Source organism: Bacillus sp. MYb78 (assembly GCF_002975115.1).
Classification (GTDB): domain Bacteria; phylum Bacillota; class Bacilli; order Bacillales; family Bacillaceae_G; genus Bacillus_A; species Bacillus_A cereus.
Genome location: NZ_PCOB01000008.1, coordinates 173,014 through 215,574 on the forward strand (window position 1 = coordinate 173,014; position 42,561 = coordinate 215,574).

Genomic DNA, 42,561 nt, shown 5'->3' on the forward strand with positions numbered 1-42,561 from the left:
TATATATGAATGGTGCCACACGAAAAAATAGATTTGTATAGTAAAATCGTACGAGTATGTATACTTGTACGATTTTTTAGTGAACTATTTCAGAGTTGAATATAAACAACTGAAATAGTTCTTTATTTTGCTATGTCTTTCGTTTCATTTCAAGTAATTTCTCTTTTGCTAATTCAACGGCAATCGCATCATCTAAATAGCCAATTGGAAAGAGATAGTCGGGAATAATATCTGTCGATAAAATGAAATAAAGTAATGCGCTCCCAAGAACTGCACGTTCTTCTTTTGAAATGGTTTCATTACAAAATTGTTGATACATATCTGTTAATTGTTCAATAAAAGGACCAGCACTATCAATTTGCTCTAATTTGCTTGCAAAACTGTCATGAATACGTTTTTCGCCTTCTGTTGTCTGGGCATAGCGTTCGTAATTTTCGAGTTCTTGTTTTACGCGAGTTGTAGTGTAATCGAAATCGAATAAGTTAGAGGATTGTAAAGTTTGTTGAATGGTATCAAGAGATGTGTACATATCCGTTTTTTCTTTATTAATGTGAGGAGAATCAGGGTACATTTCATCAAATAACAATTGGGGTGGAACTTGAAGACATTCTGCAAATTTTTGTAGATGTTTTTGTTTTGGCGGTTGTTTGCCATTAATAATTCTTGAGACTGTTGCAGGATCAATATTTGTAAGTATTCCTAGTTGGCGCATAGATAAGGCGCGTTCTTTTAAAAGTTTTTTTATTAATTTACCAAGCCGATCATTCGGGTTTTCATTAGCCATAGTGCAGGCACTCCTTTTTTAGTGTTGAAAAAATGTTGAGCATTTATTACAAGTATATGAAACAGACAGGCACAGTTGCTCAACATTTTCATAATATGCATTGAAAAGTGAGAAAAAGGGGTGACTATTTATGAATACGGTAGGCTTATTTTCAATTTTTTTAATTGGGATTGCTTCTAATTTAGATAATGCAGGTGTTGGGATTGCGTATGGCATTCGTAAAATTCGTATTTCGTGGTTTAACAATTTTATCATCGCATTCTTTGGATTTTTATTTACTTTACTAGCTGGATTTTTTGGGAACTGGATTGCATTATTTATTTCAGAGTTTACAGCAAACCTGATTGGAGCAATCGTTTTAGGGATAATTGGGGTGTTTATTTTATGTCAGCCTTTCTTGGGTCAAAAAAATACTGTAGGTTCTAAAGATGATAATGTACTTATGGGAATTTTACGTGATCCAGAAAAAGCAGATTTTGATGGCTCTAAAACAATTAGTTTTTCTGAAGCACTTGTTTTAGGAGTTGCATTATCTATTAATAATATTGCAGGTGGGTTTGATGCTGGGGTAACAAATTTAAATCTTTGGCTTACAGCGACTATTTCTGGGGTGTTTAGTTTTATTTGTATAAGTGGTTTTGCATATGTAGGGAAACGATATTTAGCAGCATACTTAGGGAAATGGGCGACGGTTATTGCAGGAGTGTTATTAATTCTTATTGGGATCGATCAGTTGTTGTGAAAATAGAAAAGCAATGTTCGAGCATTTCCTCGGAAATACTTGAATAAATTGCATATATCGACATCGGATATTTACTTCTTAATAAATAAAAAGCACCTACATACTACATAGGTGCTTTTTAGCGTATGTCTTCAATTAATTGCTCTGATTCTTCATGCATACTGTATTCACTTAACACTTGGATGCAAAGCCATTTTAATTCCTCGATAGTATGCTCAAGTTCTTCAGGAAGCACATGATGAATGTCTTCAAGTCCCATCCCGAAATGAATAAGTTCAAGTACTTGATCATCGATGTTCCGATCCATTAATAATTCAAGTACTTCTAAATTGAATATGTATCGGTGAGCTTCGTCGAGTGAAACAACTTTTAACTTCAAGCTTTCTACAATACTCAATATAAAAAGAAGGATTGTTTTTTCAAGAACAGGTTGTTTTCCCATTTGAAATATTAGTTTCATCTTTCACACCTCCACATATAGCGCTAGGTTGTACTATATTATTCAGGAGGGGGGAACAAATATGCATGATATAGAGAAACTTTCAGCACTGTTTTTGTAAGAGGATTGATAACTGACAAAAGTGAGGTTTTGGTGAAATAAAAAATCCTGCTAGTATAGCAGGATAACTCGCGATTAAAAAATACTCCAGCCTTCTTGAGCAGAAAGAAGTTCAAGAATTTTAAAACCAGCAATACTATTTCCGTTTGCATCTAAAGCTGGTCCGAAAATGCCGATTCCCATATCGCCTTTTACGCAGCCGAAAATACCACCCGCTACACCACTTTTTGCAGGGATACCAACGCGTATTGCAAATTCACCAGATTCGTTATACATACCACATGTGACCATAAATGTTTTGCAAATTTTTGTAATATGTTTAGGGATGATTTGTTTCTTTTTATATGGATCATATCCATCCATTGCAAAAATTAAGCCGATACGTGCTAAATCGATGCAGTTTACTTCAACTGCGCATTGACGAGTATATAAATCCATAAGTTCTTCAATATCACAATCGATAATACCGTTTTGTTTCATATAATAGCAAAGCGAACGATTTAGATAAGCTGTCTCTAATTCTGAATCGGCAACTTTAGAGGAATAATTAATAGTAGGGTTATCTGTTATTTCACGTACAAAATGAAGAATACGTTCCATTTTTTCCTCGTTATCTTTTCCTGCTAACATGCTTGTAATAGCTAATGCTCCTGCATTTATCATTGGATTAAGGGGTTTGGATGGACTTGTCGTTTCTAACTTAATAATAGAATTAAATGGGTCACCCGTTGGTTCCATTCCAACTTTAGAAAATACATATTCTTCACCACGGTCTAAAAGGGCAAGGGCAAGTGTGATTACTTTGGAAATACTTTGAAGAGTAAATAGTGTTTGTGAGTTGCCTGCATGGATATATTCTGTTTCTTTATGGAAAATGGCAATCCCTAAATCGTCTGGATTTGCATTTCCTAGTTCGGGGATATAAGTAGCAAGTTTTCCTTTTTTCGTATATGGTTTTACTTGTTCTAACAACTGTTGTAAGTTGTTTGTTTCAATGCACTGCATAGTACCAACGCTCCTATTTCGAATTAACTAAGTTTACTTTTCCCGATATGCTCGGAAATAAATAATAACATGAAAAAGTGGAATGATAAAACGAAAGTTATATGTTCTATAGTAGGTCGTTCTTTCAAGTCCTTTGTATTAAAAAAGGAGAATTTCCCTTTTATATAACAGTTTGGAAATAGGAGATTTATCCATAAAAAATTCGAAAATAAAAACTACACATCTATACAACTATATGTTATTATGGTTATGTAAATAGAAAGCGTTTTCTAAGGCGTGCTTATAATGATAACGATTTCATAAATTTGATAGGGGGAATTAAAATGTTGCAGTTTTTACAACGTATTGGTAAAGCGTTAATGCTTCCAATCGCCGTACTACCAGCAGCAGGATTATTGCTTCGTTTAGGGCAACCAGATGTATTTGATATTCCTGTTATGGCACAGGCCGGTGCAGCAGTTTTTGATAATTTAGCACTCATTTTTGCAATTGGTATTGCAATCGGTCTTTCAGTTGATGGTAGTGGTGCAGCAGGTCTTGCAGGTGCAATTGGTTATCTAGTTATGAAAAACAGTATTGATGCACTTAGTAAGGGATATTCTACTGTAGAATTACAAGATAAATTAGGCAAAGTCCAAGATTTAATAGGTAATAGCGCTAATGTTGATCCATCTAAGCTTGCAGATACAATGACACAAGTATCTAAGGCAGCCGAATTATCGACTAAAGTGGATATGAAAGTTTTAGGTGGTATTATTGTTGGTGTTATAGCGGGACTTCTTTATAATAAATTCCATAAGATTAAACTTCCAGAATGGTTAGGGTTCTTTGCTGGAAAACGTTTCGTCCCAATTGTTACATCGGTTGTGATGTTAATATTAGGAATTCTATTCGCACAAATTTGGCCAGCAATTCAAAATGCTATCGATGCATTAGCTCATGGAATTGTTAATTTAGGGGCAGTTGGTTCAGGTCTATTTGGTTTATTAAACCGTCTATTAATTCCAATCGGTTTACATCATGTAATGAACACATATTTCTGGTTCGTACTTGGTGACTTTACAAATGCAGCAGGTAATGTTGTAAATGGTGATATTGCTCGCTTCCTTGCCGGAGATAAAACAGCGGGTATGTTTATGACTGGTTTCTTCCCAGTTATGATGTTCGGTTTACCAGCAGCATGTTTCGCAATGATTGCGGCTGCTAAACCAGAAAAACGTAAAATGGTTACAGGTATGTTAGGTGGTCTAGCATTAACTTCATTCTTAACTGGTATTACAGAACCAATTGAATTCTCATTCATGTTCTTATCACCAGTATTATATGGTATTCATGCTGTATTAACAGGTCTTTCTTTATTCATTACAACAACTCTTGGTATTCACGATGGTTTCACATTTAGTGCCGGTGCAATCGATTATTTCTTAAACTTCGGTATTGCAACAAAACCATTATTACTAGCGGGAGTCGGCTTAATTTACGCAGTAATTTATTTCGTTGTATTCTACTTCTTAATTAAGAAGTTCGATTTAAAAACTCCTGGTCGTGAAGACGAAGAGGAGGTAGCTGAAGGTGAAGAAGCTCCAGTTGCAGGTTCAATTGGTGAAACTTACGTAGCAGCTTTAGGCGGAAAAGAAAACTTAACAGTTATTGATAACTGTGCAACACGTCTACGCTTACAAGTAAAAGATGCTGGTCAAGTAAATGAAGCAGCATTAAAACGTGCTGGTGCAAAAGGTGTTATGAAATTAAGTAATACAAGTGTACAAGTTATCGTAGGTACAAATGTTGAATCTGTTGCCGATGATATGAAAAAACACGTATAAATAATGAGATAAGAGGATGTCCCAAAAGATTGATAACATCAATTTTTTAGAGGACATCCTCTTTTTTGTTAACAATTTAACGGGAATCTTACTTTTGTAAATTTTCTTTTTCTTTTTTGTACATATAGGTTGGTAATATGTGCAGTGCGTGATAAAGTAGGGATGATATAGAATGGATTATCCATAATCTACTAAAATAAATCTTTAGTAGAGGAATTAAATTATTGGTGAGTAAGGGGAAAAAAGCAATTATGGATCAGGAACAAAATAATGCGAATGGGAAAGCACATCGGCCGATTGTATACATAAAAAGGACAATCATTCTCGTCTTACTATTATCACTTGTATATTTCATGTATACAAAAATTGTTGCGCATAATAAGAAAGAAGAAACTTTAAAAGCGGCAGCAGAAATGAAGAAACAAGAAGAGCTAAAAAAGAAAGAAGAAAAAAAGAAACAAGACGTACAGAAGCAAAAACAAAAAGAGCAGGAAGAACAAGTGAAGCAAGCGCAAGCTGCGGAACAGCCTGCTGAAGGACCACCTCAAGAAATTAATGAAAACGCTCAATTGGACCAGTATTTACAAAACGCAGGATTTAGCGGGACAGCTGTTATTGTGAAGAACGGAAAAGTTCTTCTGAATAAAGGGTACGGTATGGCAAATAAAGAGCAGCAAGTACCGAATAATTCAGAGACGACTTTTTATATTGGCTCTATTTCAAAGGCGTTTGTAGCAACTGCTATTATGCAATTGAAAGATCAAAATAAATTACAAGTTGAAGATACTGTTGCGAAGTATATTCCAGATTTTCCACAAGGTAATAGTATTCAGCTAAAACATCTATTAACACATACATCAGGGATTCCAGAATATGAGCAAGGAAAAGAAGATATTTCTCATGAAGAACTGATAAAGCGAATAGGAAATCAAAAGCGTATTGGTGGTCCAGGAGAGAAGTGGAAGTATTCCGATTCGAACTACTCTATACTTGCATACATTGCCGAGAAGGTAAGTGGACAGTCGCTTGAAGAATATATTAAACAACATATTTTTGCTACTGCTGGTATGAAACATTCTGGTTTTGGCACAGCGTTAGAACAAACAAGATTCCCATCAACGGGTTATAAAATAGTAAATAATAATATGACAACACCTAATATTCCGAGCATGTCACAACTATATGGTTGTGGTGATATATATACGAGTGCACATGATTTATATTTATTTAACGAAGCGTTATACTCTGGAAAGTTAATTTCAAAAGCGAGTTACGATCAAATGTTTACAGCCGTGAAAAAAGATTACGGATTTGGCTGGTACGTAGACCCAGGAAGCTATTCGAATCACGGTGTAATGCCAGGTTGGAATTGTTTAAATGGATTTAGTAAAAACGGTAGTGTGTATGTTGTTTTATTATCTAACATTCAAAACAACATTAAATCATTTGGTAAAGTGAATAATGACATTTATACGATGTTGCGAAATATTGAAGTGTAAGAAACTATCCTTTTGGATAGTTTTTTTTTTGCCCTGAAACAAATATTTCTTTTAGAAAATGTATGCCTTACCTATCACAAAAATATCTATTTTGTATACATTAAGATGTATGGATGTAAAATTTTATAATCTAAAAATAATAGGAGGAGAAGTGTATGTGTCTGTTCAGAAAATATTGGCATAAATTATCAAGAGTGTTTAATAGACAATTAGGCTATTTTTTAGATGATAAATTATTGCCTGCTGTGGAACGACTTTTATTTTCGCAAAACTTTGCAAGGTTTATTCAAAGAAACTCTAGGCAAGCTACGGAAGAATTTATAAAATCAAGCCAATTTCAATCTATTATTTGTAACATTTTAAAAGAATGCAATACATCACCTTTTAAAGAAATTGCAAAGCAGTATTTAGGTAAAAACGTTGAAATTACGGTGACAGTTGGACAATTAACAGGTGTGATTGTAGCGGTTGGTGATGATTTCTTAACACTACAAGAAGGAATAGGGACGGAAGTTTTATTACCATTTACAAGTATTATATCAATAAAAGAAGCGTAAGAAAGGAGACTTATATATGTTATTTACTGATGAATTGCGTAACCATGTTGGTGAGTTAGTGCAAGTTGTTACAGCTGTAGAAATTGTTGCAGGCATTCTGTTATCTGTGACGGATGGGGCAGTAAGTGTTCGTACTTCTCCTTCTTATGGACCACCGGAAGATGTAATCGTGCGTACTCCTATTATTGCTTATGTTCGCTTGGAAGGGTAAGTGTGATACAAGTATGAGAGTATCAGTTGTTATTCCAGCGCACAATGAAGCGAGTACTTTATCACAAGTTTTAGTAGAAGTGGAGAAGCTCAAGCCTTACGAAATTATTGTAGTAGATAATGGCTCCACAGATGGAACGAAAGACATAGCGTTACAACATCATTGTCACGTGATTTATTATAAACATTCTCTTGGCAATGATGTTGGACGGGCTATTGGGGCTAGAGAAGCAAAAGGTGAAATTGTTTTGTTTTTAGATGGTGATATTGTTATTGATAGTAAAGAGTTACAACGTTTCGTGAAAGGAATTCGACAAGGGCATCAAATTGTTGTGAATAATTTAACATGGTCGGTTTATTTAAAGATGAGACCACATTATACGACAGTTGGAAAGTTCATGTTGAATCGCTATTTGAATAAAAAAGAGCTTGTTGTTGGATCTTTAATCGCAATTCCACATGCGATGAGCAGGGAAGTTATCGAGAAACTTGGGTGGTGGAATTTAGCAGATCCAGCACTATTTCAAGCGATAGCGATGTCTAGAGGAGTAGATATTGTTGATACGGCTTCGGTCGATGTAATTCACACAAATAAGGTTCGTCCTGTGCATACAGGAACATCACCTGGTTCTCCTTATCCGAAAGCGACTAGCCGTATTATGGGTGATCATTTACGTGCTTTGCAATATGTAATCGAAACATATGGTAAACGCGGCGGTTTTTCGGAGGGAAACAGGGATAGGGAGTTTATAGGGAACTATAAACCAGTTGTATTAAAGAAGGAAAAAGCGAAATATAGTGCGATTATACCAGTGTCAGAAGAAAAAATGACGATAAGATCTGTTATACAAGAAGTGAAAAAAGCAGGGGTAGATGAAATTATTGTTGTCGCGAATGGAGCAGATTTTGAGACTGTTAAACAGGCAAAGTTAGAGAATGTTATCGTTATTGAATTCGAGGAAGCACTCGGACATAATGTAGCTCGAGCGATAGGAGCTATGCATGCCACAGCCGATATTTGTTTATTCGTTGATGGTGATTTTGTTATTCCAGCAAAAAAACTCACTCCATTTTTGCAAGCTGTTGAAGATGGAAGTGACGTGGTTTTAAATGATTTACAATGCTTATTAGATATGTTTCATCCTGCAGATCCAATTAGTATGGGGAAATATTTTATGAATTTAGTAGCGAAAAGACCGGATTTATGGAATAACTCATTAACGGCAGTACCACATGCTATGCATAAAAGGGTAATAGAGAAAATAGGATATGACTCGCTTGTTATTCCGCCATTAGCTCAAATGAAAGCTATTTTGGAGGTTTTTTCTATTACAGCAGTAGAATTTGTAGATGTTATAAAAACCAATCGGATACGCCCGGAGCAACATGGATTTGTAAATGGGCGTATTCCGGCATTTGACCGTATTTTCGGTGATCAACTTGAGGCGATTGCTTATCTATTGCAATATACAGACGAACGTGGGAGTTTTACAGATGGAGATCGCGATAGAGACACTATTCAACAATTGAGAAAGGAAGAAAAGAATACAGATGAATGCTAGTAGTAAAGTAGCTATTATTGGATTAGGGTATGTTGGTCTTCCTTTAGCAGTCCATTTTGCAGAAAGAGGACATACCGTACTTGGATTAGATAAAGATACTAGAAAAATAGAATCGATTATAAAAGGAGAAAGTTATATTCCAGATGTTTCTTCTAAAGTGTTGCAAAGTTTATTGACTAAAAATAAATTAATAGTAAATACACCAGATAAAGGTATTACTGATTTCCAAAATAGTGATTATGTTATTGTTACTGTTCCAACTCCAATTAATGAACGAAGAGAACCAGATTTAAGTGCCCTCATTTCAGCTTCGCATTATATACAACAAAATCTCCAAAAAGGACAAACCTTCATTTTTGAAAGTTCCACATATCCAGGCACACTTGAGGAAGTTATTATTCCTATTATTTCTCAAGCTGGCCAAAAGGTAGGAGAAGATTTCTATATCGGATATTCCCCTGAGAGAATTGATCCAGCAAATAGTCAATATTCAGTTCAATCTATTCCAAAAGTTATTAGTGGACAAACAGAAAAGTGTAAACAAAAAGTACAGGATTTATATAGTACCATTTTTGACGTAGTTGTACCTGTTAGTTCGCCGAAAGTAGCAGAGATGTGTAAGCTATTTGAAAATATTCAGCGCTTAGTTAACATCTCTTTAGTAAATGAGTTAAACACATTATGTGAAAGTTTAGGGATTGATTTTTATGAGGCCATTGAAGCGGCATCTACAAAACCTTTTGGATTTACTCCGTATTGGCCAGGACCAGGGATAGGGGGGCACTGTATTCCCGTAGACCCCTTATATTTTCAATGGCGAATAAAAAAGAATGGGGCAATTAGTCAATTAATTGAGGCGGCACATGTAATTAATGAAGAAATGCCAGAGAAAATAGTCCGGAAAGTAAAGGGCATGGTGCAATCACCCGGACTAGTTTTAATTGTAGGAATCGCATATAAGAAAGATGTAAATGATTTGAGAGAATCACCGGCTTTGCCAATTATTCAATTACTAATAAAAGAAGGATACGAGATAAAATACCATGATTCATATATTTCTTCCGCGGAAATTGGAGATAAGGTGTATCAATCTGTTGCTTTGGATGAACAAACAGTTAAAGAGGCAGGTTGTGTTTTAATTTTAACTGACCACTCTAATATCGATTGGAAGCTTTTTAAAGGAATAGACCGAGTAATAGATACACGGGGAATTATAAAGAAGGTGAGTGTATGAGTAAGAAATGTTTAATTACAGGTGGGGCCGGATTTATTGGATCTCATTTAGCTGAAGAGTTGGTGAGAAGGGGTTATGAAGTCACGATTGTGGATAACTTCTATAAAGGGAAAAATAAGTATCATAATGAGCTAATGAGAGAGATTCGGGTTATTCCAATAAGTGTTTTAGATAAAAATTCTATGTATGAATTAGTAAACCAACATGATGTAGTGTTTCATTTAGCAGCAATTTTAGGTGTTAAAACGACAATGGAAAAAAGTATAGAGCTCATTGAAACGAATTTTGACGGAACGAGAAACATTTTACAAGCAGCATTAAAAGGAAAGAAGAAAGTAGTTTTTGCATCTACTTCAGAAGTATATGGTAAAGGCAAACCGCCTTTCTCTGAAGAAGGAGATCGATTGTACGGGGCAACTTCTAAAATTCGTTGGAGTTATGCAGTTTGTAAAACGTTAGAAGAAACATTATGTTTAGGATACGCATTAGAAGGCTTACCTGTAACGATTGTTCGTTATTTTAATATTTATGGTCCAAGAGCGAAAGATGGTCCATATGCAGGAGTAATCCCGCGATTTATCCGTGCAGCTTTGCAAGGAGAAGACATTCTCGTATATGGAGATGGAAAGCAGACACGTTGCTTTACGTATGTGAGTGATGCGGTAGAAGCAACAATTCGGGCAATGGATGAGAAGGTAAATGGTGAGATTATTAATATAGGTTCTGAGAACGAACAGAGTATAAAAGAAGTAGCAGAAACAATAAAAAAATTAACGAAATCTTCTTCGAAAATTGTACAAGTTCCTTTTGAGGAAGTATATCCACATGGCTTTGAAGAAATTCCGAATAGAAGGCCGAACGTAACAAAGTTAAGAGAACTTGTTCAATTTCAAGCGACAGTAACGTGGGAACAAGGATTGAAAGAAACTATTAAATGGTTTCGTGAAGAAAACAATGGCTAAGTCGCTATCAGTTATTATTCCTGCAAGTAATGAAGTAGATACGATTTCAGACGTTATTCAATCGGTAAAACCGTTAAATCCAGTAGAGATTATTGTCATAGCAAATGGTTGTAATGATGGTACAGAAGAGGTTGCTAATCAGCTAGGTTGTAAGGTAATCAGGTATACAGAACTATTAGGGAACGATGTTGGGCGTGCAGTTGGCGCAAAACATGCGATAGGTGATGTATTACTATTTATAGATGGGGACTTTGCTATTCCAACTTCCAAATTACAATTGTTTCTTAATCCAATTTTACATGATCAGACTGACATCGTTTTAAATAATTTGGACGCATTGTTTTTAAAGAAACAAAAACCCCATTCCGTTACAGTGTGGCGTCAAATATTAAATGCAATGTTAGAGCGTGAAGAATTAAAGATAGATTCTTTATTATCTGTACCTCATGCGTTGACGAAAGAAGTCGTCCAAAGTATTGGATATGAATGTTTAGTTAATCCTATTGTAGCTCATTTACGTATAGCACAAAGTAAATGGAGAATTAACCGTCATTGTGCTATTGATGTTATTACGCCGAATAAATTTCGACCGATTGAACATGCTGCATATGGCACGAACCTTTCTCAATCTGAAAGACGAATGATAGGTGATCATATAGAAGCAGTTGCAGAACGAATAGTAAGCAGTGATATACGCGGGGGATATTATGATGGAAATAGGAAAAGGGATAGCGTCTATCATACTTTAAATTTCGAAGATTTTTATCAAGGATGGGGCGTTACATCCAATTTGTATAGAGAAAAGCAACTATCGGTTGTTATTCCTGTACAAAATGAAGAGAAAACAATTGGAAAGGTTATAGAAGAGCTTCGTAAAATTGAACCTTTTGAAATCATCGTTGTCGTAAATGGTTCGTCAGATAAAACAGCAACGATTGCAAAAGACAAAGGCGCAACAACCATTGTATATAAAGAAGCCCTTGGAAACGATGTAGGGCGTTCACTTGGAACTTATTTTGCAAAAGGAGAAATTGTGTTATTTATAGATGGTGATTTTGTTATTCCAGCTAGTGAACTATATCCTTTTGCAAAAGCTATTGCAGATGGAAAGGACGTCGCATTAAATGATTTAAATCATTATTTAGATTTAAGAGTACCACTTCATCTTGTAACTGCATTTAAGTATGCACTAAATTTAGCTTGTGATAGAAAGGATTTAGGGGTAGGCTCACTTATTGCGGTACCTAATGCATTTAGCCACAAGTGTTTGAAAGCAATTGGATATAAATCTTTATTGTCACCTTGTGTAGCACAGGTGAAGGCTCTTCTTTCTGGATTTGAAATTGCATGTGTATGTCGTGTTGAGGTTGATAAGATGAACCGTATTCGTCCCAGTGAACATTTTGCAAAAATAGGTCATCCTCCAGCTGTACTTCGAATTATAGGTGATCATATAGAAGGACTAGAGCAAATAATTGCATCAACAGACAATCGTGGCGGATTCTATGATGGCAATAGAAAAAGAGATGTTTTATAGAAGTAACAAAAAAGTGTACAACATGTGTACACTTTTTTGTTCTGTTATAAAAACTATAACAGATTAGGAGATAAGAGTATTACAGCTCTACAATGGGTATTGTTCTTATATTACAAAATAGGACTCGTATATAAGGATACCAAAAAAATACAATTAAGGAAAGGGTTAATTTTAAAGACTTTTAAATGAAGTTAACACTATATATATAGTGGTTTGCTCAACATTTCACAAACATGTCACAACTATTTCGTTCACTTTCGTAAAAAAGTAGTATTCTAAGTGTGTAAGCTGTTATATAAAAAATCTTAGTCCTGTACTAATCAAAAATGGAGGAGATTAGGATGACTCAAGTATTAGAAAATGTTAAAAACGCATGGGAAAACTTTAAAGGTGAAAAATGGAAAGCAGAGATTGATGTTCGCGATTTCATTTTAAATAATGTAAACGTTTTCGAAGGAGACGAATCTTTCTTAGCAGAAGCAACTGAAGCAACGAAACAACTTTGGGATCAAGTAATGGATTTAACAACAAAAGAACGTGAAAACGGTGGCGTTCTTGATATGGATACAAAAATTGTTTCTTCTATTACATCACATGACCCAGGATACTTAAATAAAGATATTGAAAAAGTAGTCGGTTTCCAAACTGATAAACCATTTAAACGTTCTTTACAACCATATGGTGGTATTCGTATGGCAGAACAAGCTTGTGAATCTTATGGATACGAAATGGACAAAGAACTTAGTCGTATTTTTAGAGATTGGAGAAAGACTCATAACCAAGGTGTATTTGATGCTTATACACCAGAAATGAGAAATGCACGTAAATCAGGTGTTATTACTGGTCTTCCAGATGCATACGGTCGTGGACGCATTATCGGTGACTATCGACGCGTAGCATTATATGGTATTGATCATTTAATTGAAGCGAAAAAAGCCGATTTGAATTTAACTGGTGGTGTAATGAGCGAAGATACAATGCGTTTACGCGAAGAGTTATCTGAGCAAATGCGTGCACTTCAAGAACTAAAACAAATGGCTGCTTCTCATGGTTTCGATATTTCTAAACCAGCAACAAATGCACAAGAAGCATTCCAGTGGTTATACTTCGCATATCTTGCAGCGATTAAAGAGCAAAACGGAGCTGCAATGAGTCTTGGACGTACTTCTACATTCTTAGATATTTACATTGAAAGAGATTTAGCAAATGGTACTTTAACAGAAGAAGAAGTACAAGAAATTGTAGATCACTTCATTATGAAATTACGTCTTGTGAAATTCGCAAGAACACCTGATTATAATGAATTATTCTCTGGTGACCCAACTTGGGTAACTGAATCTATCGGTGGTATGGCATTAGATGGTCGTCCATTAGTAACAAAGAACTCATTCCGTTTCTTGCATACACTAGATAATTTAGGACCAGCTCCAGAACCGAATTTAACAGTTCTTTGGTCTAAACAATTACCAGAGAACTTTAAAAACTACTGTGCGAAAATGTCCATCAAAACATCAGCAATTCAATATGAAAATGATGACATTATGCGTGCTGATTACGGCGATGATTACGGAATTGCTTGTTGTGTATCTGCAATGAGAATCGGTAAGCAAATGCAGTTCTTCGGAGCTCGTGCAAACTTAGCGAAAGCATTATTATATGCGATTAACGGTGGTAAAGATGAAAAATCAAAAGCACAAGTTGGCCCTGAGTACGCACCAATTACTTCTGAAGTACTAAATTACGAAGAAGTTATGCATAAGTTTGATATGACAATGGAATGGTTAGCGGGTCTATATTTAAACACATTAAATGTTATCCATTATATGCATGATAAATATAGCTATGAACGTATTGAAATGGCACTTCATGATACAAATGTTCTTCGTACAATGGCAACAGGTATCGCGGGTCTATCTGTAGTAGCAGACTCATTAAGTGCAATTAAATACGCACAAGTAAAACCAATCCGTGATGAAAATGGTATTGCAGTTGACTTCGAGATTGAAGGAGACTTCCCAAAATACGGTAACAATGATGATCGTGTAGATGAGATCGCTGTAAATCTCGTGAAAACATTTATGAATAAACTGCGTAAACATAAAACATATCGTAATTCCGTTCATACAATGTCAATTTTAACTATTACTTCTAACGTTGTATACGGTAAGAAAACTGGTAACACTCCAGATGGACGCCGTACTGGAGAGCCATTTGCACCAGGTGCAAATCCAATGCATGGACGTGATACAAAAGGTGCATTAGCTTCATTATTATCTGTAGCTAAATTACCATATGAAGATGCACAAGATGGTATTTCTAATACATTCTCTATTATTCCAAAAGCACTTGGTAAAGAAGATGATGTACAAGTACGTAACTTAGTATCTATGCTTGATGGCTATGCAGTAAAAGAAGGCCATCACTTAAATATTAACGTATTTAATCGTGAAACATTAATGGATGCAATGGAACATCCTGAGAAATATCCACAATTAACAATTCGCGTATCTGGTTACGCTGTAAACTTTATTAAATTAACTCGTGAACAACAAATTGATGTAATTAACCGTACAATGCATGAAAGCATGTAAATGAAAAAAGTGTCCCTTCGCTTTTAATACATAGCGAAGGGAGGCTGTTTCAATAAAGGAGGAAGTAACATGGTAAAAGGAAGAATACATTCTGTAGAGTCTTGTGGTACTGTTGATGGCCCAGGGATTCGTTATGTCATATTTACACAAGGGTGTTTATTACGTTGTCAATATTGTCATAATGCTGATACGTGGGAAATCGGTAAAGGTAAAGAAATAACAGTTGAAGAAGTGATGCAGGATGTGACATGTTACCTTCCATTTATTGAAGCCTCCGGAGGCGGTATAACAGTTAGCGGTGGAGAGCCATTATTACAGCTAGACTTTTTAATTGAGTTGTTTAAAAAGTGTAAAGAGGCTGGTATCCATACAACAATCGACTCTTCTGGTGGGTGTTATTCTGAGGAACCAGAATTCCAAAATAAGCTAGATATTTTAATGGATTATACAGATTTAGTTTTATTGGATTTGAAACATATCGATTCCAAAAAGCATCGTAAATTAACAGGGAAACCAAATGAACATATTTTACAATTTGCTCGTTATTTATCGGATAAGAATAAAGCGATTTGGGTACGACACGTATTAGTTCCTGGTGTTACGGATAATGAAGAGGATCTACAAAAACTATCTAGCTTTATTCAAAGTCTGTCTAATGTTCAAAAAGTTGAAGTGTTACCATATCATAAGCTTGGTGTATATAAATGGGAGGCGCTTGGACACAAGTACCCACTCGCAAATGTAGAACCACCTACTGAGAAAAATGTAGAACATGCTAAACATATTTTACAAGCGGTCTAATCCAAATATTGGATTAGGCTTTTTGCTTTCTTTACAATAAAATCTAGAGTATATATTGATAAAAGAGTATACTGAAAGTAGAATATCCATAATTTTGTACGGACTAAGTGGATAAATTTACATAATTGTAAAGGGAAATCAAAATAGTAAAAAGAATTAAGAAGTAAAAGAGTGAGTATCATGGAATAGAGAAGATTTGTAAGTTATTGCGAAAGCTCTTATAGGAAAGTATAATGTAAAGATATGAGCACAGATAGGATTAAGGGGTCAATCTTATATGCTTTGCATATCCACGACAGGTACATAGCTGAAAAGGGAATTATTAGAATCTGTTTATGTAATTTTTAAGGAAAATGTTTTTCCTATTGTCGTATATGCAATATGGAGAAACAAAAAGCTAGGAGTGGATTTGTTTGATAAAAAACCCCAAGGTTTTAATATTAACTGCACATTACGGTAATGGTCATGTGCAAGTAGCAAAAACATTAGAACAAACATTTCGCCAAAAAGGAATTGAAGATGTTATTGTATGCGACTTGTTTGGAGAATCACATCCATTTATAACTGACATTACAAAATATCTATATTTAAAAAGTTATACAATAGGAAAAGAATTATATCGTTTGTTTTATTACGGGGTAGAAAAAATTTATGATAAGAAAATAGCATCTTGGTATGCGAACTTTGGAAGAAAACGTTTGAAAACACTGTTACAGGTGGAGAAACCTGATATTGTGATTAATACATTTCCAATTATTGCTGTACCAGAATTGAAAAAACAAACGGGGATTTCAATTCCTGTCTATAACGTATTAACGGATTTTTGCGTGCACAAAATATGGATTCATCGAGAAGTAGATCGTTATTTTGTTGCAACGGATCACGTGAAAGAATTGATGGTTGATATCGGTGTACCTGCGGAACAAATTGTTGAAACAGGAATTCCAATTCGGAGTAGTTTTGAGTTAAAGGTAAATTCAGACATCATATATAATAAATATCAGTTATGTAAGAATAAAAAGATTTTACTAATTGTAGCAGGTGCTCATGGGGTATTAGGAAATGTAAAAGAACTATGCCAATCATTTATGTCAGTGCCTAATTTACAAGTAGTTGTCGTTTGTGGAAAAAATGAAGCTTTAAAACATGATTTATTAAGTTTACAGAAGCAAAATTCCGATGCATTAAAAGTGTTTGGGTATGTTGAAAATATTGATGAATTATTCCGAGTTACTTCTTGTATGATTACGAAGCCAGGCGGAATAACATTAAGTGAAGCAGCAGCGTTGCAAGTACCTGTCATTTTATATAAGCCTGTTCCAGGACAAGAAAATGAAAATGCGATGTACTTTGAAAAAAAAGGAGCAGCAGTTGTCATTCGCGATGATAGTGAGGTTTTCGCAAAAACAGAAGCATTATTACAAGATGATGTGAAGCTTCTTCAAATGAAAGAAGCAATGAAAAGCATCTATCTTCCAGAGCCAGCTGGTCATATTGTAGATGCAATTTTGGCAGAAAATCATGCAGAACCGCGTCATATACCTATTAAATCACCTGCTCTTGCACAATCTTTTACTTAATATGAAACCCTCTTTGTATATGTAAAGAGGGTTCTTTATTATTTTCAAAGAAAATTTAGCCAGTTATCCACAAAATAATTGCGCTTTCATTAAACAGTAAAGTCGGAATATTAACAACTATATCCACATTGTCCACAATTTTTAGAAAAATATCCACAATTAAAACAGCTGATATATGCTTTAATATAGAAAAATATTAAGTGTTTTTGAAAATTACTAACAATTGCATCAGTTTTGTGGATAAAGTTGTCCACAGCAAAAAGACCCCTTATGCATAAGCATAAGGGGTCTTTTTGCTTACTTCTATCAGTCGAGAAAATTATGTAATGAAAATGAATAATTAGGGGGGAAACTTCTAATTATTCATTTTCACTTTAAATGCTTTTCGAGCGATATCCTGCTGCACGATCTGCTTTTTGAAATTCGCGTTGATAGAGAACTTCTTGTGTACTAGATAATGTGTTTTTTGCTTTATCACGTTTCTTTTTATCCATTACAAATCACCTCGTGTCTTAAAGTTACTATTTATCGTTTCCAAAGACATGAGGGGATATACGCATATGGAAAATGTTAATGATTGATTATCATTTCAGAAAATTTAGATTATGCTTCTTTTAATTGATGAGCATCTTGGAAGGTTGTATCTCGCATTGTAGCAAGTGTGTATTGATCTTTTGGAATTTCATATAAGTTATATACTTCTTCGTTTGCGTTAATTTCATCATATACGGCTTTTCTTGTTTCATTTGCTAGATTCACATATTGCAGTTTTTCTGCAGCTTTAATAGAACGAATATTTATTTTACGAATACGCATGAAAATTGTTTCAATATCTAATTCATAGAAAAGTTCACTAAAAAATGAATCTTTTGCCAATTTATTATAGCCTTTTCCATGATATGGTTTGCCAAGCCATGTCCCGAGAAATCCAGCTTTTTCTTGCACATCAAATAAAGTAATTGTTCCGATAGGGTTACCCCATTCATCTAAAATTGTGCGTGAAATTAATTCACCACGCTCTTCAGCTTCAATCGTTTGTTTCGTTAAGAATAAATATTCTTCATAAGAATAAGCCTTTTGACGCACAAAAGGGAAGACAGCTGGATCCACCATTAACTCGTATAGAACGTGGCTGTCGTGTAAGTCGCGTTTTTTCAACATACTAACTCCTCCTCACACGAGGGTAGCATGACGAAAAAACACCCCACCCTCGAAATTTTTATATCAATCTTTAAAAAATTTCGGGGTGGGAATCGAACCCACTAGAACCAGTTTCTAACGCTGGTGGCGCACCATTTGCCTTCCCCATTCATCAATTTGAAAATGATAATCACGACACAAATTGATTATGGTTTCATTCAGTTTATAATCGTATAATACTTTATCTAGTCAAAAAAATAAACTAGTTTTTTTTATTTTTTTTGTAAATTATTTTTCCATCAATCATAGTTAGTACAGGCTTGGCTAAATAATGGAAAGGATGATGAGTCCATAACACGAGATCGGCGTCTTTTCCAACCTCGATGCTTCCAATTCTATCCTCTAACCGCAAATTTCGCGCTGGGAATATGGTGATTCCTTCTAGTGCTGTTTTCTCGTCTAACCCTTCTCTTACTGCGACAGCAGCACAAATATTTAAATACTGAATGGGTGTATAAGGATGGTCTGTTGTTATAGAAACTTCCACACCATTTTTGGATAATATATGGTAAGTATCCCATGTCTTGTTTTTTAGTTCGATTTTAGAACGGCGTGTCAGAGTGGGACCAACTGAAACCTTCAAATTGTGTTTCGAAAGCTCTTCAACAAGAAAGTGTCCTTCTGTACAATGTTCAATACGTAGATCGAGGTTGAATTCCGTTGCAAAGCGTAGCGCAGAACTAATATCATCTGCTCTGTGAGCGTGGATACGTACGGGTATTTCACGACGTAATGCTTTTAAAATAGGAAGCATTCGAAAATCAGCTTCGTGCCCGTAGTGTTGTGCTTCATAGAATGATTCCCGAAGTAACCCCATAATCCCCATACGTGTTATGGATTCTTTTGTTCCATTACTATGGACTTTTTTAGGGTTTTCTCCAAAGGCAATCTTTAAACCAGCAGGTTCTTGAATAATCATATGATCAATACAAGTTCCAGCTGTTTTTATTACACAAGTAGTACCTCCGATAATATTTTGACTGCCAGGCATAACGTGAACGGTTGTAATTCCATTTTGTACAGCGTCTTGAAAGGCGATATCGAGAGGATGGATTCCATCTAAAGAACGAATATGTGGTGTTGAAACTTCAGATGTTTCATTGGCATCATTTCCAGCCCAACCAGTACCTTCATCATAGAGACCAAGGTGAGTATGGACATCAATAAAGCCAGGTAAGAGATGGAGTGCTCGTGCATCTATAACGGTCATATCTTGAGTAGGTTGAATAAAAGGTTTGACCTCGGTAATTCGCTCTCCTGTAACGAGTACATCGCCTTGAAACTTTGGAGATGTAATAGGGTATACAATGGCTTGTTTGAGCAATATTTTCATAGGTACCTCATTTCTGTTACTTTATAATGCTAATGGAAGTTAAGGGAAAGTAACTGAAAGGTTATTTGTATGGTAATGCTTCGGATCCTAGAAAATGAAAGTTTTAAAAGGGCCCATGTAAAATTGTGTTTTAGAAGTACTACATTGTATGCGAAAGTATATTTTGTAATGCATGGTCTATTGCCGGAAATGTGTATTGGTATCCATGTTTAATTGCTTTACTAGGTAATACATGTTGCCCTTCTAGTACAAGTATGCTCATCTCACCTAATAAGGCGTGAAGCATAAATGAAGGGACAGGCAGCCAATGTGGTTTTCTCGTTGCAGCAGCGATGGTCTTTCCAAATTCCTTCATTCTTATAGGTGTTGGTGCTGTCATATTAAGAGGACCATCAATTTCTTTTTTGTGTATGATGAAATCCATCATACGAACGACATCGTCTATATGAATCCATGATAACCATTGTTTCCCAGAACCAATGGTGCCGCCGATATAGAATTGATAGGGAAGTAACATTTTTGGCAAGGCTCCGCCATCTGCACCTAATACAACGCCAAATCTTGTGTAAATTGTTCTTATTCCGAGAGAACATGCTTTAGCTGCTTCTTGTTCCCATAAAAATACTGTTTCTGCTAAAAAGTCATTTCCAGGAGTTTCTTGTTGCTCAGTAAAAGACTCTACTTCAGATGTTCCGTAGTATCCAATAGCACTTGCATTAATAAATGTATGTGGTTTTTTATGGAGTGCCTGCAATTGTTTAATGAGTCCTTTTGTTGTTTGAATTCTACTGTTTAAAATGGCTTTCTTTTGTTTCTTTGTCCATCTACTATTAATAGACTCTCCGGCTAGATTAATAACTACATCAATAGAAGAGAGGGGGAAGGTTTGTAAATCTGGTGTCCATTGAACATACTGAAGTTTAGGGTCGGAAGTTTCAGTAGTTTTTTTTCGTGTGAGGATGTAAACAGTATATCCTTTTTGAACAAAAAAAGTAGAAAGATATTTACCGATAAAGCCTGTACCACCAGAAATTGCGATTTTCACAAGTATTTCCTCCTCATTATATATATTCTTGAAAAGAAAAAATGTTCCTCGACTATGTTAAAATAATAGAGAGGTGAGAGTATGGCTGTCATTACAAAAATAGAAGTACAAAAACGATCGAAAGAACGATTTAATATTTATATTGATAAAGGCCAAGGTGAAGAGTACGGGTTTAGTGTGGATCAAGTAATCTTAATGAAACATGGATTACAAAAAGGCTTAGAAATTGATGAAATAGAGTTAGGAAATATTTTGTACAATGAAGAGGTACAAAAAGCATATTTACAAGCAATCTCCTATTTATCCTATCAAATGAGAACAAAACAAGAAATAGAAGATTTTTTACGAAAAAAAGAAGTGGGACAGGCCATCATCTCTGAAGTCGTTTCGAAATTATTACATGACCGATATATTAATGATAAAGAGTACGCTGTTTTATATACGCGAACGCAAAGTAATGTGAATCGAAAAGGTCCAACTGTTATTAAAAGAGAGTTGTTAAATAAAGGTGTTCAAGATTTACTTATTATGCACAGTTTACAAGAATATCCGAAGGAAAAGCAAATTGAGAATGCCTTGTTTCTCATAGAAAAGAAGAAAAAATCTTATCAAAAGCATTCTTTTTTACAAATGAAGCTAAAGTTAGATGAGATGCTTGTTCGAAAAGGATATTCTAGAGAAGTAATTCAAATTTGTTTGGAAGAATTGAAAGACGAAAGAGATGACGAAAAGCAACAAGAAGCGTTACACTATCATGGGAATAAATATTATGAGAAATATAAGAAGCATGATGGATGGACATTTGAAAACAAGATGAAACAAGCGTTATATAGAAAAGGATTCTCTATTGATGAAATTGAGATATTTTTGCAAATGAAACGCGAAGAGGAATGAGGAGAATAAGATGAATATGCCAAAACGCTACAGTGAAATGACACCGCATGAGCTAAGGGAAGAAATTGGCGCTTTGAAGGAGCAAGCAGTAAAAGCTGAGCAGCTTGGGATTGTCAATGAATTCGATGTATTAATGAGAAAAATGGCAATGGCTCGTGCTTATATGACGGATATAAACAAGTTCCGTATTGGTGAAATATATGAATTAGTAGAAGAACCTGGTGTATTATTTAAAATTACGTATTTCAATGGGGTATTTGCTTGGGGATATAAGCAAAATGATAATGAAGAGATTGGCATACCAATTTCCTTATTGCAAGAAAAATAAAAACCAGAGAGCACATATCTCTCTGGTTTTCATCTTTGGTAGGCGTTAAAGGAGATAGGAGATTCTAAAATTGGCGTTTTTTACATTCATTTGCCAATATAATGAGAGACTGGGTTTGTTGCGTCTGTCCGTTAACTTGCGCTTTTGCATGTTTTGGACGAGTCCACGTATGGTTAAATAATTCAGAACGACTATCTAAGCGATCACGGTAGCTCATCTTTATCACCTCGTGTAGGAAGTTAATTTAATTTGTACTACTCTTCCTGCTGATTTGCAGCACGCATACGTTCTTGTGGGTGCGTGTTAATTGTGCCGTTAGGTCGCTTCGAAGCGAAGCGTGATTTCGCTTTCGGCTGACCGTCGATTTTGCTGTTGTTTTTTGACTCAGACCAAAATTCGGCTTGTTTACCCATTGCGAAAGCCCTCCTCCTCATCAGTTGATACCTCTTTAAGAAGTATCACTTATAGAATGTGCAAAACAGAAGAAACTATCCTTTAGAAATGAAGGGATAAATAGGTAAAAGGAGATTAGAACATGAATGATATTTATGAAGCATTAACGAAAGAATTATTAGACAAGAATGATAAGCTTTCTTACGGACAAGCTCGTGCATGGGTTGAATTACTTTGGGAAGATTTTCAAACAACTTATGCAAAATCAGGGCGTTATCAAGGTGAGGAAATGACTGAGCAAGTGGTACGATCATGGATTAATAATCATGGTGTACGCCTTCATGAAATGCGTACAAACAATCCGAAGTATAGTCATTTAATTAATCAAGAAGATCATTTGAAACATTAAAAAAAGCGACTTGAGTCGCTTTTTTTAATGTGGAAGTAATTCCAGTTTTTTTCGAAGTTTTTCTTCACTAAAAATCCATCCTGTATAGGAACTAATAATATTTAAATTATGGTCGAGCTGAACAATCGCGACAAATGGATAATAATCTTTACTTCGATACCGTAAATCAATGAATCGTACTTCGTAATAATGATCATGATCAAAAATATCCCAGCGATATACAGGAGAGAAAGATAGGAAGGCCGAGATGTTTTCATCTTGTTTAGCTGCTCGCATAATATCATTGTCTGGGAACGGTACCCGATCGAACTTGTCATATATCATGATGTTACCACGGTGCCATCTCGCAACGTAGTAATAATCAGCTGTAACGACTGCTAAATGATAATGATAAAATCGGTAAGAAGGAGAAATGATAATCTTTTCGACATTTTTGAAACGTTTGTGTACAACGCTTCTTATATTTCTGTGCATCATAATTCGTCCGATATAGTAAACAATCATTAATATATATGCTGCTAAGGCAGTGTATCCTTTATGAGAACCGACGAGCATGCAAGCAATTGCAAGTATATGGATAAAGAAAATTACGGTATCGAATGTATTAATCACGCCGAGTGCGACCCATTTTTTTGTGAAAGGCCGTAATGCTTGTGTACCATAGGCGTTGAAAATATCTACAAAGACGTGAAGGAAGACTGCAATAAATGACCAAAGTAGTAGATGAAGATATGGAGCGTCTGAAAAGAAGGCGAAAGAGATGCCACTTATAAGGAATGACCAAAGAATTACCGCGGGAATGGAATGAGTAACTCCGCGATGATTTCTTATATATTTAGCGTTATTACGCAATTTTAAAACTGTGTCAATGTCAGGAATGTTGGAACCAGCAATTGTAGCAAGCATAACAGCTTGTGGGCCAATATCACTTTGTGCTATGGCTGGGTCTAATGTTGCTAAGCTACCTAAAGTGATACCCATAACAAGGTGAGTGGCTGTGTCCATAGAAATCCACCTCCGTTTTTTATTAATGTAACTCTTTTTATTCGATACCTCAAGTCCTTTGCCTTCAATTTCCTATGTCATCTTACTTAAATTTTTTCCTAAAATCTTTATAATAGTACTTATATGCAAAAAAATGAGGGGGATCAAGTTTGACACTTGAAATACTAAAAAATTTTAATATAGAGCAGTTTCAAAATGATTTAATTGGTTGGTTTGAAGAAGAACAGCGCGACTTACCGTGGAGAAAGAATAAAGATCCATACCGCGTTTGGGTTTCTGAAATTATGTTACAGCAAACAAGAGTAGAAGCTGTAAAACCATATTACGCAAATTTTATGGGGAAGTTTCCTACACTTGAAGCGTTAGCGAACGCAGATGATGAAGAAGTATTAAAAGCATGGGAAGGTTTAGGGTATTATTCTAGAGCACGTAATTTACATGCGGCAGTAAAAGAGGTAAAAGAAGTATACGGCGGGGTTGTACCAAGTGATGTAAAGAAAATTGAAAAGTTAAAAGGAGTCGGACCATATACAAAAGGTGCTATTTTAAGTATCGCATATGGTATACCAGAGCCGGCAGTTGATGGAAATGTTATGCGTGTATTATCTCGCATTTTATCAGTATGGGATGATATTGCAAAACCAAAGACTCGAAAAGTTTTTGAAGAAATTGTGCGTGAAATTATTTCGAAAGAAAATCCATCTTATTTTAATCAAGGTTTGATGGAGTTAGGTGCATTGATTTGCATTCCAAAAAATCCATCTTGCTTACTTTGTCCTGTACGTGAGCATTGCAGAGGATATGCTGAAGGTGTTCAAAAAGAACTACCAGTAAAAAGTAAAGCGAAAGCTCCTACAATGGTACCGCTTGTTGCAGGAGTACTTCAAACTGAAGATGGTCGTTACGTTATTAATAAACGTCCAAGTAGCGGATTATTAGCTAATATGTGGGAGTTTCCGAATATTGAACTTGGCGAAGGGATTCGAAGTCAGAAAGAACAGCTTATAGATTATATGAAAGAAAAGTTTGAGCTTTCGATTTCTATTGATGAGTACGCAATGAATGTACAACATACATTTACACATCGTACTTGGGATATATTTGTATTTTACGGAAAAGTAACCGGTGATATTGTTGAAACAGATACATTGAAACTTGTATCGAAAGAAGCATTTGAGCAGTTACCTTTCTCTAAATCGCATCGTACGATTTATGAGAGTTGTGTTGAGAAAATTACAATGCAATAAACAAAAAAGTGTTCCCTAAATTGGGAACACTTTTTTAATCGTAAGAAATTTTTGTCCCATGAGTCCAACTGGCATCACCTTCTTGTAAGCCGCCCCTTGATTCGATCTCTATTACAATTTCTTTATAAATACTTTGCCCTTCCGCATTTAAATAGGGCAAAATCTGTTGTAATGAATGATGAAAATAAGCTAATTCATCTTCTTTCCATTCGTTTTTTGAAAGCATCGTTAGTTCAGTCATATCGCGTCCTATATACATATTTCCACCTCCATTTTCTATAGTTTGAATGAGTAACAAGAGATATATGCGGAATTTTTTCAAAAGAAAATTACGGATAGCTTCTAGTTGAATTGGTTACATTATTGATTGTGGAGGTGAGAAAGATGAGTAAAAAACAACAAGGTTATAACAAGGCAACTTCTGGTGCTAGTATTCAAAGTACAAATGCTAGTTATGGTACAGAGTTTGCAACTGAAACAAATGTACAAGCAGTAAAACAAGCAAACGCACAATCAGAAGCAAAGAAAGCACAAGCTTCTGGTGCACAAAGTGCAAACGCTAGTTATGGTACAGAATTTGCAACTGAAACAGACGTGCATGCTGTGAAAAAACAAAATGCTAAGTCAGCTGCAAAACAATCACAATCTTCTAGTTCAAACGAGTAATGAAAGAAAAACACTTCTCCAATTCGAGAGAAGTGTTTTCTTTGTGTGCGGGTCATTGTAATGAAAAGAAAGTGAACGACATAACTTCTAATAAGTCAACAAATGTTGTCAAAGGAGAAGGAAGTTAAAGATTAGAAATATGTAATTAGGAATAATAACTGATGAATAAGTCCAAAAGGGGGTAAGTAATGAACGATTTTGATAAGTTGGTAGGGGAGCAATTAGAAACGATGGATGAGTTGTTAAAGTTACAAGCACATCTAGAGAAGTATCAACAAATTGAAATGAATGAAAAAGAAACGTGCGATAAAAAAGAACTGCATTTTATCCGTCAGGAAATATATAGAACAGAAGTAGCGTTGAAGATGTTACATGAGAAATTTGAAGAACAAACGAATAGTGTAATCCAATCTTTTGCAACTGAAAAAATGATTTCAAATTTAGGATAAGATATATTATTGCCTTCAGGTGAAAAGTCCTTCAAATAGAGAGGGGCTTTTTCTATTACATGTCCTCGTTTATAAATAATACAGTACAATCCTTGTGTTATGAGAAGATTGGGTATTATTGTATTCAACGATAAACCTCCTGCATATTCAGTGTGGAAAATAGAGTCTTATCCCTTTAGTTTTAAAATTTTGACAAAAAAGTTATAATAGAAGAAAAGTGAATGCCGTTCAAAGGGCATTTGCAGTTGAAAGAAGGGAGCATATATGGGATTTCCCAAAGAAGGAGAAAAAGTACAAATACATAGTTATAAACATAATGGCTCCATTCATAGAATGTGGGAAGAAACAACAATTTTAAAAGGGACACAGAGTCTTGTGATCGGAGCGAATGATCGTACAGTAGTTACAGAATCGGATGGCCGAACATGGATTACGCGTGAACCAGCAATTTGTTATTTTCATGCCAACTATTGGTTTAATGTGATTGGGATGCTTAGGGAAGAGGGCGTATATTATTATTGTAATTTAAGCTCCCCTTTTGCGTATGATTCTGAAGCATTAAAGTATATTGATTATGATTTAGATATTAAAGTGTATCCAGATATGACATATACGCTTCTAGATGAAGATGAGTATGAAAAACATAGTCAAATTATGCAGTATCCACCTGTTATCGATACAATTTTAAAACGAAATGTAGCACATTTAACACAGTGGATTCATCAAAGAAAAGGTCCGTTCGCACCAGACTTCGTAGATATGTGGTATGAACGATATTTAATGTACAGAAATTAAAGCAAACCTGCAGGGGGCTTCCCGGCAGGTTTGTCCTATTAGAGGGGGGATTATGTGCAGGGCATAAAAAGATATTTACAATTTGTTAAACCATATCGATGGCTTATCGCTATTACAATTATTATTGGACTAGTTAAGTTTGGTATCCCACTTATTATGCCGTGGTTATTAAAGTATATTATCGATGATGTAATTCAAGGCGGAGGTTCACTTCAAGATAAAACATCTCAATTAATAACAGCGATTGGAATTGCTTTTTTTATTTTTGCGGTATTAAGACCACCGATTGAATATTATCGTCAATATTTCGCGCAGCGTATCGCAAATACAATACTGTATGATTTGCGGAAGTATATTTTCGGTCACTTACAAAAGTTAAGTTTACGTTATTACTCCAATACAAAAACAGGAGAGATTATTTCGCGTGTCATCCATGATGTAGAACAAACGAAGGATTTTGTAATTACTGGTTTGATGAACGTCTGGTTAGATACTGCAACAATTGCTATTGCCATCATTGTTATGTTTTCTATGAATATAAAATTAACATTTGTTGCGTTATTGATTTTACCTATTTATGTAATTGCAGTGAAATATTTTTTCGGACGTCTTCGGAAATTGACGAAAGAGCGTTCACAAGCGTTAGCGACGATGCAAGGATATTTGCATGAACGTATTCAAGGAATGCAAGTGACACGTAGCTTTGCGTTAGAAGAGTATGAGGGGAAGCAGTTTGAAAAAAGAAATAATGAATTTTTAACGAAAGCATTAACCCATACAAGTTGGACGGCGAGAACATTCTCGGCAGTAAATACGTTAACAGATTTAGGTCCGTTACTTGTGATTGGTTTTGCAGCATATGAAGTAATTCAAGGGCAGTTAACGCTAGGGACGATGGTAGCTTTTGTTGGATATATGGATAGTTTATATAGTCCGCTTCGCCGCCTTGTTAATTCATCTACAACATTAACACAATCTTTTGCATCGATGGACCGTGTGTTTGAACTGTTAGATGAAAAATACGATATTGTTAATGTGCCAAATGCGGTACAAACGAAAAAATTAAATGGAGAAATTGTATTTGATAATGTTTCTTTTCGTTATAATGCAGATGAAAAAGAGATATTACACAACTTGTCATTAACTATGCAGCCTGGAGAGAAAGTAGCGCTTGTAGGAGCGAGTGGGGGAGGAAAGTCATCTCTTGCTAGTTTGATCCCGCGTTTCTATGATGTTTCTGAGGGAGCGGTTTATGTAGATGGGATAGATGTAAGAAAGTATAATATGAGAAATTTACGTAGTAATATTGGAATTGTACTGCAAGATAATTTATTGTTTAGCGATACAATTGGAGCTAATATATTATATGGAAATCCGAAAGCTACAGAGCAAGAAGTGATTGCAGCTGCCAAAGCTGCGCAAATTCATGATTTTATTATAGACTTACCAGAGGGTTATAATACTGTCGTTGGAGAACGTGGTGTAAAGCTATCGGGCGGGCAAAGACAACGTGTGGCAATTGCACGAGTGTTTCTAAAGAATCCGTCGGTACTTATATTGGATGAAGCAACTTCGGCATTGGATTTAGAAAATGAAAGGTATATTCAAGAGGCGCTTCAGACGTTAGCTGCTGACAGGACGACGATTATAATCGCACATCGATTAGCGACGATTACGCATGTTGATACGATTATTTACATTGAAGACGGTGAGATTAAAGAGACTGGTTCTCATGAAGAGTTAATGCGAAAAAAAGGATTTTATTACAATTTATATCAACTTCAACATATAACAGAAACAGCTCCTTTAGCATAAAAGGAGCTGTTTTTTTATTCGTCTTCTTTTCTATCATCGATTTGGAGTTCTTTTTCTGGTTTATGGTATGTGTAGAAGCTATCTACAAGTAAATCTAAATGCTCTACTTCTTCACTATAGTTAATAATGGAAGAAATAAGAGGGAAGAGATGTAGCCATGTTTTATATGCTTCTTCATCGTCCTTATTTTGATATTCCATAAAGATATCAATTAATTCTTGTTTACCTGTTTCAACTTCATCAAGCATCTCAACAGATTGTTGTTTTTTTGCTTTACCAATAAATTTTAATAAAACTTGTTCATGATAATGCGTTAATGAGTCAAGTTCGTTTTGGATAGATTCCTGAAACTCTTCCGGCATGTAACGCAGTTCGTTTTCAGTACGGTGTAATGATTTTAACGTACTTAAAGCACGGCTTGTTGTCGCTAACATTTGTCTGAATAAAACGAGCTTACGAATTTTTGCGAACTTTACTTTTTTCGTGTAGCTTCTTTCTTCTTTATACAGCAAATAGTAATGGTTTAATTTGATCATTTTTTCTTTCATACGATCAATATCAGTTTTTAGCGTTGTAAAATCAGAAGCTTGCCTGCTATTCATTCGAATCCATTTTACAATTTCTTCTGTATTATCAACGATACGATGATAAAGTTTTGTTTCATATTTCGGCGGCATAAATACTAAATTTACAAGTGAAGCCGCAATAATACCAATCATAATCGTCGCAAAGCGAAGTAAGGCAAAACTAAAGAAATCTTCGCCTTGATACTCCATAATGGCGATAACTGTTACTAAAGCAATTGATATTGTGTTTTCTAATCGTAATTGCAGTGTAAGAGCAATTACTAATATACATGTTAATCCAATAATAAAAGGATTATGTCCAAAAGCAGTAGCAAATGCGATAGCAAATATCGCACCGATTACATTTGCTTGAATTTGTTCAAGTGCGGTTAAATAAGAACGGTATACAGAAGGTTGAACAGCAAAGATAGCTGAAATTCCCGCAAATACCGGACTCGGTAATTGAAGTAAAATACAAGCAAATAAAGCTAACGTGATGGCAATACCCGTTTTTAAAATGCGAGCACCAAGTTTCATACCCTTAATAAGATCCTTTCTCTTGTCATAATGAATGTACAACATGATACTATACATTCATTACAATATGTTAGCAAGTGATATTTTAGTGACGTTAAAAGAAATTAGTATTCATTTTATCGCGCTAATTGTGAACAGTAAGATTCCCGCCTCTAAATTCAGTAGCTGGATGCCGGTAAACGCTCAATTGCTGTAGGCTAATTAAAGTTTCACTTTATAATTTTTCCTAATTTCTTTTAAACATCAGTTTTTAGTAAAAAGACCTGCTGAATTTCAGCAGGTCTCAAATTGTTACTATAGATTACTATGAGAAGTGTACTTCGTCAATTTTTTCTTAATAATGAAAATTACTCATGTCACTCTGTTGAGATAGATGGATCTGCCTGTTCTTTTTTCGGGATAATTTCAAAAAACTGGTTCTGTATATCATCTAATAACGGGGTTAACAAAGCAACTTCCTCATATTGCTCATGCTCGTTTAGTACACGAATATAGTCTAGCAATAATTCAGTTACATCTTTCAAACCATTTTTACTAATTGGTTGTAATGTAACATTTGCCCCTTTTGCGATTCTTCTTTTTAAGGCCTGTTCTGTTAAGCCTAAGTTTGAATCATGACGTAAATAAACAACACCGCCAGTCATGCCGGCGCAAATCCATGGACCAGGGTCACCTAAAACAAGCGCTCGCCCATTTGTCATATATTCAAAAGCAAACCCTTTAATATTGGAGTATGCCCCTATATTTCCGTGCTCTTTTTCACGGAGTGGTTTTGTTATTCTACCTCCAATTATCATGTCTGCCCCAGAAAGGCGAATGCCAGCGCGAGCATCAGCGTTCCCTTGTACGTATAGTGCCCCTTTTTGTGCGCCATATCCAAATCCTTTTCCGACAGAACCGTTATAATATACTCCGTCTTTTCCTTTTGATTTCGTTATATAAATCCCACCACCAAAGGAAGTTTTACCAATGCCATCTTGTGCGCCGCCATTTACGTGTATAAATAAATTTTCACTATTGTAAGCACCTAACCCATTTCCGGGAATAGAACCATTCGTATACTTTAATGTAAGTGGTTCAAGTTGAGTAGCTTCATATAGTTTACTGCGAACGCGATAACATGATTCTAGACCACCCATAACGCGTTGCTCTACACCAACGCCTACTAATTCTTTTGAGTCAGCGGAATGAACTGTTTTAAATTGTTTTTCCGGTACGCCTTCTGTTGTTGTAACAGATGGATGTTCTATTATTTGTAGTAAATTACGTAAGTTTAATAAATTTTCGCCTCGAACTTGCTCTAATAAATCAGAACGCCCAACAATTGCTTGTAAATTTGTATACCCAAGCTGTCCTGTTAATCGTTTTAGTTCTATACCGAAAGTGGTGAATAAATTTAGCAGGCCAGCAACTGCGCTTTCTAATTCGCGCGGAACGAAGCGGCGTAACCCATGTTCTTTTGCTTGTGCTTCAGACTCAATTTGTGTCGCAATTCCGACATGGCAAGTATCTAGATGACACCCACGGCAAGTAGTACAGCCGATTGCAATCATTGATAGTGTGCCAAATCCAATACGATTTGCTCCGAGGAGCATGATTTTCAAGGCATCATTTACACTTCGAATACCACCATCTGCCCAAATCTCTACTTTATGTCTCATGCTTGCTTCTAATAAAGCGTTGTGAGCGGCTTTAACACCAATTTCTACAGGGAGACCTACATGCTGCAATGCGTGAATACGTGCAGCACCTGTTCCGCCATCGAATCCGCTAATGTTAATAAAATCAGCGCCAGCTTTGGCGATACCGACAGCAATTGTTCCGATATTAGGAACGACAGGGACTTTCACGGCTACTTTGGCAAGTTGATTAGCTGTTTTAATTTCTGTAATCATTTGAGCTAAATCTTCAATTGAATAAATATCATGGTTATTAGAAGGTGAAATTAAATCTGAGCCGATTGTCGCATTACGTGCTTCAGCTATTTTGGCTGTCACTTTTGAACCAGGTAAATGTCCACCTTCCCCAGGCTTTGCGCCTTGACCGATCTTGATTTCAATTAAGTTTGATGAGTTTAGTAGTTCGGCATTTACTCCAAATCGTCCAGATGCCACTTGTTGTCCACGTGTATGTGGGTATTTCCCAATCATATCTTTAATTTCGCCGCCTTCACCGTTCAAGCTAATCATATTTAGCTGATCGGCCGCTTCTGCATATGCGCGAAAGGCGATTTCGTTTTGAGAACCAAATGACATAGAACTAATAATAAATGGTAAATTATGATTTTGAATGCCGATAGATACTTCTTCAGTTGGAACGACATGTTTTGTTTGTTTCGTTTGAACAAGGTGTCTGATTGCGATTGGATTATTCTCTTCTAGTTCACTTAACTTGTCACGGTAATCATCATAAGAATTTCCTTTTGCAACATCGCCAATTGCTTTCCAAATTCGCGGGAATATATGAAATGATTTTCGCATTCTAATTTTAGGATTGTTATAATCCTCTGCTCGTATTTTTGCATCTTCAGTAAGTGATTCAAGTGAAAAAGCTAAATCATTTGAACCGAAGAAATTTGTAATTTGTAATATATTTGCAATTTCTTCATGTAACCCAATAGATGAATAGAGACGTCCGTAACCACGTAACTCATGAATTCCAATTGTTGAAATGACTTTTTCTAGTCCTTTATTAAGTGCATTATACAGATTCGTAATTGGTATTTTTGTTCCATCATTTACAGTCGCGAATAATAAATATGGATTAATACTATCTGCTCCTAATCCATATAGCGTTACAATGTCATGTAAGGAGCGAAGGGCACCAGAACGTATAACGAGAGAACAATTGCGGCGTAATTTATTTTCACTTAATGCTTGATGTACTTTAGCGGTAACTAAATGTGGATCAATCCACAAGCGTTCATTTAGATGGGCTTTTGCGTCATCTAATACTAGTAGAGAAGCACCATTGTTAACAGCAGCTATCGCTTCAGAACTAATGCGGCTTAATGCACATTGCAGAGTTTCTGACGAACTGAATGTAGCAGAGATTGTGGCGATAGAGTTATGAGTCATAAATAGCTCTATGAGTTGTTCATACGTAATTGTGTGTAATTCCTCTGCAATAGGTTGTGCCACGCTGCCTTCTAAAATAATTGGTGAAAGCATTTCAACTACAAATGGCCGTTTTGCGCCGCTTAATAAACTTGGACGCTCTCCAAGTACAGTACGTGTAGAGAAGTGTTCAATTTCACGGTCACGGTCAATTGCAGGGTTTGTAACAACAGCTACACTTTCTTTAATAAAGTCAGCGATATTTCGTCTATCAGTATCGAGTGCGGCAAGTGGTGAGTCATGCCCAAGTGAGCGAATGGGCTCAACGCCTTTTGTTGCCATCTGTTCAAGGAGCTGAATATGTTCTCGGTCCCATCCGAAAGCGACGTATTGTTTCGTTTCAACTTGAACAGAATCACATAGCCCTTGGATTTTTTTCGTTTCAGGGATAGATAAATTTAAATGGTAATTGGTAGTATCAATTCGCTTTTTAAGACGGTTATATACTTGGATTTGATATTTGTCATATTCATAAAGAACAAGTTCATCTTGTTCATTCCATTTTAATCCAACCTTTTCTCCAGGGGCGAGTGGTTTTGGTTCTGCTACATATTTAGTTGGTGATACAACTCCAGGTTCAGAAGAGAAAATATAAGAGCTCTCTGTCTCTACTTTCCAGACTGGGCGTAATCCAAGGGAATCAACACTGAAAACAGCTTCATCTTTAAAACGGGAAATGATGCCAGCTGGTCCTTGTGCAAAATGTCCCCATGCTTCACGTATATACGTATATAAATCTTGTAAAGGTGTTTCATAAAGTTTAATTTCATTAATAATTGGAGGGAACAATATTTCCATTGCTTCAAATAAACTGTAGTCGTATTGAACAAGTAAAGTTTCTAAGGTGCGGTTTAAATCTTGAGAGTCACTGCCTCCAGCAGTAAGTGGTACATCAATCATTTCAGCTTGATCGCGTAATTTTGCGATTGTGTTAATTTCACCATTATGTCCGAGAATGCTAAATGGTTGTACACGAAAAAAATTAGATAATGTATTAGTAGAGTAGCGGTTATGTCCTAATGTCATAGTTGAAGCGATAAGTGGATGTTGTAAATCATTATAGTAGGCAACAAGTGTATCACCAGCACCTAGAACTTTATATACAACATGATCACGACTTAATGAAGCAACATGAATTGCTTCGTTTTCCTCTATTTTTATTGTGACAGAAAATAATGTTTGCTCAATATTTGTAATTTCGTTTTCTGCGATAAGGGCAACTTGCCAAAATAAAGGTTCTTCTTGTTTACCAAGTGGACCGAGTGCATCGGAGTTTGTTACATCATCACTTTCGAAAATGATTGTAAAATTTTTGTTGTTTAATTGCGTACGAATATAATCTTTTAAGATAGTAATGTTTTCTTTTTTATTTAGAAAAAAATGTCCAACGATAAAGTGGGGATGATCCACAATCGTTGGATTATATCCGCTACTTTTTAGTTTTTCATTCCAAATCGCTTTTGGTACATCAATGTGAATGCCGATGCCATCGCCCTCACCATTAATGAAACCAGCTCTATGATTCATTTTGACGAGTGATTGAATACAAAGGTCAATGTTTTCTTTGGTAGCAATTTTTCGTTTCTCCATAACGGAAACGATTCCACACGCATCGTGTTCTGCATTTCTATAATCTCGAAATAAAGACGGTGTCCATGTATTTTTTGTATTGAGCATCCGTCAATCCCCCCTCTTATAAAAGTTAGAATAATCTTACTATTTAAGGTGCAAATCACCTTGTACACAGAGATAGTAATGCTGTAAAAGAATATAAAACAGATAATTATGAATAATTATACTATTAATACGGGATTTATGAAATAGAAAAAAGGAAAAAAGAAAGGTGAGCTTTCTTTTTTCCTTTTAATGACGGGATTATTTATTGTCTGCTAGGGCAGCAAATGCTCTGCCGACAGCTTCGATTGTATATTCAATATCTTCTTTTGTATGTTCTGTCGTTAAGAACCATGCCTCGTATTTAGAAGGTGCTAAGTTAACTCCTTCTTGAAGCATAAGCTTGAAGAATTTACCGAACATTTCACCGTCTGTATCTTGTGCGGCATCGTAATCTTCAATTGTATTTGTTGTGAAGTATACAGTTAAAGCTCCTTTTAGACGGTTTAATGTAATGTCGATATTATGTTTCGTTGCTTGCTCTAAAATTCCTTTTTCAAGCATTGCACCAAGTTCATCTAATTTCTCATAAAGTCCTTCTTGTTGAAGCACTTCTAGACAAGCGATACCTGATGCCATAGAAGCAGGGTTTCCTGCCATTGTACCAGCTTGGTATGCAGGTCCAAGCGGAGCAACTTGTTCCATAATTTCTTTCTTACCACCGTAAGCACCGATCGGTAACCCGCCGCCAATAACTTTACCAAGCGCTGTTAAGTCAGGTGTCACACGAAGTAAGTCTTGAGCACCACCGTACATAAAGCGGAAAGCAGTAATAACTTCATCGTAAATTACTAGTGCGCCAGCTTCGTGAACAAGTTCATTCACTTTTTCAAGGAATCCTGGTTTAGGTTCTACAATACCGAAGTTTCCAACAATCGGTTCTACAAGGATAGCTGCTACTTCATGACCCCATTTATCTAACGCCTCTTTTAAAGTTTCTACATTATTAAATGGAACGGTAATAACTTCTTGTGCGATACTTTGTGGTACGCCAGCTGAGTCAGGAGTTCCTAAAGTAGAAGGACCAGATCCAGCTGCCACAAGTACTAAATCAGAATGACCGTGGTAACAACCAGCAAATTTCATGATTTTTGTGCGACCTGTATAAGCACGAGCAACACGAATCGTTGTCATCACTGCTTCTGTACCAGAGTTTACAAAACGGACTTTATCTAATGCAGGCATTGCTTCTTTTAACATTTTTGCGAATTTTACCTCTAGCGCTGTTGGTGTTCCGTAAAGTACCCCATTTTCAGCAGCTGTTGTAATTGCTTTTGTTATATGCGGATGAGCATGTCCAGTAATAATAGGACCGTATGCTGCTAAATAATCGATATATTTATTTCCGTCTACATCCCAGAAATAAGCGCCTTTGCCGCGTTCCATAGCAACAGGAGCGCCGCCGCCAACTGCTTTAAAAGAACGAGAAGGACTGTTAACACCGCCAACGATATGCTCTAAAGCTTCTTTATGTAATGCTTCTGACTTTGTGAATTTCACTACAATTCATCTCCTTACAAAAATCTATGTATTATTCTAACATGTTTTTCGAAAAGACGTATTGTTTGTGATAGCGAAGGCAGTTGGATAAACTATTCGTTGTGACATTTAGGAGGGGGGTCCGATTATGAAATCGGTAATTGAGGTACAAGGGTTACGTAAAGAGTTTACAGCCTATTCAAGTCGTCCGGGCTTAAAGGGTGCATTTCGCGATTTATTAAATCGTAATTATAAAATAGTACCAGCAGTAAATGATGTATCTTTTACTGTAAAGCAAGGTGAAATGGTTGGTTATATCGGTGAGAACGGTGCTGGTAAATCAACAACAATTAAAATGCTTACGGGGATTTTGACTCCGACATCAGGGCAAATCACAGTAAATGGAATGAATCCACATAAACAAAGAGAAGAATTTGTAAGAACAATTGGTGTTGTCTTTGGACAGCGCTCGCAACTTTGGTGGGATATTGCAGTCCAAGAATCGTTTCGTTTATTAAAGAAAGTGTATGGTGTATCAGACGCTCAGTATAAGGAGCATATGGAGCACGTAATTGAAACGTTAGATATAGGGCCTTTATTAGATAAACCAGTTCGAAAATTATCTCTTGGTCAAAGAATGCGTTGTGAATTAGCAGCAGCCTTAATTCATAATCCACCGTTATTATTTTTAGATGAGCCAACAATTGGGTTAGATGTACTTGTGAAATTGAAAATACGTGAATTTTTAAAAGAAATGAACGAACGTTATAAAACAACAATTTTATTAACTACTCATGATATTACGGATATTGAAGCTTTATGTGAGCGTGTTATCATGCTGGATGAAGGAAATATTATGTATGACGGTTCTTTAAAAAATCTTCGTACGCAGTGGGGAGCAGAGAAGGAAATACACTTTCAGTTTGTTGCACCAGTTTCCTATCAGGCTTTATCAATGGTTATGCCAGATAATCATGTTGTTTGGTCGAAAGCGAAAGAGGAAAACGCATGGGTTGCAAAAATTCCGAATGAAGAAGTTGTTATTTCAATGCTTATTTCTAAAGTAGTACAAGCATTTCAAATTAAAGATTTAAAAATTAACGAAGTGTCTACAGAGGAAATTATTCGTAACATTTATGAAGAAGGTATTACGCATGGGTAAGTATATTGAAATGATTCGAATTCGCTTTTTAATGATGCTTGCGTATCGCACAAACTATTATAGCGGGATTTTAATTTATACAATTAATATCGGCGCATATTATTTTTTGTGGCAAGCAATTTATAGCGGAAAAGAGAATATTGAAAGTTTATCTATTTCGCAAATGACTACGTATATCGCAATCGCGTGGATGGCACGTGCGTTTTATTTTAATAATATAGATAGAGAAATTGCGATGGAAATTCAAGAAGGCCGTGTGGCTGTAGAATTAATTCGTCCTTACAACTATTTAGGTATGAAAGTTATGCAAGGTCTTGGCGAGGGGATATTCCGTTTTGCATTCTTTTCCATCCCGGGCATGGTGATAGTTACGCTATTATTTTCATTGCAAATTACAACGAATTTTCAAACGTGGTTATATTTCTTCTTATCTTTAATATTTAGTTTTATTATTAATACACAAATTAATTTAATGACGGGAATGCTTACGTTTTTCTTATTTAATAATAGTGGAATTATGTATGCAAAACGCGTTGTTATTGATTTATTTTCAGGTCTATTATTACCAATTAGTTTTTATCCGTTATGGGCCCAAAAAGCAATGATGTTTTTACCGTTTCAGGCTATTAGTTATATTCCAAGTATGATTTTTTCTGAAGGTATACAGGGGAGTAAGTTGTATGAGGCTTTAGTATTTCAAGTGATTTGGGCAATTGTACTTATTATTCCAATTGTACTCATGTGGAGAACGGCGAGAAAACGTCTAATTGTACAAGGGGGATGATGAGATGCTATATATAAACTTATTTTTACAATATGCAAGTCAATATATAAAAACGAAATTGGAGTATCGAGGCGATTTTATCGTTGGTTTACTTTCTGATTTATCGCTTCAAGCAGTTAATTTAATATTTATTCTCGTTGTATTTGGGCATACACAAGCATTGAAGGGATGGAGTCGAGAAGAGGTAATCTTTATTTATGGTTTCTTTTTAGTACCATTTGCCATCTTTTCAGCTTTCTTTAATATATGGGATTTTAATGATCGATACATTATTAAAGGGGAGATGGATCGTGTATTAACGCGACCGATCCATAGCCTATTTCAAATTATATTAGAAAGAATGGAACTTGAATCTTTAATTGGAGCCATTACAGGGATTGTTGTAATGGGATATGCAGCTGTGGAGTTACAATTATCTTTTTACTGGTATGATTTCTTCTTATTTATATTGATGGTAGGAGGAGGAGCACTTGTATATGGAGGGATATTTGTTACGCTTGCGAGCCTTGGTTTTTGGTCGGATGCGAAAAGTTCAATTATGCCCCTTATGTATAACATAGGTAATTACGGGCGCTATCCTGTTAATATTTATAATCGTGTAATTCGTTTCATTTTAACGTTTGTTTTACCGTTCGCGTTTGTTGGAGTATATCCAGCAGCATACTTTTTAAGAAAAACAGAATGGAATAGTTATGCATTCGCGACGCCACTTGTTGGTGTTATCTGTTTTACGATTGCAATCAACCTCTGGAACCAAGGAGTAAAAAGATACCGTGGCGCGGGTAATTAATTATAGAAGCTTGTTCGTTTCTAAGGGATAAATCAGTCCTCCACCTCATACATATAAAATGAGGTGGAGGACATGTTATGGGGATTTATTCTATTAATTGCAGCAATCGCTATTTTGAAAAGTGTCCAATTATTATGGAGTTCTTATTCAGATTCAACGCGTTTTTTTTCGCTGTATAATTTGGCCACATTATTTTTGATCTATACAACAGTACTGATCGCGTTTGGATTAAGTTACGTTGTATTAGAGGAAATGGGTTTCGCAGTTTTGAAAGAGGACGGAGAAAGTTTGAACGTTCATTCTTTTCAACTCGTTGAAGTTTGTTTATATTTTAGCGCAGTTACTTTATTGTCTGTTGGATATGGTGACATATCTCCGATTGGAATTGGGCGATGGATTGCAATTGCAGAAGCGCTAATTGGATATACACTCCCTTTTGCTTTTGTGATGAGGTCTGTAATAGACAATGAAAAATAAGGAAGCATTTGTTATAGTAAAGGAAAAGAGTAGGAGTGATAACAATGATTACAGTAGGAGAAATGGCACCAGAATTCACATTAGAGGGAAGTAACGGAGAAGAAGTTAGCCTAGCTGATTTTCGCGGTAAAAATGTAGTTCTCTATTTTTACCCGAAAGATATGACGCCAGGATGTACAACTGAAGCATGTGATTTTCGTGATGCGTATGGAGTATTTCAAGAGAAGGATACGGTTATTCTTGGAGTAAGTCCTGATTCAGCGAATAGACATTTGAAATTCATTGAGAAACATGAATTGCCATTTACACTTTTAGTAGATGAAGATCATAAAGTAGCAGAGTTATACGATGTTTGGAAGTTAAAAAAGAACTTTGGGAAAGAGTATATGGGAATCGAGCGTTCTACATTCCTTATTAATAAAGACGGTGAACTTGTAAAAGAGTGGCGTAAAGTGAAAGTGAAAGGACATATTGAGGATGTTCTTTCTTATATAAAATAAATCTACGTTGGAGATAAAATATGCAGAAACAAGGCAAGTGTCTATACATATTTTACTGCCTTACATAAAGTGGAAGTGTAGGGCATACCTCCTCAGATGATAGTATTCCAAGTGCGATTATGTCGCACTTTTTTCTATGTAATATATGAAGAAAAAGGGAAAGATACATAAAAACAAGTCCTGAATATAAAAATAAACCACATACTTATAGTAGAAATATTGACGATTTATAAGAAAAGGAGTACACTCTTTATAAGAATTATAAAATAATAATCCGTATAGAATCGGGGTGCATGACGGTGGTCAAAGAAGAATTAAAAGAAGCGCTAGAAATGCTGAAAAATACGGGTGTACGCATTACTCCACAGCGTCATGCTATTTTAGAGTACCTTGTGGAATCAATGACGCACCCAACAGCGGATGATATTTATAAAGCATTAGAAGGTAAGTTTCCAAATATGAGTGTTGCAACTGTCTATAATAACTTACGTGTGTTTAAAGAGGTTGGACTTGTAAAGGAATTAACTTATGGAGACGCTTCAAGTAGATTTGATTATGTTACAAGTCAACATTATCATGTGATTTGCGAAAAATGTGGTAAGATTGTTGATTTTCCTTATGGAGGCTTGGAAAAGCTGGAAGAGGAAGCTGCGAAAACGACAGGCTTCGTTATCAATAGTCATCGCTTAGAAATTTATGGCGTTTGTCCAGAGTGTCATAAGGCGTAATATATAATAAAGAAAGAGGCTGACGGCTATACGTCAGCCTCTTTCTTTATTATATAAGGATTAGCGTGAGGTTAATCGGGATTTACAGTGCTAAGTTAGTAAGAAGGGTTAGATAAAAGTTTGTCGAATTTACTTTGTATTGGTGGAAATGAATTCTTGGAGGGGACATTTTGAAGAAATATGAGATTAAAAGTGACATTCCAACATTGGAAGAATATAAATATCTATGTGATTCTGTGGGATGGACTAATTATATGAACTTTGAGGTGGTGGAAATATCACTTCAAAATTCGATTTACTGTATAACAGTCAAGGATAATAATCAAATCATCGGCATGGGCAGAATTGTTGGTGATGGGGCTATCTATTTCTATATTCAAGATATAGTGGTTCATCCAGAGTATCAAAAGAATGGTATTGGAAAGAAAATAATGAATACTTTAGTAGAATACTTAAATCAGAATGCTCCAGATAAAGCATTCATTGGTTTGTTTGCGTCGCAAGGGAAAACGTCATTCTACGAAAAATATGATTTTAAAGATTATTCGCCTAACATGACAGGGATGTTTACTGTTATTTCGAAAAAATAGGTGTAATAAATTTAATAAAACAATTAAAAAGTTGATTTCTTAATAAATCAACTTTTTAATGAGTTGAAACGTTTGTAGTGTTGCAAACTCGTATTTCCCTTGATACTTATGATTTATAACTCTTCTTGTTATACTTTTCATCAAATTCTTTTCCTTCTAGATCTCGATCTAGTGTTAAAGGTTGATTGCAGTGCATACATGCATCGACACGGCCGAGCATTTTTGTTGGCTTATCACAGCTTGGACAAATAATTTGGATAGTCTTAGTAGATAACATACCAATCCAAAAGTAAACGACAGTGCTAGCGATAACAGCTAAAAAGCCAACCATCATAAAAGTTGTCATGATAATAATGTTTTCGCGGAAAAAGACACCTAAGTATGCAATGAAGAGGCCGATAAATACTAAACTTAATGCAAAGGTCCGGATTTTATTGATTTTGTTTGAATACTTAATGCTCATTCTCACCACACTCCTATAATAATAATATAACATAAAATTTAGAATTTTCACTCTCGTGTAAATTGATAAAGAGATAAGATATGAAATGGATAGGAGAGGAGCCATGAAGAATGAATGGGTGCTATAATGATTTTTAAGTTTTTAACGGGATGTGAAATTTTTTTGTAAAAAGTATTGACCCTGTATATACTGCATGATATATTAATAACCGTCGCTGATGCGGAAACGCAGAAAACGACAAAAAAGAAATTGAAAAACTTAGTTGACATTGAAAAATGAAGATGTTAACATAAGGAAGTCGCAAATGAGCGACCAAGTAGTTCTTTGAAAACTGAACGAAACAAACAACGTGAAACGTCAATTTTTATTTTTAGATGCTAGACAAACTAACTTTATTGGAGAGTTTGATCCTGGCTCAGGATGAACGCTGGCGGCGTGCCTAATACATGCAAGTCGAGCGAATGGATTGAGAGCTTGCTCTCAAGAAGTTAGCGGCGGACGGGTGAGTAACACGTGGGTAACCTGCCCATAAGACTGGGATAACTCCGGGAAACCGGGGCTAATACCGGATAACATTTTGAACCGCATGGTTCGAAATTGAAAGGCGGCTTCGGCTGTCACTTATGGATGGACCCGCGTCGCATTAGCTAGTTGGTGAGGTAACGGC

Annotated in this window: 44 protein-coding genes, 1 rRNA gene and 2 pseudogenes (1 of these 47 only partly in view); 32 read left to right on the plus strand and 15 right to left on the minus strand. The window is 35.6% G+C overall.

Annotated elements, in window-relative coordinates:
• Window positions 1-31, plus strand: partial view of an acetylornithine deacetylase gene (locus CQ064_RS17560; protein WP_001067761.1) — the 3' portion only. Its footprint begins 1,244 nt before the window's first position; 31 of the gene's 1,275 nt are visible here — the last part of the coding sequence; its start codon lies beyond the left edge, outside the window; it ends in the stop codon at window positions 29-31.
• 99 nt (window positions 32-130) lie between these two features.
• On the opposite strand, the gene CQ064_RS17565 is transcribed toward CQ064_RS17560, so the two are convergent.
• Window positions 131-784 (minus strand): DUF1232 domain-containing protein, encoded by a 654-nt coding sequence (locus tag CQ064_RS17565; RefSeq protein WP_001262773.1) that lies wholly within the window; start codon window positions 782-784, stop codon window positions 131-133.
• A gap of 130 nt (window positions 785-914) precedes the next feature.
• Here CQ064_RS17565 and ytaF point away from each other — a divergent pair, with 130 nt between their 5' ends.
• The gene (gene ytaF, locus CQ064_RS17570) at window positions 915-1,526 is read left to right on the plus strand and encodes a sporulation membrane protein YtaF (RefSeq protein WP_001098787.1); all 612 of its coding nucleotides are present in this window, start codon (window positions 915-917) and stop codon (window positions 1,524-1,526) included.
• A gap of 118 nt (window positions 1,527-1,644) precedes the next feature.
• Here the strand turns inward: ytaF and CQ064_RS17575 are convergent, their stop codons facing one another.
• Together CQ064_RS17575 and glsA are read right to left on the minus strand one after the other, a co-directional pair.
• Complete coding sequence (locus tag CQ064_RS17575) at window positions 1,645-1,986, minus strand: DUF3969 family protein (protein WP_000766603.1); 342 nt, start codon at window positions 1,984-1,986, stop codon at window positions 1,645-1,647.
• A gap of 174 nt (window positions 1,987-2,160) precedes the next feature.
• On the minus strand, window positions 2,161-3,090 hold the full coding sequence (gene glsA, locus CQ064_RS17585; RefSeq protein WP_001149850.1) for a glutaminase A: 930 nt from the start codon (window positions 3,088-3,090) through the stop codon (window positions 2,161-2,163).
• 69 nt (window positions 3,091-3,159) lie between these two features.
• Here glsA and CQ064_RS34310 point away from each other — a divergent pair.
• From CQ064_RS34310 to CQ064_RS17650, 13 genes and pseudogenes are all read left to right on the plus strand, one after another.
• Window positions 3,160-3,272, plus strand: a pseudogene (locus CQ064_RS34310) (transcriptional regulator).
• A gap of 141 nt (window positions 3,273-3,413) precedes the next feature.
• Window positions 3,414-4,916, plus strand: coding sequence for an N-acetylglucosamine-specific PTS transporter subunit IIBC (gene nagE, locus CQ064_RS17595; protein ID WP_000938907.1), 1,503 nt, complete (start codon window positions 3,414-3,416; stop codon window positions 4,914-4,916).
• Window positions 4,917-5,167: 251 nt separating this feature from the next.
• Complete coding sequence (locus CQ064_RS17600; RefSeq protein ID WP_000371895.1) at window positions 5,168-6,415, plus strand: serine hydrolase domain-containing protein; 1,248 nt, start codon at window positions 5,168-5,170, stop codon at window positions 6,413-6,415.
• A 155-nt stretch (window positions 6,416-6,570) separates the two neighbouring features.
• Window positions 6,571-6,972, plus strand: a complete 402-nt coding sequence (locus tag CQ064_RS17605; RefSeq protein ID WP_000335546.1) for an LSm family protein — start codon at window positions 6,571-6,573, stop codon at window positions 6,970-6,972.
• Between the two features lie 16 nt (window positions 6,973-6,988).
• Complete coding sequence (locus CQ064_RS17610) at window positions 6,989-7,183, plus strand: hypothetical protein (RefSeq protein WP_000899471.1); 195 nt, start codon at window positions 6,989-6,991, stop codon at window positions 7,181-7,183.
• 13 nt (window positions 7,184-7,196) lie between these two features.
• The gene (locus tag CQ064_RS17615; RefSeq protein ID WP_001266449.1) at window positions 7,197-8,744 is read left to right on the plus strand and encodes a glycosyltransferase family 2 protein; all 1,548 of its coding nucleotides are present in this window, start codon (window positions 7,197-7,199) and stop codon (window positions 8,742-8,744) included.
• Window positions 8,734-9,978: a nucleotide sugar dehydrogenase gene (locus tag CQ064_RS17620; protein WP_000994261.1), complete on the plus strand. Its 1,245-nt coding sequence runs from the start codon at window positions 8,734-8,736 to the stop codon at window positions 9,976-9,978. Before CQ064_RS17615 ends, CQ064_RS17620 begins: the two co-directional genes overlap by 11 nt.
• Window positions 9,975-10,940 carry an NAD-dependent epimerase/dehydratase family protein gene (locus CQ064_RS17625; protein WP_000037050.1) on the plus strand — a complete coding sequence of 322 codons (966 nt, stop codon included), beginning with the start codon at window positions 9,975-9,977 and terminating at the stop codon, window positions 10,938-10,940. The genes CQ064_RS17620 and CQ064_RS17625 overlap by 4 nt, the downstream gene beginning before the upstream one ends.
• Window positions 10,933-12,477 (plus strand): glycosyltransferase family 2 protein, encoded by a 1,545-nt coding sequence (locus CQ064_RS17630; RefSeq protein ID WP_001130008.1) that lies wholly within the window; start codon window positions 10,933-10,935, stop codon window positions 12,475-12,477. The genes CQ064_RS17625 and CQ064_RS17630 overlap by 8 nt, the downstream gene beginning before the upstream one ends.
• Window positions 12,446-12,666 (plus strand): annotated as a pseudogene (locus CQ064_RS17635) (hypothetical protein). Before CQ064_RS17630 ends, CQ064_RS17635 begins: the two are co-directional and overlap by 32 nt.
• 152 nt (window positions 12,667-12,818) lie before the next feature.
• The gene (gene pflB, locus CQ064_RS17640; RefSeq protein ID WP_000195468.1) at window positions 12,819-15,068 is read left to right on the plus strand and encodes a formate C-acetyltransferase; all 2,250 of its coding nucleotides are present in this window, start codon (window positions 12,819-12,821) and stop codon (window positions 15,066-15,068) included.
• Window positions 15,069-15,137: 69 nt separating this feature from the next.
• The gene (gene pflA / locus CQ064_RS17645) at window positions 15,138-15,869 is read left to right on the plus strand and encodes a pyruvate formate-lyase-activating protein (protein ID WP_000238463.1); all 732 of its coding nucleotides are present in this window, start codon (window positions 15,138-15,140) and stop codon (window positions 15,867-15,869) included.
• 413 nt (window positions 15,870-16,282) lie between these two features.
• Window positions 16,283-17,449 carry a diglucosyl diacylglycerol synthase gene (locus tag CQ064_RS17650; RefSeq protein WP_000594694.1) on the plus strand — a complete coding sequence of 389 codons (1,167 nt, stop codon included), beginning with the start codon at window positions 16,283-16,285 and terminating at the stop codon, window positions 17,447-17,449.
• Between the two features lie 374 nt (window positions 17,450-17,823).
• Here CQ064_RS17650 and CQ064_RS17655 read toward each other — a convergent pair whose 3' ends face one another.
• The 4 genes from CQ064_RS17655 to CQ064_RS17670 form a co-directional block, all read right to left on the minus strand.
• Window positions 17,824-17,943: a YfhE family protein gene (locus CQ064_RS17655; protein ID WP_000358482.1), complete on the minus strand. Its 120-nt coding sequence runs from the start codon at window positions 17,941-17,943 to the stop codon at window positions 17,824-17,826.
• A 109-nt stretch (window positions 17,944-18,052) separates the two neighbouring features.
• A complete protein-coding gene (locus tag CQ064_RS17660; RefSeq protein ID WP_000914737.1) occupies window positions 18,053-18,610 on the minus strand; it encodes a GNAT family N-acetyltransferase in 558 nt (185 codons plus the stop codon).
• Window positions 18,611-18,851: 241 nt separating this feature from the next.
• Complete coding sequence (locus CQ064_RS17665; RefSeq protein ID WP_000698297.1) at window positions 18,852-19,982, minus strand: amidohydrolase; 1,131 nt, start codon at window positions 19,980-19,982, stop codon at window positions 18,852-18,854.
• Between the two features lie 139 nt (window positions 19,983-20,121).
• Entirely contained in the window at window positions 20,122-21,027 is a 906-nt protein-coding gene (locus CQ064_RS17670) for a TIGR01777 family oxidoreductase (protein ID WP_000684406.1), read from the minus strand.
• Window positions 21,028-21,108: 81 nt separating this feature from the next.
• Here CQ064_RS17670 and recX point away from each other — a divergent pair, with 81 nt between their 5' ends.
• Window positions 21,109-21,921, plus strand: coding sequence for a recombination regulator RecX (gene recX / locus CQ064_RS17675; RefSeq protein WP_000268513.1), 813 nt, complete (start codon window positions 21,109-21,111; stop codon window positions 21,919-21,921).
• A 10-nt stretch (window positions 21,922-21,931) separates the two neighbouring features.
• Window positions 21,932-22,249: a YfhH family protein gene (locus CQ064_RS17680; RefSeq protein ID WP_001057023.1), complete on the plus strand. Its 318-nt coding sequence runs from the start codon at window positions 21,932-21,934 to the stop codon at window positions 22,247-22,249.
• Window positions 22,250-22,313: 64 nt separating this feature from the next.
• On the opposite strand, the gene CQ064_RS17685 is transcribed toward CQ064_RS17680, so the two are convergent.
• Together CQ064_RS17685 and CQ064_RS17690 are read right to left on the minus strand one after the other, a co-directional pair.
• Window positions 22,314-22,466, minus strand: coding sequence for a YpzG family protein (locus CQ064_RS17685; protein ID WP_000122093.1), 153 nt, complete (start codon window positions 22,464-22,466; stop codon window positions 22,314-22,316).
• A 37-nt stretch (window positions 22,467-22,503) separates the two neighbouring features.
• Window positions 22,504-22,662 carry a small, acid-soluble spore protein K gene (locus tag CQ064_RS17690; RefSeq protein ID WP_000517891.1) on the minus strand — a complete coding sequence of 53 codons (159 nt, stop codon included), beginning with the start codon at window positions 22,660-22,662 and terminating at the stop codon, window positions 22,504-22,506.
• Window positions 22,663-22,784: 122 nt separating this feature from the next.
• Between CQ064_RS17690 and CQ064_RS17695 the strand changes: the two genes are divergently transcribed.
• On the plus strand, window positions 22,785-23,051 hold the full coding sequence (locus CQ064_RS17695) for a YfhJ family protein (protein WP_000998159.1): 267 nt from the start codon (window positions 22,785-22,787) through the stop codon (window positions 23,049-23,051).
• Window positions 23,052-23,075: 24 nt separating this feature from the next.
• Here CQ064_RS17695 and CQ064_RS17700 read toward each other — a convergent pair whose 3' ends face one another.
• Window positions 23,076-24,056 carry a metal-dependent hydrolase gene (locus CQ064_RS17700; RefSeq protein ID WP_000379115.1) on the minus strand — a complete coding sequence of 327 codons (981 nt, stop codon included), beginning with the start codon at window positions 24,054-24,056 and terminating at the stop codon, window positions 23,076-23,078.
• Between the two features lie 149 nt (window positions 24,057-24,205).
• Here CQ064_RS17700 and mutY point away from each other — a divergent pair, with 149 nt between their 5' ends.
• A complete protein-coding gene (mutY, locus tag CQ064_RS17705; protein WP_000171383.1) occupies window positions 24,206-25,303 on the plus strand; it encodes an A/G-specific adenine glycosylase in 1,098 nt (365 codons plus the stop codon).
• A gap of 34 nt (window positions 25,304-25,337) precedes the next feature.
• Here mutY and CQ064_RS17710 read toward each other — a convergent pair whose 3' ends face one another.
• Window positions 25,338-25,562 (minus strand): hypothetical protein, encoded by a 225-nt coding sequence (locus CQ064_RS17710; protein WP_000275439.1) that lies wholly within the window; start codon window positions 25,560-25,562, stop codon window positions 25,338-25,340.
• 125 nt (window positions 25,563-25,687) lie between these two features.
• Here CQ064_RS17710 and CQ064_RS17715 point away from each other — a divergent pair, with 125 nt between their 5' ends.
• The 4 genes from CQ064_RS17715 (at window position 25,688) to CQ064_RS17730 (ending at window position 29,028) form a co-directional block, all read left to right on the plus strand.
• Entirely contained in the window at window positions 25,688-25,969 is a 282-nt protein-coding gene (locus CQ064_RS17715) for a gamma-type small acid-soluble spore protein (protein ID WP_000039034.1), read from the plus strand.
• 188 nt (window positions 25,970-26,157) lie between these two features.
• Window positions 26,158-26,418, plus strand: coding sequence for a YgaB family protein (locus tag CQ064_RS17720; protein ID WP_000997578.1), 261 nt, complete (start codon window positions 26,158-26,160; stop codon window positions 26,416-26,418).
• A gap of 264 nt (window positions 26,419-26,682) precedes the next feature.
• Window positions 26,683-27,213 (plus strand): nucleoside tri-diphosphate phosphatase, encoded by a 531-nt coding sequence (gene ntdP / locus CQ064_RS17725; protein WP_000506627.1) that lies wholly within the window; start codon window positions 26,683-26,685, stop codon window positions 27,211-27,213.
• A 54-nt stretch (window positions 27,214-27,267) separates the two neighbouring features.
• Window positions 27,268-29,028 (plus strand): ABC transporter ATP-binding protein, encoded by a 1,761-nt coding sequence (locus CQ064_RS17730; protein ID WP_001161605.1) that lies wholly within the window; start codon window positions 27,268-27,270, stop codon window positions 29,026-29,028.
• A gap of 14 nt (window positions 29,029-29,042) precedes the next feature.
• Here CQ064_RS17730 and CQ064_RS17735 read toward each other — a convergent pair whose 3' ends face one another.
• Entirely contained in the window at window positions 29,043-30,131 is a 1,089-nt protein-coding gene (locus tag CQ064_RS17735; RefSeq protein ID WP_000765788.1) for an aromatic acid exporter family protein, read from the minus strand.
• Between the two features lie 43 nt (window positions 30,132-30,174).
• Between CQ064_RS17735 and CQ064_RS33640 the strand changes: the two genes are divergently transcribed.
• A complete protein-coding gene (locus tag CQ064_RS33640) occupies window positions 30,175-30,327 on the plus strand; it encodes a hypothetical protein (RefSeq protein ID WP_153601216.1) in 153 nt (50 codons plus the stop codon).
• A 160-nt stretch (window positions 30,328-30,487) separates the two neighbouring features.
• Here CQ064_RS33640 and CQ064_RS17740 read toward each other — a convergent pair whose 3' ends face one another.
• Window positions 30,488-34,924, minus strand: a complete 4,437-nt coding sequence (locus CQ064_RS17740; RefSeq protein ID WP_000935316.1) for a glutamate synthase-related protein — start codon at window positions 34,922-34,924, stop codon at window positions 30,488-30,490.
• Between the two features lie 198 nt (window positions 34,925-35,122).
• Window positions 35,123-36,421, minus strand: coding sequence for a glutamate-1-semialdehyde-2,1-aminomutase (hemL, locus tag CQ064_RS17745; RefSeq protein WP_000673247.1), 1,299 nt, complete (start codon window positions 36,419-36,421; stop codon window positions 35,123-35,125).
• A gap of 127 nt (window positions 36,422-36,548) precedes the next feature.
• Here hemL and CQ064_RS17750 point away from each other — a divergent pair, with 127 nt between their 5' ends.
• From CQ064_RS17750 to CQ064_RS17780, 7 genes are all read left to right on the plus strand, one after another.
• Window positions 36,549-37,562, plus strand: coding sequence for an ABC transporter ATP-binding protein (locus tag CQ064_RS17750; RefSeq protein ID WP_000843653.1), 1,014 nt, complete (start codon window positions 36,549-36,551; stop codon window positions 37,560-37,562).
• Window positions 37,555-38,346: an ABC transporter permease gene (locus CQ064_RS17755; protein WP_000521519.1), complete on the plus strand. Its 792-nt coding sequence runs from the start codon at window positions 37,555-37,557 to the stop codon at window positions 38,344-38,346. The genes CQ064_RS17750 and CQ064_RS17755 overlap by 8 nt, the downstream gene beginning before the upstream one ends.
• Before the next feature lie 4 nt (window positions 38,347-38,350).
• On the plus strand, window positions 38,351-39,136 hold the full coding sequence (locus CQ064_RS17760) for an ABC transporter permease (RefSeq protein WP_000965774.1): 786 nt from the start codon (window positions 38,351-38,353) through the stop codon (window positions 39,134-39,136).
• Between the two features lie 72 nt (window positions 39,137-39,208).
• The gene (locus CQ064_RS17765) at window positions 39,209-39,613 is read left to right on the plus strand and encodes a potassium channel family protein (protein ID WP_000964345.1); all 405 of its coding nucleotides are present in this window, start codon (window positions 39,209-39,211) and stop codon (window positions 39,611-39,613) included.
• 44 nt (window positions 39,614-39,657) lie between these two features.
• Window positions 39,658-40,113 (plus strand): thioredoxin-dependent thiol peroxidase, encoded by a 456-nt coding sequence (gene bcp, locus CQ064_RS17770; RefSeq protein WP_000633711.1) that lies wholly within the window; start codon window positions 39,658-39,660, stop codon window positions 40,111-40,113.
• A gap of 299 nt (window positions 40,114-40,412) precedes the next feature.
• Complete coding sequence (gene perR, locus CQ064_RS17775; RefSeq protein ID WP_000237829.1) at window positions 40,413-40,841, plus strand: peroxide-responsive transcriptional repressor PerR; 429 nt, start codon at window positions 40,413-40,415, stop codon at window positions 40,839-40,841.
• 170 nt (window positions 40,842-41,011) lie between these two features.
• Window positions 41,012-41,431, plus strand: coding sequence for a GNAT family N-acetyltransferase (locus CQ064_RS17780; protein ID WP_000759744.1), 420 nt, complete (start codon window positions 41,012-41,014; stop codon window positions 41,429-41,431).
• Window positions 41,432-41,537: 106 nt separating this feature from the next.
• Here the strand turns inward: CQ064_RS17780 and CQ064_RS17785 are convergent, their stop codons facing one another.
• On the minus strand, window positions 41,538-41,894 hold the full coding sequence (locus tag CQ064_RS17785; RefSeq protein WP_000025058.1) for a YgzB family protein: 357 nt from the start codon (window positions 41,892-41,894) through the stop codon (window positions 41,538-41,540).
• Between the two features lie 392 nt (window positions 41,895-42,286).
• On the opposite strand from CQ064_RS17785, the gene CQ064_RS17795 reads away from it, so the two are divergent.
• Window positions 42,287-42,561: ribosomal RNA gene (locus CQ064_RS17795) — 16S ribosomal RNA — on the plus strand; the annotation flags it as partial.

Bases quoted from the DNA above. Each gene is read 5' to 3' on its own strand.
- CQ064_RS17615 (WP_001266449.1), top strand. From the start codon at position 7,197: ATGAGAGTATCAGTTGTTATTCCAGCGCACAATGAAGCGAGTACTTTA.
- CQ064_RS17575 (WP_000766603.1), bottom strand. From the start codon at position 1,986: ATGAAACTAATATTTCAAATGGGAAAACAACCTGTTCTTGAAAAAACA.
- CQ064_RS17765 (WP_000964345.1), top strand. From the start codon at position 39,209: ATGTTATGGGGATTTATTCTATTAATTGCAGCAATCGCTATTTTGAAA.
- CQ064_RS17665 (WP_000698297.1), bottom strand. From the start codon at position 19,982: ATGAAAATATTGCTCAAACAAGCCATTGTATACCCTATTACATCTCCA.
- CQ064_RS17785 (WP_000025058.1), bottom strand. From the start codon at position 41,894: ATGAGCATTAAGTATTCAAACAAAATCAATAAAATCCGGACCTTTGCA.
- CQ064_RS17700 (WP_000379115.1), bottom strand. From the start codon at position 24,056: ATGGACACAGCCACTCACCTTGTTATGGGTATCACTTTAGGTAGCTTA.
- CQ064_RS17710 (WP_000275439.1), bottom strand. From the start codon at position 25,562: ATGTATATAGGACGCGATATGACTGAACTAACGATGCTTTCAAAAAAC.
- CQ064_RS17625 (WP_000037050.1), top strand. From the start codon at position 9,975: ATGAGTAAGAAATGTTTAATTACAGGTGGGGCCGGATTTATTGGATCT.
- CQ064_RS17690 (WP_000517891.1), bottom strand. From the start codon at position 22,662: ATGGGTAAACAAGCCGAATTTTGGTCTGAGTCAAAAAACAACAGCAAA.
- CQ064_RS17600 (WP_000371895.1), top strand. From the start codon at position 5,168: ATGGATCAGGAACAAAATAATGCGAATGGGAAAGCACATCGGCCGATT.
- CQ064_RS17685 (WP_000122093.1), bottom strand. From the start codon at position 22,466: ATGAGCTACCGTGATCGCTTAGATAGTCGTTCTGAATTATTTAACCAT.
- pflA (WP_000238463.1), top strand. From the start codon at position 15,138: ATGGTAAAAGGAAGAATACATTCTGTAGAGTCTTGTGGTACTGTTGAT.
- CQ064_RS17565 (WP_001262773.1), bottom strand. From the start codon at position 784: ATGGCTAATGAAAACCCGAATGATCGGCTTGGTAAATTAATAAAAAAA.
- CQ064_RS33640 (WP_153601216.1), top strand. From the start codon at position 30,175: ATGATACTATACATTCATTACAATATGTTAGCAAGTGATATTTTAGTG.
- CQ064_RS17620 (WP_000994261.1), top strand. From the start codon at position 8,734: ATGAATGCTAGTAGTAAAGTAGCTATTATTGGATTAGGGTATGTTGGT.
- nagE (WP_000938907.1), top strand. From the start codon at position 3,414: ATGTTGCAGTTTTTACAACGTATTGGTAAAGCGTTAATGCTTCCAATC.
- CQ064_RS17720 (WP_000997578.1), top strand. From the start codon at position 26,158: ATGAACGATTTTGATAAGTTGGTAGGGGAGCAATTAGAAACGATGGAT.
- CQ064_RS17680 (WP_001057023.1), top strand. From the start codon at position 21,932: ATGAATATGCCAAAACGCTACAGTGAAATGACACCGCATGAGCTAAGG.
- CQ064_RS17695 (WP_000998159.1), top strand. From the start codon at position 22,785: ATGAATGATATTTATGAAGCATTAACGAAAGAATTATTAGACAAGAAT.
- CQ064_RS17740 (WP_000935316.1), bottom strand. From the start codon at position 34,924: ATGCTCAATACAAAAAATACATGGACACCGTCTTTATTTCGAGATTAT.
- CQ064_RS17755 (WP_000521519.1), top strand. From the start codon at position 37,555: ATGGGTAAGTATATTGAAATGATTCGAATTCGCTTTTTAATGATGCTT.
- CQ064_RS17655 (WP_000358482.1), bottom strand. From the start codon at position 17,943: ATGGATAAAAAGAAACGTGATAAAGCAAAAAACACATTATCTAGTACA.
- CQ064_RS17735 (WP_000765788.1), bottom strand. From the start codon at position 30,131: ATGAAACTTGGTGCTCGCATTTTAAAAACGGGTATTGCCATCACGTTA.
- CQ064_RS17750 (WP_000843653.1), top strand. From the start codon at position 36,549: ATGAAATCGGTAATTGAGGTACAAGGGTTACGTAAAGAGTTTACAGCC.
- recX (WP_000268513.1), top strand. From the start codon at position 21,109: ATGGCTGTCATTACAAAAATAGAAGTACAAAAACGATCGAAAGAACGA.
- pflB (WP_000195468.1), top strand. From the start codon at position 12,819: ATGACTCAAGTATTAGAAAATGTTAAAAACGCATGGGAAAACTTTAAA.
- CQ064_RS17610 (WP_000899471.1), top strand. From the start codon at position 6,989: ATGTTATTTACTGATGAATTGCGTAACCATGTTGGTGAGTTAGTGCAA.
- ntdP (WP_000506627.1), top strand. From the start codon at position 26,683: ATGGGATTTCCCAAAGAAGGAGAAAAAGTACAAATACATAGTTATAAA.
- CQ064_RS17760 (WP_000965774.1), top strand. From the start codon at position 38,351: ATGCTATATATAAACTTATTTTTACAATATGCAAGTCAATATATAAAA.
- bcp (WP_000633711.1), top strand. From the start codon at position 39,658: ATGATTACAGTAGGAGAAATGGCACCAGAATTCACATTAGAGGGAAGT.
- ytaF (WP_001098787.1), top strand. From the start codon at position 915: ATGAATACGGTAGGCTTATTTTCAATTTTTTTAATTGGGATTGCTTCT.
- CQ064_RS17660 (WP_000914737.1), bottom strand. From the start codon at position 18,610: ATGTTGAAAAAACGCGACTTACACGACAGCCACGTTCTATACGAGTTA.
- CQ064_RS17630 (WP_001130008.1), top strand. From the start codon at position 10,933: ATGGCTAAGTCGCTATCAGTTATTATTCCTGCAAGTAATGAAGTAGAT.
- CQ064_RS17715 (WP_000039034.1), top strand. From the start codon at position 25,688: ATGAGTAAAAAACAACAAGGTTATAACAAGGCAACTTCTGGTGCTAGT.
- glsA (WP_001149850.1), bottom strand. From the start codon at position 3,090: ATGCAGTGCATTGAAACAAACAACTTACAACAGTTGTTAGAACAAGTA.
- CQ064_RS17605 (WP_000335546.1), top strand. From the start codon at position 6,571: ATGTGTCTGTTCAGAAAATATTGGCATAAATTATCAAGAGTGTTTAAT.